The following is a 56,059-nucleotide window of genomic DNA, read 5'->3' as shown; positions in this document are numbered from 1 at the left end:
CTACGCGCGTACGGTTCGCTTCTGCGACGAGTGGGACCAGACGTCGTTCGATCCCGACTACGACACCTATCCGCTCGAGCACTTCCGCCCCCTGCTCGAGCGCGTTCTGGCGCGCCCGCCGTTCGAAGGCAACGGCCTGCCCAGCGTATCGACCGGTTGAACGCGAAAGTTCATCGATCGACGCGCCCATCACGACAATCGAAGCGCCCATCACAACAATGAGGAGTCACAATGACACTGCGTACCACGCTTCTGGCCGCCACGCTGCTGCCGCTATCGCTAATGACCGTATCGATGGCGGCTTTCGCCCAGAGCCCGCAACAGGATGAGGCCGACAGCGTCAATTTCGTCGTCCCGCCATGGCCCGGCGTCACCGTCAAGACCGAGGTGTTCAGCCAGCTGATCGCCCCGCTCGGCTACGACAGCGAGACGCAGGAGGTCAGCAGCACCGTCGGCTACCAGACCCTGCAGACCGGCGACAGCGACGTCTTCCTGGCCGGCTGGATACCCGCCCAGCAGGAGAGCCACGACCAAGCGATGGCCAGCGGCAAGATCATGGATCTCGGCAACAACGTCACCGGGGCGCAGATGGGCTTCGCGGTGCCGGGCTACGTCTACGACGCCGGCATCCACAGCGCCGAGGATCTGGACGCGCATCGCGACCGATTCGGCGGGCGCTTCTACTCGATCGAATCCGGCTCGACCGTGAGTACCTTCATTCATGACGCCCAGGACAACGACACCTACGGCCTGGGGGATTGGCAGATTCTCGACTCTTCGACGCCGGGCATGCTGTCGGAAGTGAAGGCAGCCTTCAACGACGAGCGCTGGATCGTCTGGTACGGGTGGACCCCGCACTGGATGGCCCCGGCCTACGACATGCGCATCCTCGACGATCCGCAGTCGGTCTACGGACCGGACAACGGCAGGAGCGACGTGCGCACCATCGTCAACAAGGCGTTCGCCGAGGCCAACCCGAACTTGCTCGCCCTGCTCGAGCAGTTCACGCTGACGGCGGACGAACAGAGCGAATTCATCGACGGCTACGGCCGCCAGGAGCTTCCGGCCGAGCAGGTCGCCCGCACCTGGTTGCAGGACCATCCCGAGCGGGTCGCCACGTTCCTCGACGGCATCACCACCCGCGCCGGCAAGCCGGCGCTGGAAGCGGTGAAGGCCAGCCTCGACTGATCCTCTCCTGACAACGCACGAATCCCGCCAGGTGGCGGGATTCGTGGCTTGGTATCGGAATGACGGCGCCGGGATGGCGAACGTCTCTCAGCTATCTGGCGCGAGTTCGGTCGTGGATGCCGGAACGGCTTCGACAACGGCGCGCATCGAGCCGTCGCGCCGCGCGGTGGCGTGCCAGGCCAGCGCTCGCTCCAGGCAGTGCGGCGTATGTCCGCCACGGGTGCAGGCAGTCTCGAAGTAGTCCGCCAGCGCCGGACGGTAATAGGGATCGGCGCAATTCTCGATGATGCAGCGGGCACGCTCGCGGGGCGCCAGGCCACGCAGATCGGCCAGGCCGTGTTCGGTGACCACGATATCGACATCGTGCTCGGTGTGGTCGACGTGGCTGACGAAGGGCACCACGCTGGACAGGTCGCCATCCCTGGCCGTCGCCGTGGTGATGAAGATCGACAACTGGCCGTTACGGGCGAAGTCCCCCGAGCCGCCGATACCGTTCATCATGTGGGTGCCGTTGACGTGGGTCGAATTGACGTTGCCGTAGATGTCGATTTCCAGCGCGGTGTTGATGGCGATCACCCCCAGCCGACGCACGATGCCGGGATGGTTCGAGAGCTCCTGCGGCCGTAGCACCACACGATCCTTGTAGCGTTCGAGATGGTTCCACACGCGCTGGCCGCAGCTCGACGACAGCGTGATGGAGCTGCCGGAGGCGAACGTCATCTTGCCGCTGTCGAGCAGATCGAAAGTGCTGTCCTGCAGCACTTCGGAGTACATCGTCAGACCTTCGAAAGGGCCTTCCATCAGGCCATGCATGACAGCATTGGCCATGCTGCCGATACCGGCCTGCAGCGGCAGCAGCGAGGGCGTCAGCCGTTCCTCGCGCACCTCGTTCTCGAAGAACCCGATCAGATGCCGGGCGATGCGTCGCGTGGCGTCGTTGGGCTGGTTGACGGTCGAGGGGCTGTCGTGGCCCTGGGTCAGCACGATGGCGGCAATCTTGTCCGGATCGATGGGGATATGGGGCGTTCCGATGCGCGAATCCGGCGCTGTCACCGGGATCGGTTGACGGTTGGGCCGCATGCCGGGAATGTAAATGTCGTGCAGCCCGATCATCGCCTCCGGCGTGGCCAGGTTGAGTTCGACGATCACCTTGTCGGCGAGAATCGCGAAACTGGCGGAGTTGCCGACTGAAGCCGTGGGCACGATGCCACCGTCGGCGGTGATCGCGGCGGCTTCTATAACCGCAACGTCCAGCTTGCCGAGCTGCTTGTTGCGCAACAGTTCCACGGTTTCCGACAGATGCTGGTCGGTGAACATCACCTCGCCTGCGTTGATCGCGGCACGCAGGCTGCGATCGACCTGGAACGGCATGCGCCGTGCCAGCACGTGGGCATCGCTCAAGATGCCATCGATATCGTTGCCGAGCGAGGCGCCGGTCATCAGGGTGATCTTGAGCGGATCGCGCTCGGCGCGCCGTGCCAGTGCCAGCGGCACCGCCTTGGCTTCCCCGGCGCGGGTGAAGCCGCTCATGCCGACGACCATGCCGTCATCGATCAGAGTGGCCGCTTCGTCGGCACTCATCATTCGGTCGCGCCAGTTGGGTAACTGGCAGCGCTGGTCTGCAAGCTCGGTCATACGGTCCTCGTTCTTGTCATGCGCGGTTCTTATGCACGATTCTCATGCACGGCATCAGCGCCTTCGACGTTCGTCTCGTTTCATCCTCCGCCGTTCGCGCAAGATCACCTATAAAACTTTAGTCGCATACCGCTACCGCCACCGCATGGCGCTGGACGCTCTGTTCGCCAAGCCGACGAACCGTTAGGCTGCCAAGATATCCTTGCCCGCAACACGGAACCGCCATGCCCTATTCCGCACTGACACAGCGCATCGCCGGCGAAGGCGCCAGCGCCTGGAACATCCACTTCCGCGCCAAGGCGCGCCAGGCTCGCGGCGAGGATGTCATCATCCTGTCGGTGGGCGACCCCGATTTCGACACGCCACCTTCCATCGTCGAGGCGGCCGTCACCAGCCTGCGCAGTGGCGCCACCCATTACGCGGACGTACAGGGGAAGCACGCCCTGCGCGAGCGCATCGCCGCCTTTCACCGCAGCCACGGTGGCCATGCCGAGACCGACGCGGAACACGTCGCCGTACTTGCGGGGGCGCAGTGCGGTCTCTACGCCACGGCCCAGTGCCTGCTCGATCCGAGCGACGAGGTAATCATCCCCGAGCCGGCCTACGTCACCTACGAGGCCGTGGTCCAGGCCACCGGCGCCGTGCCGGTCTGGGTGCCGCTGTCCGCCGACGACGGTTTCCAGCCGCGGGTGGCGGCCATCGAGGCGTCGATCACGCCGCGCACGAAGGCGATCCTGCTCAACAGCCCGCACAATCCCACCGGCCAGTGCCTGACGCCGGCGATGTGGGAGTCGATCGCCACGCTCTGTCGCGAACACGATCTGTGGCTGATCGTCGATGCGGTCTATGCCGATCTGATCTTCGACGGCGAACACGCAAGCCCCGACAGCCTGCCGGGCATGCGCGAGCGCACCGTGGTCATCAGCAGCCTGTCCAAGTCCCATGCCATGACCGGCTGGCGGCTCGGCTGGGTCGTCGGCCCCCGCGAGCTGATGTCGCACCTGGTCAACCTCGCCCTGTGCATGCTCTACGGATGCCAGCCGTTCATCCAGGACGCCGCCATCGCCGCGCTGGACGAACCGCCGGCAGCGCTGGCCGCGATGCGTGATACCTACCGGGAACGCCGCGATGCCGTGGTCGAGACGCTGCGCGACAGTGAGATCGTCGCCACGCTGTCGCCCGCCGCGGGCATGTTCATGATGATCGATATCCGCGCCACCGGGCTCGGCACGCACGCCTTCGCCGACCGGCTGCTCGAAGAGCACGGCGTTTCGGTACTCGCGGGCGAGGCCTTCGGCGCCTCCGCCGCGGGCTTCGTGCGCCTGAGCCTGACCGTGGACGCCGAGCGCCTGCGCGAGGCCTGCCGGCGAATCGAGCGCTGCGCCCAGGAGTGCCAGGGAGAATCCCGACTGGCGGCCAGACCGCTCAACGGCATGACAAGCTGAGCCCGAATCCGCACAATATCGCGATCGCGGCATCGTCAAAGATCAACGGCAGGAAAAACGCTCATGGCACTCAAGGACTTGTTCAAAGTCTATGTCGACGGACAGGAAGGCACCACCGGCCTGCGGCTGTTCGACTATCTCCAGGCTCGCGACGACATCGAGCTGCTGCGCATCGACAGCGACAAGCGCAAGGATCCGGCCGAACGGGCACGGCTGCTGAACGCCGCCGATGTCGCCTTCTTGTGCCTGCCGGACGCGGCCTCCCGCGAGGCGGCGGCGATGGTCGAGAATCCGGAGACCTGCCTGATCGATGCCAGCACGGCGTTCCGCACCGATCCCGACTGGGTCTACGGGCTGCCCGAACTGAGCGACGGCCAGCGGGAGCGGATTCGCGCCAGCAAGCGCATCGCCAATGTCGGCTGCCACGCCAGCGCGTTCATCCTGCTGGTGCGCCCGCTGGTGGATGCCGGGCTGCTGCCGGCGGACTACCCGCTCTCCGCCTTCTCGCTTACCGGCTACAGCGGCGGCGGCAAGAAGATGATCGCGGACTACGAAGCCGCTATCGAGGAAAGATCCAGCAGCGAGGGCCGCCTCGACGCGCCGCGCCCCTACGCCATGGCGCTCGGCCACAAGCACCTGCCGGAAATGCAGCAGCACGGCCGTCTGGCCCGGCCGCCGGTCTTCTCGCCGATCGTCGGCCCCTTTCTGAAAGGCTTGATGGTCAACGTACCGCTGCAGCTTTCCCATCTGCCGGCCGGGGTGCGGGCGGAAGATCTGCTCGACGCCTATCGCGCCCATTACGCCGACGAGCCGTTCGTCCAGGTCAGGCCTTTCGAGGAGATCGACAACCTGGACAACGGCTTCTTCGACGTCCGGGGCGCCAACGAGACCAACCGCGTCGACCTGTTCGTGTTCGGCAACGAGGAGCGGGTCTGCCTGGTATCCCGGCTCGACAACCTCGGCAAGGGTGCTGCCGGCTCCGCGGTGCAGAACATGAACGTTCACCTGGGCGTGGACGAGACGACGGGTTTGAGCGTCTGAGGTCCGAGGTCTGAAACGAAAATCGCCGGGCCGAATTCGAACATCATCCGGCCCTCCGGTTCGGCGTCGCGTCTCGCCGAAGGTGATGGCACCGCTTTATCGGTGCCGATACTTCTCCAGATAGGCGTGGATCGAGGCGATATCCTCCTCGCCATATCCGGCGCTGACTGCATCGGACCAGAGATTGCGGATCTGCGTCAGCGATGGCAGTGCCTTGCCATCGCCCGCTTCCAACGCCAACCCGGCATCCTTCAGCCCCCACTGCATCGCCATCTGCGGGTCGAAGTCGCCGCTGGCGATCATGTCCAGCTTGAGCTTCATGTAGGGCGTGGCCAGCGGCCCGCCATCGAGCACCTGCCACAGATCGTCGGTGGTGAAGCCGAGCGTGTCGGCGAGATGCGCGGTCTCGGCGATTCCCTGCATCATCGAGACCAGCCAGGCGTTGACGACGATCTTCATCCGCGCCCCCTGGCCGGCCTGGCCCAGCCAGTGGGTCTGCTTGCCCAGCACGTCGAAGATCGGCTCGACCACGGCAGCGGCACGCTCGCGATCGCCGCTGGCCAGGATGGCGATCTTGCCCTGCTCCGCTGGTGCCTTGGTACCGGAAACCGGCGCGTCGATGAAGACGATGTCGTCACGCGCATCGTCTGCCTCGGCGATCAGGCGGTCGGTCTCGGCCACGCCGAGGGTGCCCATCTGGATCAACGTCGCGCCTTCGGGCATCGCGGCCAGCGCGCCGCTGTCCCCCAGTAGCACGTCACGCGTCACCGCGAGGTCCGGCAGCATCAGTATCACCGCCTGGGCTTGCGCGACGGCGTCGGCGGGCGAATCGGCCAGGCGCGCGCCCGCCTCGACCAGATCCCCCGCCTTGTCGGCAGAACGGTTCCAGACGGTGACCTCGAAATCGGCTTTCAGAAGGTTGGTCGCGAAGGCGTGCCCCATGGCGCCCAGGCCAAGCACGGCGACGGAACGAGAATCGGACATCGGGTTGATCCTTGAGAGAAGTGTAGGCTCCTAACTATAGACGAAAGTCGTACACTTCAAAGACCGGGATCGACCCAAGACTCATATCGACAAGACTCATATCGACCAAGCCCCATATCTCCCCAGGATCAGCGCCGAGGCCATCGTACCGAGTCCGATTTGCCGTTCTCTCTAGGAAATCACCGCTCTTGCCATGACGACAGCAGTGTTCCGCCGACCGGATCGTCGTCGGGCAACGCCACGGCGGCGACTCGGCGGCAGGCGGCCTCGATCTCGTCGGGCTTGCCGCGCTCCACTTCCCACGACTGCCCCGGCGGATAGGCGCCTACCATGGAGAAATCCTCGCTGGCCTCGAGACAGGCATGCCCGACGCCCGCCGGCAGCACCAGCACGTCGCCGGCGGCGATATCGTGCTCGCTGCCGTTGGGGCCGCCGAGACGGATATGCGCGCGGCCGCGAAAGACGCCCAGCGCCTCGTGCGCCGTGGAGTGGAAATGATCGAAATCGTAGAGGCCGTACCGCCATTGCGGCGGCCACCGGTGACGGTCGAACAGCGCTTCGAATCGCGCCGCCGGGTTCTCCTCGGAGGCATCGATGACCTGGCGATAAAGCAGCACCGGCAACGGCGAGTTGGGAAAGCCGCTGGCCGCATCCGGTTCCAGTACCAGCATCTCGGGTTGGGGCGTCGTCATGGTTTCCTCCTCGATTCTCGGTTCTAAGTTCTAGGTTCCAAATTCCAGGCTCGACACCCTGGAAACCTAGGTGATAGCCGCGGAATCGCCAGCCTCCTTTGCCGACATCGGCATGCGCGGGATCGCGCAGAGGCTCAGCGCGGCAAACAGCAGCATCGGCCATAGCGCCAGGTTCGCGTCGGCGAACCGTTCCGCCAGCCAGCCGCCGATCATCGGCATGACGAAAGCCATGGAGTAGCCGACGAAGGACATGCCGGCGGTCAGCGACGCGACCGCGTCGCCTCGCTCCAGGCACGGCGGCAGCGCCATGATCAGCGTGAGTTCGAGGGTGATGCCGAAGCCGGAGATCACCAGCGCGACCAGCGCCGGCCATCCATCCAACGCCAGGAAGGCGGCCAGGCCCAGCACGCCGAGCGTGGCGAACAGCCCCAACGGCCAGCGGCGGGAAACCCAGCGTCGCCCCCGCCACAGCATGGAGAGCGATGCCGCCAGCGGGCTCGCGTTGTAGAGCAGCAACGCCAGCGCCAGCAGATCCGCCTCTCCACGGGCATCGAGAATGCTGCTCATGTAGGCGTTGGTCGCCATGAAAAGCCCCACCGAGGCCGCCAGCGGCACGCCCATCAGCCAGACGCGGGCGGTGCGCAACGAGATCGAGCGGCGCGGTACATCTTCGGGGTTCGCGGTCTCGTCGGGTCGCTGCGGACGCCGTCGCAGGCGCCACACCAGCAGCACGACGATCATCAGTGCCGGTAGCGACCACAGCAGCATCGCCGCCTGCCAGCTCCCCCCGGCCAGCGCCAACACGACGGGCCGCGTGCCCCCCGCGCCGATCAACTCGCCGACCGTCATGCCGTTGAGATAGACCGAGCTGCCCAGCGCCAGATGCCTCGGCGTCCAGTCGCGCAGCAGCGCCGGTATCGTCACCTGCATGACCGCCAGCCCGAGCCCCATGACCACCGAGGCGCCGAACAGCAAGGGTGCGGAGAACGTGAACCCGCGCGCGCCGGAGCCGATCGCCACGACGGCCAGCGCCAACGCCAGGGCGCGCAACATGCCGATACGCCGGGCGAATCGCACCGCCAGCATCATGCTCAACGCCAGCACCACATACGGCACCGTCGTCAGGGCGCCGATGGCGGCACTGCCCAGCGACAGCGACTCGGCGATCTCGCCGGCCAGCGGTGGCGCGATCAGGATCGGCAGCCGCATGTAGAGGCCGACCAGCCACAGCAGCGCCAGTGCGCCCCAAGGCAGGTCCGCAGCGAGGATCGTCGAGAGAATGGAAGATTGCACGCGTGAACGCAGGGCCAATGACGCCACCTGATGAACGAGCGCCACGGCTAGCCTGGCGCGGGAAAATGCGCGCGATGAACCAGCGCGATGGACAAGCGCCAGAAAATAACAGAACCGTGCTCTCCGTTCAGTCTTTCAGGTCGCTTCCCGTGCCATGGACCGGCGATGGCCAGGCCAAGCGTCTCTCATGAGCGACGCCCGGCACAAAGATCGCGCAAACGCGCCCGTTGAAAAGCCCATATTGCAACGACCCGACGTGGTTAATTTACGACAAAACAATCAAGCCATCCGAGATTTCGGCCAACGAACGCCAATGAAGAAAAAACAATACGAAACCTCGACCTTTAAATGCCGTTATTGGCATTCGTCATCGCTGATAATTCATCGACTGGCGTTCGCCATATTAACGTTCTAATAATGAACGCATGCTTTATAAGCTGGCTTCCTTAATGCATCATCTCGCTCCAGCATGCGTGCTGACACGATTAACCTCGAGTCCGCAGCCACCTCTCTGGACGCTCCACCAACAGGATTTCGATCATGCCCGAAACGCAACGGCCGAATTATCGCAGCGCGCTGGTCGTCGTCACGACGATCTTTTTCATGTGGGGTTTCATCACCTGTCTCAACGACATTCTGATTCCTCACCTGAAAGCGGTCTTCTCGCTCAACTACACCCAGACCATGCTGATCCAGTTCACCTTCTTCGGTGCCTATTTCATCATGTCGTTACCGATGGGCAAGGTACTGGCCAAGGTCGGCTACAAGAATGCCATCAGTCTCGGGCTTCTCATTGCGGCCGTGGGGGCGGTAATGTTCTACCCGGCCGCCCGGGCGCCCTCCTACCCGCTGTTTCTCACCGCGCTGTTCGTGCTGGCCAGCGGCGTCACCATGCTGCAGGTCGCGGCCAACCCTTATGTCAGCCTGCTGGGGCCGGAGGGCTCCGCTTCCAGCCGGCTCAACCTGGCGCAGGCGTTCAATTCGCTGGGCACGACGCTGGCCCCCTATTTCGGCGGCATGCTGATTCTGGGAGCAGCGGTACTGGGCGCCAGCGAGCTGGCCGACATGTCCGCCGCCGATCGGATGGCCTACAAGGTCGAGCAGGCCCAGAGCGTGCAGTTGCCCTACCTGCTGCTGGCTGCCGTGCTTGCGATCCTCGCGGTGGTGGTCTATCTGTGGAAGCTGCCCAACTTCAAGGAGCAGGCCAGCGACGACAGCCCGACCGAGAACGTCACCGCTGCCCAGGCCTTGCGCCACCCGCACGTGCTGTTCGGCGTGATCGGCATCTTTGCCTATGTCGGCGCCGAGGTCTCCATCGGCAGTTTCATGATCAACTATCTGTCGCTGCCGGAGATCGGCAACATGAGTGAAAGCAGCGCTGCCAGCTATGTCGCCTACTACTGGGGCGGCGCCATGATCGGCCGTTTCATCGGCTCGGCGTTGATGCAGAGATTCCGCCCCAGCCTGCTGCTGGGCCTGTTTGCGATCGTCGCGGCGCTGCTGGTGCTGACCACCATGCTGACCTCCGGCCACATCGCGATGTGGAGCATCGTCGCCATCGGGTTGTTCAACTCGATCATGTTCCCGACCATCTTCACGCTGGGGATCGCCAAGCTCGGCCCGCTGACCAGCAAGGCCTCCAGCCTGCTGATCATGGCCATCGTCGGCGGCGCCATTCTCCCTGTCGCCCAGGGCGCGATCGCCGACACGGTCGGCATCCATCACGCCTTCGTGCTGCCGCTGATCTGCTACCTGTTCATCGCCTTCTATGGCTTCCGCGGTTCCCGGGTCATCAACCCGCACCCGTCGGCCCAGGCTGAAGCCAAGATCGCTTCGTAATGCTTCGACCGGAAACGCCCCTCCATGGAGGGGCGTTTGTGGTTTACTGCTTGGCTATCTTTCCCTGACGGCAGTGACCACGATCTCGATCAGGGTGCCCGCGCCGAGATCGCCGGCGCCAATCGTCGCGCGAGCCGGTAACGCATCGCCGAACCAGTCTGTCCACACCGCATTCATCTCCTGCTTCAATGCGAGGTCGGATACGAAGACATTGGCCGACACGACCTGCGAGCGGTCGATACCGACCTCGTCCAGATAAGTGCCGAGCTTTTCCAGCACCTGACGTGTCTGCCCTGCCATATCCAGTGACATGTCGTCGGCGGCAATACCACCGAAGAACAGGATTCCGTTGGCCTCCACGATGCGATGCATGATGGGTGTCTTGAGGTGACGCGTGATCATGAACAGCTCTCCTGTGAGAAAGCGCCAACGCTATCAGTCGCTTTCTATCACGGATAATGCCAATCGCCGCGCACGCTATAGCGCGTTGTTATGACCACGACGGAAGATTGAGCGTTTCCAGCTTGCGCAGGAAAGCAGCACGGAATGCCTGGGCCAGTTGCGACAACGGCTGATCGCGCGGCGTCAACAGGGAGAAATCCTCTCCCAGCTCGACTGCCAGCGGCTTGAGTGTCACCCCGTCCTGCCCCCATGAAGCTGCACTGATCGGATCGAGAATGGCTATCCCCAGGCCGTGGGAGACCAAGCGAGTCGCCTGCAGCGCCAATGACACCTCGATACGACGGCGAGGCCTGGCGCCCGCGCTTTCCAGGCGGCGATCGAGTTCTATCCGTAGCGGGTCGTGGCGTTCGAAGCAGATCAATGCCTGATCGTCCAGGTCGCTGATGGCAATGGCGTCTCGCCGGGCCAGCGGGTGATCCAGGGACATGGCGCAAAGGCTTGGCAGCCGGTAGCGAGTCTGATCCACGCGATCCTCGTTTTCCGCCACGATGGCAAACCCCAGATCGCAGCGTTGCGTCATGACTTCGTCGATCACCTGCTCGGAGCGGAAGGTGGTCAACTCGACATCGGCGTCCGGATGCTCGGGGACGAAATCGGCCAGGACGTCCGGCACGAAGGTCATGCCCAGCAGGGGCATGGTGCTGATTCTCAATCCGCCGACTTCCCGTTCACGAATGCGAGTCGCGGTATCACGCAGATGATCGATGCCGCGCCACACACTCACGACTTCGCGATGGAATAGCCGAGCTTCCGGTGTCGGAGTCAGCCGGCCACGTACTCGCTCGAACAACGCAAAACCAACGTCATGTTCGAGCTGCTTGAGCAAGCGCGTCACCCCGGGCTGAGCGGTACGCATTCGTTGAGCGGCGGCGGTAACGGTGCCGCACTCCATCATCCATTTGAAGGCAAGGATCTGCCGATCGCGCAGTTGAGGTGTACGCATAACAATAGGCTATAGGGCGACCATTGATTGGTATTGGATAGTATACCGACTCTATCGCTATCGTCAGCCAAATGCCTCGGTTGGACGACAGTATGCGTCAGGACTTCTTTATCGTCGGTGGTGGCGTGGTCGGGATGGCGATCGCCTATGGCCTCGCCCGTGCCGGTCAGGGCGTGACGGTCCTGGACGCCAACGATACGGCCTTTCGGGCATCGCGCGGCAATGCCGGATTGACATGGGTCCAGGGCAAGGGCGTAGGCATGCCGAGCTATGCGGAGATGAGCCTGGATTCGGTCCAGGCCTGGCCATCCTTCGCTCTCGAACTGCAGCAGCGTACCGGCCTCGAGCTCGAGTATGAGCGTCGCGGTGGCGTCGATTTATGTCTGGACGAAGAGGAAGCTCACGCCAGACGAACGGAATATCGCGAGCTTCAGGCACAGTCCGAACGTCTGCGTCGGGATTTTCATTGGGAATATCTGGATCGGGAGCAATTGCTCCCGTTTCTGCCCGGCCTGGGCAAACGCGTCGCTGGTGGTACCTGGTCGCCCCATGACGGGCATTGCAATCCGCTGTACCTGCTCCGAGCGCTTCATGCTGCCTGCCGGCGTCTTGGCGTCGACATTCGTCAAGCGACCCCGGTCGAAAATCTGGCGCGAACCGAATCGGGCTTTCGGGCGACATTACGCGAGGGTCATGTCGAGGCCGAACGCTGCATCGTCGCTGCCGGGCTCGGCGCCAAAAGGCTTGCACCGCAGCTCGGGCTTTCGGGTGATGTCTTTCCGTTACGAGGGCAGATGCTGATCACCGAGCGCATGCCTCGGGTCGAGCAGTTGCCCACGCCCCAGATTCGCCAGACAGCGACCGGCGGCTACCTGATAGGTGACACCCATGAACGAGTCGGTCACGACAAGGGCGTTACGCTTCCGATGTTGCAAACGCTGGCCGACAAGGCAGTCCGTATCTTCCCGTTTCTGCGCTCGACCCGCCTGGTTCGTGCCTGGGCCGCTCTCAGAGTCATGACGCCGGATGGCTATCCGCTCTACGAACGCTCGATGACTCATCCCGGCGCCTATAACGTCAATTGCCACAGCGGCATCACCCTGGCTGCCTTTCATGCCGATGGCCTTGCCCAGGCAATCCTGAACGACCGGATTCACACACATTTTTCGCAATTTTCGGGAGCACGCTTCCATGTTCCGTCGACTCCCTGAAACGGCGAGCGATTCGGCCGAAGTCACCCTGTGGGTGGATGGTGAACCACGGCAGGTGGGCGCCACGCTGAGCGTTGCTGCGGCACTCCTGCAACAGCACGGTTGGGCCGAATACCGCCTTCACCATGACGGTACGCCCCGTGCGCCGTTGTGCATGATGGGAGTTTGTCACGACTGCCTGATCACGATCGACGGCGAGCCCAATCGTCAAGGCTGTCTCGTCATCGTCAAAGACGGCATGCGTATCGAAACGCAAATGCCCGCGGCCCAGCCAACGCCCGGAGCGTCGACAGGATGAGCGAGAATTCCACATCGTCCCAGGTCGCCGAAGTTGCCATCATCGGTGCAGGCCCCTCAGGCCTCGCTGCCGCCACGCGCCTGGCCAAGGCGGGTCTGAAGCCGGTGGTATTCGATCTCAATGCCGCCCCCGGCGGACAAGTCTATCGGCAAGTCGAATCTCCGCAGGCCGATCTTAGAGTGACAGGCATCGACTACCGCCTCGGCCAACGAGTGGTGGAAGCCTTTCGCCGCGCCCGGGTCGATTATCGACCCGATAGCCGGGTGTGGTGGGTACAGCGCGTCGATGCCGGCTTCGAGCTGGGCGTGTTGCATGAAGGCCGTTCCGCTGTCTGGCGGGCCCGGCGTCTAATTCTCTGCCATGGTGCGATGGAGCGTCCGTTTCCTTTTCCCGGCTGGCAACTACCAGGCGTGATGACCGCCGGTGCCGCCCAGATCCTGCTCAAACAAGGCGGCCTGCTCCCCGAGGACGCGCCGATACTCGTAGGCAGTGGGCCGCTGATCTATCTGCTCGGCTGGCAATATCTTCAGGCTGGACGTCCCCCGACCTGCATACTCGATCTCACGCCGCGCCACCAGTGGCGCCTGCCGCTTCGCCAACCGGTGAAGGCCTGGCATGCACGCGGCTACCTGTTCAAGGGCCTGAAAATGATGCTGGCCCTGAAGCGGGCCGGCGTTGCCATCGAGCGTGATATCGACGCCCTCGAGGCGATCGGCGACAAGGTCCTGGAGCAGATTCGCTATCGCCAGCGTGGCCATTGGAAGCAGCGCCCGGCGAGTCTGTTGCTGAGCCATGTCGGCGTCGTGCCAGAAACCCACCTCACGCGCTCGCTCGGCCTGACGCATCGTTGGCACGCCGAACAACAGAGCTTCTTGCCGGTACGCGACGACACCCTGAGCGCTGACGAGAATCTATGGGTCGTGGGCGATGGTGCTGCGATAGGCGGCGCGGTGAATGCCATGCGGGAGGGAACGTTGAGCGCGCTGGAGGTCATTGCGTCCCATCACGGGCTCACGAAGGAGGAACGGGACGAACGTGATGGCTTACGCCGCGAGCGCGCCCGGGATCTCTGCGCGCGCCAGTTGCTGGACGCCATGTTTCTCCCGCCGCTGAACATCGATGCCATGCCCGAAGAAACCATCATCTGCCGTTGCGAAGCGCTGACCCGCGGCGATCTCGATCAAGCGATCTCGGATGGTGCCGAAGGCCCCAATCAGCTCAAGGCCTTCACCCGCTGCGGCATGGGGCCGTGCCAGGGACGTCAGTGCAGCCTCAACGCCACGCTGCTGCTTTCCCGACGCCTGGCGCAAACACCAGATCAGATCGGGCAGTGGCAGATACGCCCCCCGGTCCAGACGATCACGCTGGGCGAACTGGCCACATCGAGCATGGTCGAGAACCGCGCAACCTAGTCATAACGATGCTGAGCAAAATCCACGCACAACAACAGCAAGAGGAAATGGCAATGCAACGCAAGACTTTCATTGGCGCCGTGGCGCCGACGCTGCTACTGACGCTAATGCTGGGCAACAGCGCCCAGGCCGAGAACGACACTCTCAGAATCGGGGTCGACGTGCCCTACATGCCGTTCCAGTTCAAGAAGCCCGACGGCACCATTGCCGGCTTCGAGGTCGATCTGGTCAATGCGGCCTGCGAACGCATGCAGCGGCACTGCGAGTGGGTCGAACAACCCTGGAACGGCATCATCCCCGCCCTGCAGGCGCGCAAGTTCGACCTCATCGCCTCGTCGATGAACATTACCGAAGATCGCGCCAAGACGGTGCTGTTTTCCGATCCCTACTTCCAGGTGCCGTCGGCTTGGGTCGCCCGGGCCGGCAGCGACTGGCAGCCCGATGACGGCGACCTCGCGGGGGCGATGATCGGCGTCCAACAGGGCACGATCCAGGATGAGTACGTGACTCAGTATTACCCCAATGCCGAGATAAATCGGTATAGCGATTCTGCCGCCATGGTCAATGACATGCTGGCCCAACGCCTGGATCTCGCCTTCACCGCGTTTCCGCTCGCTCAGGAAACTCTACTCGGGGACTCGCATTTCGAACGCATCGGCGAATTGGTCACTGGTCCGGAATCGATCTATGGCCCGGGTATCGGCGCGGCTTTCCGCAAGCGAGATCGCGAACTCGTCGACGAGTTCAACCGAGCGATGCACGAGGTGAAGCAGGACGGCACCTACGACCGTCTGCATCAACAGTACTTCGGCGACTGAGTTCGATTCGCTTTAACGACGGACGGCGCCGCTCTGGCGCCGTCTTCGATCTCTCATCCGGTTTCGTCACGAGATATCGTCGATGAAGTGGTTCTATATAGCCTCGTCATAGCTTCGTCGCGCCATCACTCACCTTGTGGATAATCGGCCGCTTCGCCGACGGCGCGCCACTCGCGAATTTCCGCCAGCGTCTCCTCGAGATTCTCGATCACCTTGTCGACACCCCAAGCGCCCAGCACCAGATGGCGTGGCGGCTGCGGATGGGCGACCAGGTCGATCATCGCCTGGGCGGCGCGAACGGGATCGCCGGGCTGCTTGCCGCTGTTGCCACTGGTCCCTTCCATGCGCGCCTTGACCGTATCCACGTAGTCATCGATCCGGCTGGGCGTCTGCTGCAAGGAGCGCCCGGCCCAGTCGGTGCGGAACGGCCCCGGCTCGACACAGGTCACGCGAACGCCCAGCGGCCCGACCTCGGCCCTGAGCGAGTCTGACCAGCCCTCAACCGCGTGCTTGGTGGCCGCGTAGTAACCGGATCCGGGAAAGCCGATGAAACCCGCCACCGAACTGATGTTGATGACATGGCCGGCGCGGCGTTCGCGCATGCCGGGCAGCACCGCCCGCGTCATCGCGAACAGACCGAAGACATTGGCATCGAACTGGGCGCGAATCGCATCTTCCACGCCCTCCTCGCAGGAGGCCTGATAGCCGTAGCCTGCGTTGTTCACCAGCACATCGACACGGCCGAACCTGGCGTTGGCAGCGGCAACCGCCTCTTCGATCTGGGCGGCGTCGGTGACGTCCAGCGCCAGGGCGAGCGCACGATCTTCAGCACCCTCGACCAGATCCGCCACGCGTTCGCGGGAACGGGCGGTTGCGACGACCTTGCCGCCCTGCTCGATGATCAACCGGGCCAGCTCGCGACCAAAGCCGGTGGAGCACCCCGTGATAAACCAGACGGGAGAATCGGGCATGGACATGAAACACCTCCTTTCGAAAGCACGACGCCGGAAAATAAAACGTCACTGACACGGCGGCGTCGTCGATGAACGTGAACTCCCAGCGTAGACGATACCGCAGCGATTGGCGCCTGCGCCCGCAGATTGAAGCCCCTGCACGTTCTTCGACCTTGGTCGCAAGCACCTTGAAAGTCAGACAACTGAATCGGGATAATCTCTTAGCGAGCAAAAAATAGACGCGTTATCGATTCGCCTGCTTTCTTAGTCGCCGGACCTCCACGCCCTGTCAGGGGCTTCCGGCTCGATTTCCCGCCCAGGTTCGATGCTCACTGCCTCGTCTACCCGCGCGGCCTGGGACGGTATCGCGTCAACGAAACGAACAAGGACAACCATTGCCTTTCACCCGCCGGACAGCCTCCGACATCGATAGCCGGGATGACGACGCATGACGCAGGTCGAGCAGTTCTTCGAGCGCTACGGCCCGCGCTACCGGCTGTGGGTCACGCTGACGGTAATGCTGGGGCTGGTAGCGCTGGGCATGTCGATCACCATCGTCAACGTGGCCATCCCTTATATCAAGGGCGCCTTCGGCATGAGCGACTCTCAGGTCCAGTGGCTTTCCACCGGCTTCCTGGCGTCGACCACCGTATCGCTGCTGGTCGCTCCCTGGCTGGTGGCCGCCGTCGGTCAGCGCGCCACGTTCGTCGGCCTGCTGCTGGCGTTCATCGCGGCATCCATTCTGGGCGGCCTGGGTCAGGGCATGGCCGCGCTGGTCGCCGCCAGGATCGTTCAGGGCGGCATGACCGGCCTGATCCGCCCTGTCGCCATGTACGGCATGTGCCTGGGCTTGCCGCTCACGCTGGCGACGGTCATCGGTGGCTGGCTGGTGGAGCATTTCACCTGGCGCTATGTCTTCTTCGTGACGCTGCCGATCTGCGCCGCCGCTATCGTCATGGGGCTATTCTTCCTGCCGACCCGCGAGCACAAGGGGCCGCGCCCACCGTTCGACTGGGCCGGCGTGGTGCTGTTGTTCGTGGCCGTCTTTTCCATGCTCGCGGCGCTCTCCAACGGGCAGCGCTGGGGCTGGTACGATCCGCGGGTGCCCGAGTTGATCCTGGTATCGGTGCTCTGCGGGGCGTCGTTCATCGCCTGGCAGAAGCGGACCGCGCATCCGCTGCTCAATCTCGATATCTTCCGCAACCGGCTGTTCGTCGTCGGCACACTGGCGATGTGTCTGTTCGGTGGCACCTTCTACGGCATCATGTATCTGCTGCCGCAATTCGTGCAGGCGGTACTGCATTACAGTCCGATTTCTGCCGGCAAGATCTTTCTGCCGTCCACCGCCGTTCTCGGCATTCTGGTGCCGCTGGTCGGCTGGCTCAGCGACCGCTACCCGCCCCACTGGATCACGCTGCCCGGGTTGGGCTGTGCGCTGCTGTCGGTTTGGCTAATGGCACAGATGGACTGGAACACCTCGTTTTTCTATCTCGCCATGGCGATGGGTATCCTCTCCGTGGGCATGGCCGCCTTTCCGCCGCCGACACTGTCGAACGCCATCGCCGGGCTGCCGGTGCATCTCACCGGCCACGGCTCGGGCGCGATCAACTTCGCCCTGCAGTTGGGCGGTGCTCTGGGTACGGCAGGTCTGGTCATTCTTCTGGACCGCCAGACCGCCTTTCACGGCCAATACCTGAACGCCGGCGTCAATGCCGACAACGCCATCGCTCGGCAGCAGCTGGGCCAGTTATCCGAACTGGTCGGCCGCCTGGGAGTGCCGGACACGCACCAGCAAGCCATGGCCGGCTACCTGATGGGTCGCATCGAGTCGATCTGGGCCTCGATCCTCGCCTATCAGGATGGCTTCTGGATTCTGATCGGTAGCCTGCTGCTGGTGGTCGTTCCCTCACTGCTGCTTAGCCGCTGGCGGGGCCTGCCTCGCACCTGATTCCGTTCACTCGATCATCGAAGGACCCGTTTGCGCCATGACCGCTGACTCAGCTCGACCTGCCAAGCGCCGCCTGCCACGTAGCGGCAAACTGTTGATACTCGCCATCGTCGTGGTGCTGTGTCTGATCTGGATCGGCCTGGCCATCGCCCATCGTCTGTCGCACGTCAGCGCCCAGGATGCGCGCGTGATGGCCGATCAGGTGACTGTCAGCAGCCGGCTGGGCGGCTGGGTAACGACATTCGAGCTGACCGAGGGCGATACGCTGCATCGCGGTGATGCCGTGGCGACCCTCTACGACAAGCCGGATCAGCGCAAGCTCGAGGCGTTGACAGCCAACGTTGCCACGCAACAGGCGCGGCTGGATTACGAGAAAGCGCGGCTGTCGATGGCCGAGAAGCAACTCAAAGGCGGTATGAACCTGACGCACCGCCAGCTCGAGGCCAGCAAGGCTGCCGAGAAAGCCGCTCAGGCGCGGCTGACCGAGGCGAAACGAGACTTCCAGCGTTCCGACAAGCTGTATCGGAAGCACTCCGTTTCCGAACAGCGCCGTGACCAGGATTACTACGCTTACCAGGCAGCGCTCGCCGAACACGCCCAGGCCCAGCAGGAGGTTCAGGTCAGCCAGGCGCTAGCCGACAATGCCCAGGTCGGCTTCATCAATGGCTCGCAGATGCCGCTGCCCAATCCGGACGTACTGCGCCAGCAGGTGCAGATCGCCCGCCAGGAACTGGCCGAAGCCCAGGCGAAACTGGAGCAGGAGCAACTTCGCATCGCCGATCTGCAGATCGACAGCCCGGTCGACGGCGTGATCAACAAGACGCTGATCGATCAGGGCGAGTACGTCAGTGCCGGCCAGCCGATCCTGATGATGCACGACCCCTCGAAGCTGTGGGTGGAGGCCAACATCAAGGAAACCGACATCGGCGCGCTACGCATCGGCCAGCCCGTCGCCATCACCGTCGATGCCTTTCCCGACCAGGCCTTCACCGGTCATGTCGCCGTCATCGGTCGCGCCGCCACCAGCCAGTTCGCCCTGCTGCCGGATCCGAACCCTTCCGGCAACTTCACCAAGATTACCCAGCGAATCCCGGTGCGTATCCGTTTCGACGATGGCCCCACCGAACTTATCGGCCCCGGCATGATGGTGGAGGTGGATATCGACATCAGCGGTGCCAACAAACGCCAACCGGATTCACAACCGGGCATCGATTCCGGCAGCTGACCAAACCGGAGAGATCGGAGCGGTGAAAACTGTCACCCGCGCAGCGCCCGACAATGGCGCTGCGCCGACTCCTCGATGACGTGCTTGGCATCGATCAGTATCTCGCGACCCCAGAAAGCGGAATAGGCACTGTCGAAGTCGAGCGGCTCGAGGCGCCTGGCGATGCTCTCGACCGCTCCCGCATCGAGCGGAATGTTGTTGGGATAGGACCACATGAACGACGCCATCCGATCCGGCGTCACCAGCAGCGTATCGCCGGTCAGCAGAATCCGGTGCTCGGGCCAGTGGAGCACGCTGGCGCCGGGAAAATGACCGCCCAGACGATAGACATCGATGCCGGGCAAGATCTCGCGTGACTCTCCTTCCCAGAACTCGATCCCAGGATCCGCCACGGTGACCCAGTCACGATCCGCGGCGTGGACATGAATCGGGCAGCCGAACGTCTGCGCCCAATCCGCCATGGTGGAAAAGAAATGCGGATGCGACAGCACGATGGCATCGAGCCCGCCGAGACCTTCGATGATCTCGATGGTCGCCTCGTCGAGCAGCGTCAGGCAGTCCCACAGCACGTTGCCCGCGGGCGTTCGTACCAGGAAGGCGCGTTGGCCGATGGCGAAATGTGGCGTGGTGCCTATCGCCATCAAGCCCGGCGCCATATGGCGGAAAGTATTAGCGTGGCTGGCCGCCAGCTCGCTCGGCGTCGTCCAGCGCTGGCCTTCGACGGGCACGAACTGGCGCTCGTCCTCGCAGATTTCACAGTGTTCCGGCGGTGTCTCGCTCGGCGGATATTGCACACCGCAGGTGGCGCAGATAAAACCATGGTTACGCATTTCGCATTTCCCCGTAGAACCGACTCAGGTCATCTCTTGTCGCTACTCTTCTTACCGCTACTCTTCTTGTCGCTGCTTTTCTTGTCGATACTCTTGATCAATGTCGCTTGCTATCAACCCCGTTGTTACCAACTCAAGTGTAATCCACTTAGCTTGAGGTCGAGCGCTTGCCACGCCCGATCATGGCTTTTATCGACGAATCGCCAGCCATCCCGCCATCAGGACAATCGCCATGCCCACCAGCGTTGGCCCATCGGGAATCTCATCGAACAACCAGATTCCCCACCCTATGGCGAATAGCAGATAGGCGTAATCGAACGCCCCCACCAGCGACGAAGGCGCAAGCTGATAGGCTCGGGCAACCGCGGTATTGACGCTCACCATGAGTAACGCGTAGAGCAGGATCAGCAGACACGGCACCGTATCGAGTCGCTGCCAGCCACGGGTGAGAAACCCGGATAACGCCTCAGACACGAGGACAGTCACGGTGACACTGCCGACCACACCCGCCAGCAGGAAAGCGACATTGAGCCCGAGGGCCAACAGCCACGGAGACACGTCGCGGCAGCGCGTTCGCGTCACAACCATCGCCCCGGCATAGCAGAGCGCCGCCAGTAACGGAAGCAACATGGCTGGCGAGAACAGCGCCCCACCGGGACGCAGCACGGTCAACACGCCAGCGAAACCGAGCCACAGTGCGGCCCAGCGTCGCCCCGTCAACGGCTCGCCCGTCAGCGCGGCCAGCATCGCGATAAACAGCGGCGTGGTGTAGATTCCAACGGCGGCAATGCTCAGTGGAATCCAGGGCAGCGCGGCATAAAACGCAATCCACATTGCCAGCAGCAGCAGGCTCCGCAACGCGATCCAGCCCCAGCTATCGAGGCACCGAGGAAGATTGCCGCTCTGACATCGCCAGCCCATCAGCAGTATCGGCAACGAGATCGAGGGCGCAATTACCAACAGTTGCCAAAGTGAGAGGCTGTCGCTGAGATACTTGACCAACGCGTCTGCCAGGGCGAGGAGGAAAACCGCGCCGACGATCAGCAGAATGCCGCGGCGAGGGTTATCTTCGAACGTGGAAGGTGCTTTCATGGCGGTTCCTGTCGGTGGCAACCGCCAGAGCGTGCCCCACCGACCGCCGCCGTCACCAGCGATGGTGGCGTCACTATCCATGAGCCAGGGTTATGTTTCCGCTGAACCGTTCGCTGCCGCCCCTCGCCACCCTGCTCCCGTTCGAAGCCGCCGCCCGATGGGAAAGCTTCACTCGCGCTGCCGAAGAGCTCGGCCTGACTCAGGCGGCCATCAGCCGCCAAGTGCGATCGCTGGAAAAGGATCTTGGCGCGACCCTGTTCGAGCGCAGAAACCGCGGCGTCTTCCTGACGCCGGCCGGACGCGAACTGGCCAACGTCATCACCGATGGATTGTCCCGGATCGCACAGCAGGCCGACGATCTCCGCGGCGGCGAGCGCGCGCCCCGAGTGATTCTATTCTGTCAACTCTGCGAAGCGTTCTACTGGCTGATGCCCCGGTTGGCGACGTTCAATCAGCGCCACCCCGACATCGATCTGAAGCTGGTGACATCGACCCGACCGATGACCGAGCAACGCGACCCGTTCGATATCGCCCTGCAGACGCATGGCAGACCTAGTGGCAACCACACGCTGGCATTTATCGCCGCGGATACGATCTATCCCGTCTGCAGTCCCGATCATTCGGCCGCGCGGAACGCGCCAATCTCGCTGGAATCGTTGGCGGGCGAGGAGCTGCTTCATCATCGCGCAGAACCGCCCGACTGGATGGAGTGGAGCGGCTGGTTCACGGCCATGGGCCAGGAGGTCTCGCCACCGCTGCCGGGGAAAGTGTTCGACAGCTATCCGCTGATGCTGCAGGCGACACTGGCCGGGCACGGTATCGCACTGGGATGGCGGCGCACGACCGAGCGTTTGATCGACGCTGGAGAGCTGATAAGACCCGTCGAGGAAGCTCTCATTCAACCCGAGGCGATCGCCGTCTATACCCACCGAGAGGCGATGGATCGCTACGCGTGTCGGGTGCTGCTCGACTGGCTGGCAGAAACACTGAACGATACACCCAGCTAGCGACGACTCCACCCGCCCGTCATGGCGACCTCTGATTAACGAGCACTAGACGACCGGTCTATTCAAGGCTAGAGTGGACGCATGAACAGCTCACTAGCCACCCGCGACGTCAAGACGCAGATCCTGGATATCGCTCAGTCCACCATGGGGAGCCGAGGGTTTTCCGCGGTCGGGCTGAATGAAATTCTCAAGGCGGCCCAGGTACCCAAAGGCTCTTTCTACCACTACTTCGAGTCGAAAGAGGCGTTTGGTGTCGCACTGCTGGAACGTTACTTCAGCCGCTATCTGGCCGAACTTGATGAGTTGCTCGCCACTCGCGACGAGAGTTCCTCCGTCTCAAGGCTGATGCGTTACTGGCAACGCTGGGTGGACACCCAGACCGGGCACGACCTGCAAAGCCGTTGTCTGGTGGTCAAGCTGGGTGCCGAGGTCAGCGATCTTTCCGATTCGATGCGCCAGGTACTGGAAAACGGCACGGATCGAATCATCGAACGCCTGACCCGCGAGCTGACCCGCGCCCGGCAGAATGGAGAAATCACCGCCGATGACGATGACGGAGAGCTGGCCGCCTCGCTGTATCAGATGTGGCTAGGGGCCAGCATGTTGGCTAAGGTGACCCAGGACGATAGACCGTTGCAGTCGGCATTGAGCACGACACGACGCTTGCTCGGCCGTCACTGAATCGAGAGTGAATCCAGGGCCGATGATTTGGCCCTTTTATTTACCTTGGGACTAGACGGCTGGTCTAATCGAATCAGATTCATTGAAGTGAAAGGAGTACATCATGACGCAGAATCATACGATCAACCGACAGTGGGTACTGGCCTCGCGCCCCCACGGCGAGCCGCGTCAGGATAACTTCCGCCTGGAAGAGACCGAGATTCCCGCCGCCACGGAAGGCACGGTCTTGCTGCGCACGGTCTATCTCTCGCTCGACCCCTACATGCGGGGCCGCATGAGCGACGCACCCTCTTATGCCCCGCCCGCGAAGATCGATCAGGTCATGGTGGGCGGCACCGTCAGCCGCGTCGTCGAATCTCGACATGCCGATTTCCAGCCAGGCGATTGGGTGCTGGGCTACAGCGGCTGGCAGGACTACGCCCTGTCGGACGGCACGGCCCTGACCAACCTGGGACAGCAGCCCGAGAATCCTTCCTACGCTCTTGGCGTCATGGGCATGCCGGGCTTTACCGCCTACATGGGGCTGACGGATATCGGCAAACCCAAGGCGGGTGAGACCCTGGTGGTCGCTGCCGCTACCGGCCCTGTCGGTGCGACGGTTGGACAGATCGGCAAGATCAAGGGCATGCGGGTCGTCGGTATTGCCGGCGGTGACGAAAAGTGCCGCTATGTGGTCGAGACACTGGGCTTCGATGCCTGTATCGACCACCGAGCCGACGACTTCGAAGCCCAGCTCGAGGCCGCCTGCGATGCCGGCATCGACGTCTACTACGAAAACGTGGGTGGCAAGGTCTTCGATGCGGTCCTGCCGCTGCTGAATACCAGCGCTCGGATACCGGTCTGCGGGGTGGTCGCTCAGTACAACGCGACGGATCTACCGGAGGGGCCGGACCGCCTGCCACTGCTGCTGGATACCATTCTCAAAAAGCGTCTCACCGTGCGCGGCTTCATCATCTTCGATGACTACGGTCACCGCTTCGACGAGTTCTTCAACGAGATGTCGGGCTGGATCGAGGAAGGTCGCATTCACTATCGCGAAGAGATCAAGGAAGGCCTGGAAAATGCCCCCAAGGCGTTCAGCGGTCTGCTGAAGGGTGAGAACTTCGGCAAACTCGTCATCCAGGTCGGCGAGCGCTGATCCCATGTCGCTCGATCTCGTCCCCCTCGATCTCGTCCTCCTCGACTTCGAAGCACCGGATCCCGCGGTCATCGATTGCGTAACCACCACAAAGGCATTCATCCCATGAAAGTATTAATGGTACTGACATCACACGATCAACTTGGCGACACCGGTGAGAAAACCGGCTTCTGGCTCGAAGAGCTGGCAGCGCCTTATGTCGTCTTCCAGGACGCCGGCGCCGATATCACGCTGGCCTCGCCCAAGGGGGGTCAGCCCCCGCTGGACCCTAAAAGCGACGACCCGACGGCGGATACCGAAGAGGTCAAACGTTTCCGCGCTGACGCGGAGGCCATCAAGGCACTTGCCAGCACCCACGTGCTGGCAGATATCGATAGCGACGATTTCGACGCAGTCTTCTACCCTGGCGGCCACGGCCCGCTGTGGGACCTGGCCGAAGACAAGGCATCCATTGCGCTGATCGAACGTACCCTGCGGACCGGCCGTCCCGCGGCGCTCGTTTGCCATGCGCCTGGCGTACTGCGTCACGTGAAGGACGCTGACGGCGCGCCGATCGTGAAGGGTAAAAAGGTCACCGGCTTTTCCAACAGCGAGGAAGAGGCTGTCGGCTTGACAGACGTGGTGCCGTTTCTGGTCGAGGACGTGCTCAAGTCACAGGGTGGCGACTACAGCAAAGGCGCTGACTGGTCCTCTTACGTTCTGACCGACGACCTGCTGATTACCGGCCAGAACCCGGGCTCCTCCGCCGAAACCGCGAAGGCCCTGCTGAAACGACTCAACGAAAAGGGGTAGTTCAATGAGCACTTACGTGATCTTCATCAAGGACGCCACCCTCGATAGCGAGGAGATGGCGATCTACGCCGACAAGGCCAGCAAGGCAAGGGGGGAGGTCCCTCCCAAGCCCCTGGCATTCTATGGCGATATCACCACCCTAGAGGGCCCAGAAGCCGAGGGTGCCGTGGTGCTGGAGTTTCCCGACCGCCAGGCCGCGCTGGCGTGGTATGAAAGCCCGGCCTATCAGGAGGCCAAGCAGCATCGGCTCAAAGGCGCCGACTATCGTGTCATGATGGTGGAAGGGGTTTAACGGCTAGCGGTTGCCGGTAGAAATTCCAGTGCAAAGGGGGCGGCAAGTGATAATGCCGCCCCCTTTATTGTGCAGCCTCTCCGGTATGGACCGACAACCTCCGGCCGTCATCGATGCCACCGCCAGCTCGGCAGAAAAAACCGCCGGATCGTCTACCTCCAGAAGTTGCTCTTCACCAGATCGACCACATCGCTCATGCGGCCGTTGAGCACGGCCTTGCCCGAATAGAGCGCGGTGGACGTTACCTGCCCCGGTTCGATCTTGGGCGGCATCACCAGCTCCATGCGGTTGACCTTGACGTCGAGAATCGCCGGGCCGGGATGGGCCAGCCACTCGGCGATGGCGTGCTTGAGCTCGTGTTCCTGCTCGACCCGCCGCCCCCACAGGCCGATCGACTGCGCCAGCAGCCCGAAATCGGGGTTGTCGAGGTCGGTGTAGCTGTCCAGCAGACCGTCGACTTTCTGCTCCAGCTCGACGAAACCCAGCGAGCTATTGTTGAAGACGACGATCTTGAGCGGAATCTTCTCCTGCTTCAGGGTCAGCAGGTCGCCCATCAGCATGGTCATGCCACCGTCGCCGCACATCGCGATGACCTGACGCTCGGGGAATGCCTTCTGAATGCCGATCGCCTGCGGATAGGCGTTGGCCATGGTGCCGTGAACGAGGCTCGACAGCGTGCGGCGCTTTCCGTTGGCGCGGATGTGACGCAGCATCCAGACCATCGGGCTGCCGCCATCGGCGGTAAAGAAGGCGTCGTCGTGGGCGGCTTCGTCCAGCGCCAGCGTCAGTTCCTGGGGATGGATCAGGCCGTCGTCGTCGGACTCGTGAGCGTCGCGCGCCAGCGCCTTGTGGTAGCTCTTGCGGCAGCGCTCCAGCCAGGACGTGTCGCTCTGCTCGTCGACGATCTGGGCCAGCGCGGCACAGGTATCGCGCACGCTGCCGAGCAGTCCGATGTCGACCGGGTGACGTTTGCCGATCTGCTGCGGATCGATATCGACCTGAATGATCGTCGCCTTCTCGGGATAGAATTGCGTCCAGGCGAAGTTGCAGCCGAGCAGCAGCAAAGTATCGCATTCCGCCACGGCGTGGTAACCCCCGGCCAGGCCGAAAACCCCGGTCATGCCGACCTCGAAGGGATTGTCCGGTTCGATGAAATCCTTGGCCCGTGAAGTCCACGCTACCGGCGCGTTGAGCTTGGCCGCCAGCACCATCACCTCGTTACGCGCGTGCTCGCAGCCGGAGCCGGCGAAAATCGAGATCTTGCCGCCGGCGTTGAGCGCCTTGATCGCCGGCACCAGCTCCTCGGCGCTCGGCCGGGTGATCGGGTTGAATCGATGGGCGCGATACGGCAGATCCTGGCTCGGCTTCTGGGTGAACAGATCGCCGTGCACGATCAGCACCGCCACGCCGTTCTTCGACAACGCCGCCTGTGCTGCCAACGCTGTCATCCTACGCGCCTGGTCGGGGTTGATGATCGTCTCGCAGAAGACGCTGTACTGATCGTAGATCGGCTTGGGGTCGACATCCTGCGGGAAGCCGATGCCGGTATCGGCGGTGCCGACCTGAGAAGCGATCAACACCACCGGCGAACCGCTGCGATGGGCTTCGAACAGCCCGTTGACGAAGTGCAGCGTGCCCGGACCGCAGGTGCCGGCGCACAGCGCCAGCTCCCGGGTCATGTAGGCTTCGCCACCGGCGGCGAAACCGCCGACCTCCTCGTGGCGGACATGCACCCATTCGAGATCGCTGCGCCGGATCGCGTCGGTAAAATGATTGATGGTGTCGCCAACCACGCCATAGCAGCGCTTGGCGCCCGCCTCGGCAAGCGTTTCGACAATGATTTCAGCGACATTCTGATGGCTCATGATGCGACTCCTTTCGCGGACGACTAACTCGCGCGGACGGCGAACTCGTCGAAACGAGGAAGCTTCGGCCGTCGCGGGCCCGATGAACTGGGCGATGAAAGACGAATTGCCAGGCGCCATGCTGCGTGCATGACGCCTCATCCAAGCGTAGTCGGCAATCAGCGCCTCGCTCGAACTCAGGCCATTTCGGAAGGATCGGGCACCCGCGGGAACCGCGGCGGATGCGCTTTCATGTAGGCGTGACAGGCCCGCAGCACTCGGACGTCATCGTGCTTGCCGCCGGCGAGCTGGAACCCGACCGGCAGGCCGGATTCGGTGAATCCGCAGGGAACGGACGCTGCCGGCTGCTGGCTCAGATTGAATGGATAGGAGAACGGCGCCCACTCTTCCCAGTCGCGCATGCCGCTGCCGGGCGGGACTTCGTGACCCGCCTCGAACGGCTCGATCGGTACGGTCGGCGTCATCAACAGATGATAATCCTGATTGAAGCGCTCCAGGCCCTCGGTGAAATTGGCTCGGCGACCCAGCGCCTGGAACAGGTCGAGCGCGCTCCACTGCTGCGCGGTACGCGCATTGGCAACGAGGCCCGGATCGAGCTGTTCGCGCTGCCGGTCGCTGCATTTCGACCAGAAATCCAGCGACGCGGTAAACCAGAGCTTCTGGAAGATATCGATCGGCGACTCGAACCCCGGGTGAATCTCCTCGATCTCGGCGCCAAGCTGCTCGAGATTGCGAGCCGCTTCGCGCACGCGAGCGGCGACCTGGTCATCGACCTCGGCATAGCCCAAGGTCGGCGAGTAGGCGATGCGCAGCCCGCGCAGATCCTTGCCGAGATCGGCCCCCCAATCCTTCGGCTGGCCCCGCGTGGCGTAAGGGTCACGATAGTCGTAGCGCCCGATCACGTTGAGCATGCGCACCGCGTCGTCGACGCTGCGAGTCAACGGGCCGATATGAGAGAGCGAAGGTTCTGTCGCCGGCGGCCATTGCGGGGTCCAGCCGTAGGTGGGCTTGAAGCCGAAGACGCCGGTGAACGCGGCGGGAATGCGGATCGAGCCGCCGGAGTCGCCCCCCTGATGCAGCACGCCCATGTTGAGCGCGGCAGCGGCAGCGGCCCCGCCGGAGGAGCCGCCCGGCGTCAGGCGCGTATCCCAGGGATTGTAGCTCGCACCGAACACCCGGTTGTCGGTCACCGCTTTCCAGCCGAACTCCGGCGTGTTGGTCTTGCCGAGAATCACCGCCCCGGCTTCGCGGAGCATGCGGGCCGGCGGGCAGTCTTCCTCGCAGAGCGATTCCGATGTGGTCAGCGAGCCGCCACGCGCCGGCATGCCGGCCACCTCGGCCAGATCCTTCATCGAGACGGGAATGCCGTCGATGGCGCTCAGCGGCTTGCCCTGCCCCCAGCGCCTGGCAGAAGCCTTGGCCGCCTTCTCGGCCCCCTCGCGGTCGACATGAACGTAGGCGTTCACGGCGTCGTTGAAGCGGTCGATACGGTCGAGCGCCGCCCGCGTCGCCTCCAGCGGCGAAGCCTCGCCGGTTCGATAGAGCTGCTCGAGTTTTCCAGCGTCCAGATTGCCAAGGTCGGTGTCGCTCACGATTCCTCCACGTCCTGTGGTACGAGTTTCATGTCGCCAAGGTTAGTCGGCGTCCTGAAAGACGCGCAACGTCGCTACCGGAAGGATGACGACTTTCAGCACGTCAGAAATCGTGCTCGGCCTCGGATGGAGAGGGCGATGCGGCGTTCATGCGCTGCAGATGCAGGCGCCGAAGCAGGCGAATGACCGGACGAATCAACATCTCGATACTGCCGATCACGAACAGCCAGGTACCGGCATAAGTCAGGGAGTCGTAGAAGAAGAAAATGCTGCCGATCACGAACCAGATACCGATCAGAATATCGTTGACGATGCTCACGACTTCATAGCGCTGGCGAATGACCAGCTCATCCCGGCCGAAGTGAAGAGTCAGTGGTTCATTGGTGCTGTTTGAATGGGCGTCACGCTGTCGTGTCCTCTCGTTCATGTCACTTTCGCTCCCTTCGAGATTGATCACGACATTCTGGTCCAGCCCACCGTGCTCCGCAAAGGCAGCGCCCGGCTCGAAGCGGATTCACTGGCTCCCGTGCGGATTGTCTTCCATGATGAAGTCGAACGAGACGACCTGCTCCGGCAACCGACATGAAGAGGTGAAAGTCCGTGTCCCATTCGATGCAAGCGCAGTACGAGCAGACGCCAGCGGCCGACAACACCACGATGTTCGTCTTCGGTGCCGGCGGCGATCTGGTGAAACGGCTGCTGATTCCTTCGCTCTACAATCTGGACCGGGATCAGCTGATCGATCCCAACATGCGGATCGTCGGCGTCGATCTCGCCGAGCATGACGACGCGGGATTTCGCGCCCATCTCAAGCAGTTCATCGTCGACAAGGCTGCCGATCACCACTCGGAAGGCCGCGGCAGCGCACTGGACGAATCACGCTGGCGCGAATTCGAGCAGCGGCTCCATTATCTGCAGGGCGACTTCACCGACGAGTCGATTTACCGCCGGATCGAAGACACGATTGCGGCATCCGACAGCGGCAATGCGATCTTCTATTGCGCGACCGCATCCCGCTTCTTTGGCGAGATCGCCAGGCAACTGGGCCAGGCCGGATTACTGACGGAGCAAGACGGAAACTATCGCCGGGTCATCGTCGAAAAGCCGTTCGGCCATGATCTCGAGTCAGCCCGGGCATTGAATGCCGAATTGCTCAAGGTCATGCGGGAAGACCAGATCTACCGGATCGACCATTTCCTCGGCAAGGAGACGGTTCAGAACATCCTCGTCGCCCGTTTCGCCAACGTGCTGTTCGAGCCGTTCTGGAACAACCACTACATCGACCACATCCAGATCACCGCCGCGGAAACGGTCGGCGTCGAGGAGCGGGCCGCCTTCTACGACAAGGCCGGGGCCATGCGCGACATGGTGCCCAATCACCTGTTCCAGCTGCTCGCCATGGTCGCCATCGAACCCCCGGCCGCGTTCGGCGCGGATGCCCTGCGCAGCGAGAAATCGAAGGTGCTGGGTGCCATTCGCCCCTGGACGACGGAGGAAGCCGCCCACAACTCGGCGCGCGGACGCTACGAGGCGGGCACGCTCGGCGACCGCCAGGTGCCCGGCTACCTCGAGGAGAAAGACGTCGACGCCGACAGCCAGACGGAAACGTTCGTCGCCATGAAAGTGATGGTCGACAACTGGCGCTGGATCGGCGTGCCGTTCTATCTGCGTACCGGCAAGCGCATGAGCGCGCGGGACACCGAGATCGCGATCTGCTTCAAGCCGGCGCCCTACGCGCAGTTCCGCAACACCGACGTGGAGCGGATGGCTTCCAACTGGCTGATCATCCAGATCCAGCCCAACGAAGGCATGTGGTTCGACTTCCAGGCCAAGCGGCCCGGTCCCGAGCTCGAGATGGACACCGTCAAGATGGGCTTTGGCTACAAGGACTTCTTCGACCTGCCGGCGGTCACCGGCTACGAGACGTTGATCTACGACTGCCTGACCGGCGACCAGATGCTGTTCCAGCGCGCCGACACCATCGAGAACGGCTGGCGCGCCGTGCAGCCGTTCCTGGAAGCCTGGTCCCGAGAATCGGGGAGCGGAGAACCGGGCATCGAAGGTTATGCCGCCGGCACCGACGGCCCCAGCGGCGCCCATGAATTGATCCAGCGCGACGGCCGCCTGTGGCACAAGGTCGGCGAGCCCACCGGCCCTGGCGTGGCACCGGTGCCGAAGCGTGGCGAGAAGTCGCCTTCATGAGACTCCGCGCTCGGCGAAACCGCCGAGCGCTTCACACGTCTTTCGAGCGCCTCAGGAAACCAGTCGGCCCAGCGCGAATCCGGCGATGGCGGTGTCCTGCACGCCGGTACCGGTGAGATCGCAGATGGTGATCTGCGAATCTGTCGTGCGCAGGCTCTTGCCGGACGCGATCACCTTGCCCAGTTCGTTGACGGTGAACGGCGGCTGGTGGCCGGCGTAGGCCTTGAGTTCACCGTTGTTCTCGCTCTGGGCGCGGGTATCGGCGACGAAATGATCGGCCCGCTCCATGACGGAGGTATCCAGCTCACGCTTCTCCGGGCTGTCGGAGCCCATAGCGGTGACGTGAACGCCCTCACGCAGATGCTCTCCGGAGAGTAACGGCTCGCGCGACGGCGTGGTGGTGACGATGATGTCCGCCTCGCGGCAGGCGTCGGCGATCTCGGTATGCACCGCCACGGTCAGCCCGTACGCTTCCTGCATCCGCGCCGCATAGGCTTCAGCCTTCTTCACGTCCCGCGCCCAGACATCGAGCGTGTCGAAGTCTCGTACCAGCTTGAGCGCGGCAACCTGGAGTTCCGCCTGCAATCCGGCACCCAGCACGGTGACGCGCTTGCTGTCGGCGCGGGAAAGATGCTTGGCGGCGATGGCGCCGGCCAGCGCGGTGCGAATATCGGTGAGATAGCCTTCGTCGAACAGCACCGCCTCGACCAGTCCGGTCTTCGCCGAGAACACGATCATCAACCCATTGAGGCTCGGCAGACCCAGTTTCGGGTTGTCGAAGAAGCCGGGGCTGACCTTGATCGCGAAGCGCTCATTGCCCTTGATGTGCGCGGTCTTGACGTCGACCTCGCCGTTGGCCTCCTCGATCGCCATCGACAGGATCGGCGGCTGGACGACATTGCCCTCGCCCAGCGCGCGAAAGCCGGCTTCGACCGCCTCGAGCGCGTCGCGATCAAGGCTGACGACATCCTGAATCTGTTCGCGGTTATAGAGTTCCATATTCAATCCTTTTAACCCGTTCAATAGCTATGGTTAAGACTGAGCGAGTCTGAAAAGTCGGCGAGCGAAGGCCAGACAAGGCAAAAATTAGCGCGAAGACGGAATTTACGGGTTGTAAATGAGTACTTTAAGCTAATTTTTTACGCCGTATGGCCGAGCGCAGGCAGTTTTCAGTCGCTCAGCGCGCCGGATAGTCGATCAGCGTCTTCGCCCGCATCAACGTATCCGCGTCCACGCCATTGCCCGAGACGATCAGCGCCACCTTTTCGCCACGGATATCGATGGCGTGCTCTTCGATGGCGGCGAGCCCGACCACCGCGGCGCCTTCCACCAGCATCTTCTCCTGCTCGAAGAAATGAAGCATGGCGCGGGCGATGGCCGCTTCCGAGACCTGGTGGTGATCGTCCATCACCTCGCGGACCAGCTCGAAGGTGCAGCGGTTGTCGAGACCGATCCCGCCGCCCAGCGAATCCGCCAGCGATGCCTCTTCCTCGACCTCGACGGGCTTGCCGGCGGCCAGGCTTTCGATCATTGCCGCACCCTCGAGCATGCTCACGCCGGTGACTCGTACCTTCGGATTGACGCCCTTCACCGCGCGGCCGATGCCACCCAGCAGGCCGCCGCCGGAAAGCCCGATCAGCACCCGGTCGAGTTCGGGAAGGTCTTCCATCAGTTCGAGCCCGATGGTGCCCTGGCCGGCCGCGATCAGCGGATCGTCGAAGGGTTCGATCAGCGCCATGCCTTCTTCGCTCACCAGCCGCCGTGCCTCGACGAAGGCATCGTCCTGAGAGCGGCCAATCACGCGGGCTTCGGCGCCCAGCGCCTCGATGGCCGCCACCTTGTTGGCCGGCACCAGCTCGGAGACGCAGATGATCGCGCGGGCACCGAGGCGCTTTGCGGCCCACGCCACCGCGCGGCCGTGATTGCCGGTGGATGCCGTGGTCACGCCACGCTCGAGCTGCTCGGGCGACAGCGACGCGATCTTGTTGAGCGCGCCCCTGAGCTTGAACGCCCCGCTCGGCTGCAGCGTCTCGAGCTTGAGATAGACCTCGGTATCGAATCTCGCCGACAGGCTCTGGGAGAGAATCAGCGGCGTGCGCATTGCCTGGCCGGCGATGCGGCTTCGGGCCAGGTAGATGTCATGAAGCGTGACGGGGTCGGACATCGTTGGGGAATCCCGGTTGGTAAGGCAAGTGCGGCAGAGTGGATCTCTCCACCCTGCCGCAGGCTTGTTGTGTCATCAAGACGATATGGCTATGGCAAGACAATGTGACGACGGTTGCGACTTAGCCCTTGAGATCACCACTACGCGTCAGCTCATCGGTCACCTTGTCGATGGCACGCTTGGCGCGGGCGATCACTTCGTCGACCTGGCCGCGGTCGATCACCAGCGGCGGCGCGAAGCCGAGGATGTCGCCGTTGGGCATGGCGCGAGCGATCAGGTTCTCCTCGAGCGCTGCGGCGGCAACGCGCGCGCCGACCTTGAGCGACGGCTCGAACGGCGTGTACTCGCCTTTGGTGGGCGCGAATTCCAGCGCGGCCATCAACCCCTCGCCGCGGACGTCGCCGACCAGCGGATGCTCGCCGAAGGTCTTCTTGAGCTGGGCGTTGAAGTAGGCGCCGGTTTCGGCGGCGTTGCCCACCAGGTTCTCGCGCTCGATGATGTCCAGGTTGGCCATGGCGGCGGCGGCACCCAGCGGGTGGCCGGAGTAGGTCCAGCCGTGGCCGATGGGGCCATATTCGCCGGTGCCGTCTTCCAGCGCTTTCCACACCCGTTCACCGACGATGACGCCGGAAAGCGGCTGGTAGGCGCTGGTCAGCCCCTTGGCGATGGTCACCAGATCCGGCTGGATGCCGTAGTGCTGGAAGCCGAATTCGCTGCCCAGGCGGCCGAAGCCACTGACCACTTCATCGCAGATCAGCAGGATATCGTGGCGCTTGAGCACGGCCTGGATCTCGTCCCAGTAGCCTTCCGGCGGCGGGATGATGCCGCCGGTTCCCAGAACCGGCTCGCCGATGAAGGCGCCGATGGTGTCCGGCCCTTCGCGCTGGATCATCGCTTCGAGCTGTTCGGCGCAGTAGGCGGAGAATTCGCGCTCGCTCATGTCGCCACGCTCACGCCGATAGTAGTAAGGCGCCTTGGTATGCAGCACGCCGTCGATCGGCAGATCGAAATGCTGGTGGAACGCCGGCAGGCCGGTGAGCGAACCGGCAGCGATGCTGGAGCCGTGATAGCCACGCTGGCGCGCGATGATCTTTTTCTTCTTCGGCTGGCCGATGACGTTGTGGTAGTAGCGCACCAGCTTGATCTGGGTCTCGTTGGCGTCGCTGCCGGAGAGGCCGTAGTAGACCTTGTTCAGACCGTTGCCGGCGAGCTTGGCAATGCGCTCGGAGAGCGCGATCAGCGGCTCGTTGGAGTGGCCGACATAGGTGTGGTAGTACGCCAGCTCCTTGGCCTGGGCATAGATCGCCTCAGCGATCTCGGTGCGCCCGTAGCCGATATTGACGCAGTAGAGCCCGGCGAAGGCGTCGATCATCTCGCGGCCATCGCGATCGACGATGGAGATTCCCTTGCCACCGGTGATGACGCGCCCCGGCGCATCGCCTTGGGCGTAATCGCGCAGATGGGTGGACGCATGGAAAACGTGGCGGCGATCGTTTTCGATCAGGGCACGAGTATCGGTCATAACCTTTCCTTAACCAGAATGAAACGCCGCCATCTGTCCGGACGGCGTTTCAGGGGCGGGCGCAGCGATCGGAGCGATCCTTGTGTAATACCCGCTTGTAGAATGTTATCTCTGGACCGGCCAGTGGCGTCCAGCCGGTCATTGTCCACGTCAGCGACGCGCGGGCGCGACACCGTCAGGGCACCGCGCCGCCGTTCACGAGACAGCGCGTAAGCGCTAGGCGAGCGGACGAAGCGCAAGGCGCACGACACGCAGGAGCCGGAGCCTATGGGTTATAGGTGAGGACTCCGAGTATCGGGCAACGCGGCGATTCGCTCGCGCAGTCAGCGATTCCGCGCTGGCTCAAGAAGAGCTGGCCGACGGCATATTGCCCAGACAGTAATACTTCGTATCGAGATACTCATCGAGCCCCGCGGCGCCGCCCTCGCGACCGAGGCCGGACTGCTTGACGCCGCCGAACGGGATCGGCGCGCCGGTCATCTTGACGCTGTTGACGCTGACCATGCCGTACTCGAGCCCGCGCATCAGCTTCCAGATTCGACGCACGTCGTGGGTGTAGACGTAGGCGGCGAGCCCGTACTCGGTATCGTTGGCGAGTTGAATGACTTCGTCGTCGTCATCGAACGCACAGACACCCGCGACCGGCGAGAAGGTCTCCTCGCGGAACACGCGCATCTCCGGCGTGATATCGGCCAGCAGCGTCGGCATGAAGAAGTTCTCGCCGGGCGCCTGGCCTTCTCCGCCCAGCTGGCGCGCGCCCTTGCTGATGCCGTCTTCGACGAATCCCTTGGCCATATCGACCGCGCGCTTGTGAATCAGCGGGCCGATGTCGCTCTCTTCGAGACCGTTGCCGACCTTCAGTGCCTCCATGTGCGCCACGAACCGCTCGACGAAGGCATCGTAGATGCCACGCTGAACGAAGATACGGTTGGCGGCGAGGCAATCCTGGCCGGCGGTCTGGAACTTGGCGGCGACCGCTTCCTTCGCCGCGGCGTCCGGGTCCATGTCGTCACAGACGATAAACGGTGCGTTGCCGCCCAGTTCCAGCGACATACGCTTGACGCTGGAAGAACTCTGCCGCATCAGCAGCTTGCCGACGCGGGTCGAGCCGGTGAACGAGATGTTGCGGATGCGGTTGTCGTTGCACAGCACTTCGGACACGGTCGCCGGATCGCCGGTAACGACGTTGAACACGCCCGCCGGAATGCCCGCCCGCTCGGCCAGCTCGGCCAGTGCCAGCGCGGAATATGGCGTCTCGTTGGCCGGCTTGACGACCACCGTGCAGCCCGCCGCCAGCGCGGCACCGGCCTTGCGGGTGATCATCGCCAGCGGAAAGTTCCAGGGCGTGAACATCGCCGAGACGCCCACCGGCTCCTTGATCGTGCCCAATGCGGCGTTGGGGATATGGCTCGGGATGGTCACGCCATAGGCGCGCTTGGCCTCCTCGGCGAACCACTGGATGAAGCTGGCGCCGTAGTCGACCTCGCCACGGGAATCGTCGAGCGGCTTGCCCTGCTCGTAGGTCATCAGCAGCGCCAAGTCTTCCTTGTGTTCGTGCAGCAGGCGGTACCAGGCGTTGAGCTTCTCGGCCCGCTCGTGGACATTGATCGCCCGCCACTCGGCGAAGGCGTTCTCGGCCGCCGTCACCGTGTCGGTGATCTGTGCCGCTTCGAGCAGGGCGCAATGGCCCAGGGTTTCTCCGGTGGCGGGATCGACGACCGCTTCCTCGCGGCCCTCGCTACCATGGGTCCATTTACCATCGACATAGGCATACTGGCGGAAAAGCCGGGGATCGTTGAGTTTCATATCGCCTCCTGCTTGGCTCTGGACAAAAAAGGCTGTCGGCGGTGGGGCAGAACAAGTGGCCTATCCTGCGAGTACGATCATGGTACCGACTCGGCGAGAGGGAATTTTCTTGTCTCGACCGCTTTGCGCCACGCTTTCTTTCGAAAGCCCGGCCAGGAGTTGCGGTTTTTTTGGCGGGGGAGTTTCGGTTTTTTTTGGCGGGATATAGGCAAGAACCAATGAGCCCGGCCAAGGCCGGGCTCATTGTCATCCGATTTCAGACAAGCGATTCATTTGACCCCGATAATACCGGCGGCCCTTCGCGCTTGACCGTCTTGGTGACGATGTAGGTGAAGTAGCGCTCGATACCCAGATCGGAGACGAGCCAGGCATCGATCAGGCGCTGATAGGCGTCGATACTGTCGGCGGCGATCTTGACCAGATAGTCGACCCCGCCGCCCACCGCGACGCATTCGGCCACGGCGTCGGTATCCGCCACCATGCGCTCGAAGCGGGCGAAGCTTTCGGCGTTGTGCTGCTTGAGCTCGATCTGCACCCACACTGGCGTGCGCTTGACGATGGCGTCGGGATTGATGCGGGCGCTGTAGCCCTCGATAATCCCGGCTTTCTCCAGCCGCTTGACCCGCTCCCAGCACGGGCTGACGGAAAGGCTGATCGCCTCCGCCAGCCGCGACTTGGTGATGCGGCCGTCGCGACTGAGAATCTCGAGGATTTTGAAATCGTAGCGATCAAGCTTCATACCAGACACCATCCAAACTGATTACGCTCGGCCATACATCGTTGAGCGCTGTTTCAAAATGCTCATTTACCCCTCGTAAACTCCGCTCTTTCAACAGCGCTCGCCTCGTCTGACCTTCGCTCATTGGCGTTTGGTCTGGGTCTGGTTCTGAGCACGCTCCAGTGATTCGACCACTTCGGCCACCACGGCAATGGTATCGCCCATCCCGACCTTGGCCGGGAACCGCCGGGCGATGAGGATGCCGTCGCGCTGGGCGCGGTATTCGACCGGCGCGGCGCCGGTGCGCGTCATGTCGTAGACCCGGGCGATCACTTCGCCCTTCTCGACCGTATCACCCAGGGACACCGTCAGTTCCAGCAGGCCGGAATGCTCGCTCTGCACGTAGCAGCTGGCATCCGGCATATCGACGTAGATCATCGGCTCCGCCGGCTTCTCGATCTCACCCGCGATCAAACCCGTTTTTAGCAAACCATAGTGAACCAGAAAGTTGCGCACCCCGCGCTCGGTCACGGCCAGGCTGGCCGGCGTCGAGGTGCCGCCGCCACCCAGCTCGGTGGTGACGAAGGTCTTGCCCTGAGACTCCACCGCCGTGTCATAGAGTTTGGTGGCGTCGAGTTCGAACATCATCATCGCGTAGGGCGCACCGAAGGCGACCGCACCGGCCAGGCTCGCGTTCTCCTGGGCGAGATCGTCGAGCCGGTGGGCGGCGGCAAACGGCACGATATCCAGCGTGCGGCCGCCGGAGTGCAGGTCCAGCGCCACGTCGCACATCGGCACCAGAACCCGATTGAAGTAGTCGGCGATCTGTGAGGTGACGCCGCCGTTGGGATCGCCGGGGAAGCTGCGATTGAGGTTGCCGCCATCCAGCGGCGAGGTCCGCTTGCCCGCTTCCGCCGCCGGCGTGTTCATCATCGGCACGATGATCACGCGACCGCGCACGTCCTTCGCCTCGAGCGTGCTGGCGAGCTTGAGCAGCGAGGTGATGCCTTCGTACTCGTCGCCGTGGTTGCCGCCGGTCAGCAGCGCCGTCGGGCCTTCGCCGTTGGCGACCACGGTGATCGGGATCATCACCGCGCCCCAGGCCGACTCGTCGACCGAGATCGGCAGCTTGAGAAAACCGTGCTGAACGCCCTGGGCATCGAAGTCGACGGTGGCGCTGATCGGGCTGGGACGCAGGGTTGCGGACATGCGAACTCTCCTCAATGAAGCGGATGACGCGCCCTGGCGGATCGCTGCAGGCGCGTCATTGAAAGGTAGCAAAATAGCCGGGCGAGCCGGATTCGTGGCGGGCTCCAGGCCCGCTGTTTGGCCTTGTTCCACGATCGACTTTCACGAACGATCGACTTTCACGGACGCCCGGCACGTTCTTGTTTGACGAACAGCTGACGCGTCTTACTTGACGAACAGCTGGCGCGGAAAATTGCACAGCGGCTCGGCACCGTTCTCGGTGATCAGGATGCTTTCGGTGATCTCGAGCCCCCAGTCGTCCATCCACATGCCAGGCATGAAGTGGAAGGTCATGCCGGGTTCGAGGATCGTCTCGTCGGAGGGACGCAGACTCATGGTGCGCTCGCCCCAATCCGGCGGATAGCTGATCCCGATCGGATAACCGCAGCGCGCGCCGCCCCGGTCGAAGCCGTACTTGTCCATCGCCGCGCCCAGCGCCAGCGCGATATCGGCGCATCGGTTGCCGGGCTTGGCCACCGCCAGGCCGTTGTCGATCCCTTCGAGCAGGGCCGATTCACCGCGTATGAAGTCCTGCGGAGGTTTGCCGAGGAAGACGGTTCGCGACAGCGGCGCGTGGTAGCGCTTGTAGCAGCCGGCGATCTCGAAGAACGTCCCTTCGCCCTTGCGAAACGGGGTGTCGTCCCAGGTCAGGTGCGGCGCGGCGGCGTCGCTGCCGGTCGGCAGCAGCGGCACGATCGCCGGATAATCGCCGCCGTGGACCTTGCCGTGCTCGTCGGTCCAGCCCTCGGTGCCGACCCGGTAGATCTCGGAAACCAGCTTGCTCTTGGCAAGGCCGGGCTCGATCATCTCGATGATGCGCGTATGCATGCACTCGACGATTCGCGCCGCCGTGCGCATGTAGGCGATCTCCTGCGGCGACTTGATCGCACGGCACCAGTTGACCAGCGCCGTGGCGTCGACCAGCTGGGCATGCGGCAACTCCTTGAGCAGGCTGGTATAGGCCTTGCCCGAGAAGTAGTAGTTGTCCATCTCCAGCCCGACATTGCCGGTATGCCAGCCATACTCCGGCAGCACGGACTGGGCCAGATATTCCATCGGATGCATGTCCGGGTTCTGGACGTAGTAATCCGGGTAGTAGCGCACGCGTTCGGCGTCCATCCAGCAGGTGCGCCAGGCGCCGTTGGCATCCTGACGTCGCCCGTACCAGACCGGCTCGCCTTCCAGGCCCACCAGCACACACTGATGCACATAGAACGACCAACCGTCGTAACCCGTCAGCCATCCCATGTTGGAGGGATCGCTGACGACGAGAACATCGATTCCGCGGCTCGCCATGGAAACGCGCACTTTGTGCAAACGACTGGCGTACTCTTCACGCGAGAAAGGTAAAGAAACCTGAAACATGGAGCCACTCGACTAACGGGACCAAATTGTAGGGACATCGGCGGTCGAGGGGATCGTGCCGGGTGTCCTGCCGCTTGCCGACCGGGTGTGAAATTGTCATGATTTAACTATCAACATTCATGACAATTATCGGTCAATGCATCGAGGACGATAGTAGCATCGTCGCTCAGCGTGCCGTCAAAGGCTTTATTGCATCATGACAATCGATCTGACGCCCTTCCTCGGCGGCCACGGCCCCAAATATCTTTCCATCGCCCGCGCCCTCGCCGAAGCGGTCCGCCACGGCGTGCTCTCTCCCGGTATGCGCCTGCCCACGCACCGCGAGCTCGCCGAGACGCTGGGCGTCAGCGTGCAGACGGTTTCCCGCGCTTACGAACAGGCCGAGAAGAGCGGCCTCGTCCAGGCCCGGGTCGGCAGCGGCACCTGGATTCGCGACGCCGAAGGTGATTCCGAAAACGAGTACCTGCGCGCCCCGGCGGCCGTCACCGATGCCGCGCCCATCGACCTGTCGATTGCCCATCCGGTCTGCCCGCCTTCCCACCATCGGCGCTTTCGCGATGCGCTGGCGGAACTCGCCGAAACCGCCCACGCCGACGTGATCGGCGCCTGCCGACCGATCGCCGGCCTGCAGCATCAGCGCGAGCGCGCCAACACCTGGCTCAAGGAGCGACTCGGCGTGCCCGGCGAGACCGACGACCGGCTGCTCTGCAACGGCGCGGCCCATGGCCTGATGCTGGCGATCGCCACGGTCGTCCAGCATGGCGATGTCGTGCTGACGGAGACACTGACCGACCACGGCCTGATCGCGCTGGCGCGCACGCTGGGCTTCCAGCTTCACGGCGTGGCGATCGACGAGCAGGGCGTCATCCCCGAAGCGCTGGAGGCGGCCATCGTGAAATTCCGCCCGCGCGCCGCCTGCCTGACGCCGACCCAGCTCAATCCCACTGGCGCGACCATGGAAAACGCCCGTCGCGACGCCGTGGCCGAGATCCTGCAGCGTCACGACGTCTGGCTGATCGAGGACGACGTTCATGCACTGCTGGAACCGCCGGGCCTCAAGTCCCTGACCGCCCGCCTGCCCCAGCAGGGCTTTCACGTCACCAGTCTGACCAAGTCGACCGTGCCCGGGCTGCGCGCCGGCTATCTCACCGTGCCGCGCGGCCAGATGCATCACACCCTGCCGCGCCTGCGCGCCACCAGCTGGATGGCGACCCCGCTGATTTTCGAACTGGCGGATTACTGGCTGGCCAGCGGCATGGTCGACACGCTCGCCCACGAGCAGCGCCAGTTGCTGGCGGAACGGCAGGCGCTGGCCGCACGCAAGCTGGCGGGCCATGCCATCGAATCGCGCCCCAGCAGCCTGCATGTCTGGCTGACGCTGCCGGAGCCGTGGCGCGCCGAGGAACTGCAGCAGCAGGCGCGCCAGGAAGGCGTCGCCATCACCACAGCCCAGCCGTTTCTGGTCGAGCAGTCCGCCATGCCGCGGCGCGTGCGCATCAGCCTGGGAGCCGAACCGGATCTGTCGCGCCTGGCCAGCGGTCTGGACGTGCTTAGCCAACTGCTGGGCGAAGCGCCGCCGCCGATGCTGGAAATCGCGTACTGAGCTGCGAGCGGCGATTTCTTTCGCCGCCCATAACCTGCGATGATGACCGGCTCCAACAAGACAACGGCGACGGAGCCCAGATGCGAGTCCTGATCTATCACAACGACGCCGAGCAATGGCGCGACATCCTGCTCGAACGCCTGCCGGACGCCGAATTCCACGTCGCGGCGGACAGCGGCAACCCACAGGTGGATTACCTGGTCGCCTGGAAGCCGCCGGCCTCGGTCTTCGACGAGCAGACGGTGCTCAAGGGCGTCGTCAACCTGGGCGCCGGAGTGGACGCCTTGCTGCAGAACCCATCGCTGCCCCGCGAGATCCCCATCGTCAAGCTGCGCGACGCCGGCATGGGCGAACTGATCGGTGACTACACCCGCTACGGCGTGCTGCATTTCCAGCGCGACTTCGACCGCTATCGCCGACAACAGGCGACGAGCGAATGGCGGGAAGTGCCGGTGATCGACAAGCCCGACTGGCCCATCGGCGTGCTGGGCCTCGGCGCGATCGGCACCCGTGTCGCGAAGATGCTCGCCGCCGACGGCTATCCCGTTCACGGCTGGAGCCGCTCGCCCAAACGGATCGACGGGATCAGTTGCCATCACGGCGACGACGGGCTCGATACCCTGCTGCACCAGGTCAAGACGCTGGTTACCCTGCTGCCGGACACGCCCGCGACGCGCCACATCATCAACCGCGACAACCTGGCCAAGCTCCCCGTCGGCGCCAGCCTGATCAACCCCGGTCGCGGCACCCTGATCGACGAGCCCGCCCTGCTCGAAGCACTGGGTTATGGAGAGCGCGATGGAGTGTCCGAAGGTCGCCTGCGCGGCGCGCTGCTGGACGCCTTCCCCAACGAACCGCTGGCAGCGGACAGCCCGCTATGGCGCCACCCCCGCATCCTGATCACCCCGCACATGGCCGGGCCGACGCCGATCGGCGCCGCCGCCGACCAGGTCGCCGACGCGCTGGACGCGATGTCGAAAGGCAAGGCGGTCGAAACCATCGATCCCGAAGCGGGGTATTGAGCGAGACGGGAGCCGGCATCGCCATTTTCGGCCGGGCCACCTGATTTCACCCAAAGACGATGATAGCCTCTGTTTCAGAACGTAAAGTCGGATTTACAACCGGCTGGGCTACTCGTCTGCGAGGGATGCGGTGAACAAGAAGACGCTTACCGAACGCGATATCGGTACCAGGTTCATCACGCCGGCTCTTGAGCCAGCTCCTCCTGAAAATGAACGATATCGCATCGTCAAAAAAGTCGACGGGCTAATGGCCCTCTGCGACCAGCTCAAGGCCCGCTTGGGTGAAGCCGGTGAGCCCCGCACCCGGCTAGCCGAGGCGGTGGTAGCCAACGCCACGAGTCAGTAACCGCCATACAAATTGGCCCTCACGAAAGCGAGGGCCAATCGGGAATGGCAATGAACTAGCTATAAACGGCTGGCGACTGGTTAGGCTTTCAGCCGCTGGGTGGTTTTCGGTATAGCCGACTGATCTCGGGTGACGCTCGTCAATACATAGACGAGGGGGCGGTCATCGGTGCCGTTGATACGAAAAATCATGCCTTCCAGACCCGCACCCTGACCTATCATTCGGTGCAGCAGTTCAAGCTGCCCGCGCGGCACATAACCCAGCTTGTGTCCCTGGGCCTCAATACGGATAGCCAGGCGGTCATAAGTATTGTCAGGCTCGGGAACGAATCGAACTGGCTCGCCTGTCTGAAGCTGAGAAACCGCTATCTGTGTCTCGTGCCGAAAACCGGCCACTTCCAGCAGCATCTCAAAGGCTGCGGGTGCGTTGTCGAAGGGGTGTACCAGCTCGAACCCATCGTTGGGCAATTTTGCGCCTGTGTACCCCAGCAGACCGAAGTCACTGATGTCAGCATCCGGCGGAATGCCGCGCAGTTCGAGATAACGACCGAAGTCTCGCCGACTACGCGGCGGTAAACGCCGCATGAAAGCGTCAAGAACATGATGCCGATGTTCTGCCCGGTTCAGAGGGAATGCTGGATAACCCTGGAATCCCATTTCAATGGCCTCGGCCATATCCTGTTCATCCATGCCGTACTGAAGCCAGACGTCATCGCCATGCTTGACCAACTGGCCCACGCAGTAGCGAGAGCGGTTCTTGCTCTCACGCGCCTGCCAACACAGCAGCAAGCGTTGCGGTTCTACCAGATGTTCGATTAGACGATTCATGTCAGTTCTCCAGAGCCTGAAGCAGGCGCTCTCTCCTCGTTGAGGTCAGTAAAGTAACGAATTCGGCACGTTGCTCGGTCAAAGGATGAGGCATGTCGAAAAGCATCAATTCATGAAGCATCGCTTTCAATGACTCATGACTCCATCCGCGCAGACGTTCTATCAGGACCGGCTTCACAGCCGGATAGCGGCGACAGTAGCGCTCCACGCCTTCGATCAGCGGTAGTCGCGACGGTTCACTTCTGGACCAACGCATCTGGTGCCGCCCCCGGTTCAGATAGGCATCGAGCTCATTGGGGTCGCGCATCATGCGCCCCATCTTCTGCGGCTGCAACTCATGACCAAGGCTGGTGCCATTATCGAAGTATGGTGTGAAACGCCCGGTCGAGCCATTGTCACGCCATATCAATCCCCAATTTTCCTGATGACGGTCCGTATTGCCAATCAGTGCATCGAAGCATAAACACAACCCCCAATATATCTCCCAATCATGAGTGAGCGTGCCAGTGCGTGCCAATGCCCGGCTGAGGGAGAGGATGGTGGATAGATTGTGCTCACGCCCCTTTTCGCGGTCATAACCAGGAATCAAGCGTTGCATATAGTCACCGCCTGGGACGTGGCGCTCCTCTCCGCTATCCGGATAGCCCATGAACCACTCGTTGATCGTGCCAGGCTCGTCTCTCGATGAGTCGATTGCTACGAATACTGGCGGCAGCGTCAGTCCCATGAACCGCCCGATACGAAAAGCGATGACCTCGGCCCAGTACTGGTCAGGATGCCGTGGCTGCCCAGGATTCTTGACGCTTTTGATCGCTTCTTTGAACAGATAGCGATGCCCTGGCAGACAGAAGGTATGAGGGGCAGGATCCGGAGAAATTAGCAACGACTTATCCCGGGCGCCTACTGGGTAAACTTCGTAGTCCCCGTACATCGGCCAGTCCGCGATATCGATAATCTGATCTGGCCCTTGATCAACCCCGTCACGATCTATCAGGCACTTGCTCTCCGTCATTGCATGCTCCATTCCGCCTCTTGCATACAGTAACGCGAATTAACATTACGATGGCATCCACATGAGTCCATTCGCCAATTGAGAAAGCCAATCTGCATCCCGGAACGTCTCACCTCGATCGGCGTCTGATACGGACAGATCACCGATTCGCTTTCAAGGATGTTCATGTCATACCGATTTCTAACGATCAAGACCCTTGCCACGCTGCTGCTGACGGCTGCCAGCTCGCTGGCACTTGCCGCACCGACGCCGTTCACCGCCCATTACCGGCTCGATATCAGCGGCTGGCCGGATGCGACGATCACCCATACGCTGTCGCGCCAGGACGATGTCTCCTCCCCCGGCGAGGTATGGGAGAGCGACATGCGCGCCAGCATCAAGGTCGCCAGCGGCGAGGAACGGGGCCAGTTCCGGCTGGATGGCGGTCGGGTGCAGGCGCTGGACTACACCAGCGCGTATTCGCTGGTCGGCATCGGTGACGACTACCATCTGGACAAGGATCAGTTGCAGGCGTTGCCGGATCGCCAGACTGCTCTGTTCGAGCTGTCGCGCAAGGCGCCTGACGCTCGCTGCGCCAACCCGCAGGTGTCGCCCTGCGAACTCGACTACCAGAACCATAAGGGCAAGACGGAGCGGCTTTTCTATCGCGTGACCGACCGCAGCGATATCGAGACGCCGGCCGGCACGTTTCCCGGCGTTACCGTGGATACCTGGGATCCGGACAAGCGCGACCGCCATATCTACTTCACTTTCCACCGAGAGATACCGGGTCTGCTATTGGAGATGCGCTACGTCAAGAAGGATGAAGCGCGCAGCCACCTGACGTTGACCGATCTGACACTGGATCGGCTGAGCGACGCCGCGGACAACGCCGCAAGAAGCACTGCCGAGCAATAACCGTTCAGCTCTTCTTCCCTCTTTATCCCACATCCTCTAGAGTCTTTAGCCAATCACGGACGCCGATTTATCGGCGTCCGTTTTTTCGTGGCGCGTCATCGCCGATGCGCTACAGGTTCGCTCGGGGGAAATCATGCTGCTGGGTCTGTTGTGGATATTGCTGCCGTTGATCGTGGGCTATCTCATTCCCGTGCGGCGGACAGGAATTCGTCAGGCCATCGATCGCGGCGTCAGTGCCTCGGTCTACGTGATCCTGCTACTGATGGGCATCAGCCTCGGCGGGCTCGAGGATCTGCTTGGCCAGCTGTCGCGCATCGGGACGACCGCGCTGACGCTGTTTCTGGTGATCTCGCCGATCAACCTGCTGGCGCTGGCCTGGCTCTCCCGCCGGCGGCTGGCCCGTCGAAAATCGCAGGCGTACGGTGAAGGCAGCGCGGCCCCCGCCAGCAAGCTGCAGGCGATGCTGGGCTCGTTGCAGCTGGCGGGCGTGGTGCTTCTCGGCGTCTGTCTGGGCGCGGGCGCCCAGCTCCTGGGCTGGCATCTGGCCTCGCTGGCGGAAACGCTGGCGACCTGGGCGCTCTATGCCCTGCTCTTCCTGATCGGCTGCCAGCTGCGCAATTCCGGGCTGGGGCTGCGCCAGATCCTGCTCAACCGGCTGGGGCTGGCCATCGCGATGACGGTGTTCCTGAGTTCGATGCTGGCGGGGCTGATCGCGGCACCGCTGCTGCAATTGCCATGGAATCAGGGCATGGCGATGGCGGCCGGGTTCGGCTGGTATTCGCTGTCGGGGATTCTGATCGGCGACCAGCTCGGGCCGGTGCTCGGCGGCGCGGCCTTCTTCAACGATCTGGCCCGCGAGCTGCTCGCCTTTCTGCTGGTGCCGCTGTTCATTCGGCGCGCCGTGCCGCTGGCGATCGGCTACGCCGGCGCCACTTCCATGGACGTCAGCCTGCCGGTGATCCAGCAGTATGGCGGCATTACCTGCGTGCCGCTGGCGATCGTCAGCGGCTTTCTGCTGTCGCTGCTGTCGCCGCCGCTGATTCTGTTGCTGCTGTCGTTCTGACCCGCGTCGACGCTGTTCTCTACGACCATGGGCTTAGGGTGCTCGCCAGCCCCGGCATGATAATCTCCCCCGAAAGTTACCGGTAACACCGGACAGAATAATCGATTTGCGGGGATCTCCATGCCACGTCGTTCTTCAGGACGCGTGACGCTGCAGCATATTGCCGAACGCGTCGGCGTTACCAAGATCACGGTATCGCGCGCCCTGCGCGAGCCGCATCTCGTCTCCGCGGCGCTGCGACTGCGCATCGAATCCGCCATCGACGAACTCGGCTATATCCCCAACCACTCCGCCGGGGCTTTGGCCAGCGGGCGGTCGCACAGTGTCGCGCTGTTGATCCCCTCGCTCTCCAACGCCGTGTTCTCGGAAATCCAGCGCGGGATCGAGGAAGGGTTGGGCCAGGCCGGCTATCAGGTATTGATTGGCCATACCGGCTACTCGATCCTCGAGGAAGAGCGGCTGATCGACACCTACCTGAGCTATGGCGTCGAGGCGCTGATTCTTCCCGGCACCCGCCACACCGACCACGCCCGTCGCCTGCTGGCCCGCGCGCGCGTGCCGGTGGTCGAGACGCTGGAGCTGACCGAGACGCCGCTGGATATCAATGTCGGGCTCGATCAGCACGAAGCCGGCAAGGCGATGACGCAGGCCTTTCTCGATCGGGGCCACCGAAAGATCGGCTTTCTGGGCGCACGCATGGATTATCGGGCGCAATTGCGCATGGCAGGGTGGGAGGCGGCCATGCGCCAGGCGGGGCTGTCGGCCGAGCGCTGCCTGACGACGCCGCATCCGTCTTCCTATCGGCTGGGCGGAGAGATGCTGGCCTCCATGCTGGAGCGCTGGCCGGATCTGGAGGGCATCTTCTGCGGCAACGACGACCTGGCCGCGGGGGCGCTGTTCGAATGCCAGCGCCGCCGCCTCAACGTGCCGGATCAGTTGGCCCTGGCCGGCTTCAACGGGCTGGACATCACCGAGGCGACCGCGCCGCCACTGGCGACGGTCGTCACGCCCCGGCGCGGCATCGGGGATACCATCGCCAAGCGCCTGCTGGCACGCCTTCAGGGTGCGCCGCTGCAACCCACCAGCGAGAACCTGGGGTTCCGGATCCGGCGTGGCGGCAGTCTATGACCGACGCCACGCCTCCAGACTTCAGCTCTCGGCGGCGAGAAAGCGCTTCTCGAGCCTCAACACCGCTTCGTTGACCACCTGATCGAGGGTGCCGGCGATATCGACGGTGACGGCTTCGTCATCGCCCGGCGCCTCGAGTGTCGCCAGCTGGCTGTCGAGCATCGCCTCGCCCTTGAAGAAGTGATCCTGACGCGACTGAATGCGCTGCAGCAGCAGCTCGCGGCTGCCGGCGAGGTGAACGAACGTCAACGCCTCGTCGCCCTTGCGCAGGGTATCGCGGTAGCGCTTCTTGAGCGCCGAGCAGCCGATGACCAGCGTTTCGCCCTGCGCCCTGGCTTCGGCCAGAAACGACGCCAGCCGTTCGAGCCAGCCGGCCCGATCATCGTCGTCGAGGGGCTCGCCGCGAGACATCTTGGCGACGCTCTCCGGCGAGTGGTAATCGTCTCCGTCCAGGAACCGCCCACCCAGCGCGGTCGCCAGCCGCTGCCCGACTTCGGTCTTGCCGCAGCTCGATACGCCCATCACGACGATGCGCTGACCCATCTTTGCGTCCATGACGTTGCCTTCCGATTGTTGCATGTATGATTCGTTTCGTTTTGCTGACTCGCCTATCGGCCTAAACCGATTCGGCCACGGTTGTCTCTACACCTTTAGGCGCATTGTTGAGATCCAACTGTTACCGGTAACATTCATTTTCGCCAACTCCACCGCGAAGCACAACGCCACCAAGGGCGTATATCCCGTCTTGGCACCGTGTGCTCTCACCAAGGAATTCGTTTGACATGGATAGCCCAACATCCCTGATCCTTGCCGCGCTGGGCAGCATCATCGTGCTGCTCTATCTGGTCATGAAGCTGCGCCTGCACGCCTTCGTCGCCCTGCTCGTCGTCAGTGGCCTGGTCGGGCTGGCCACCGGCATGAATGTCGAGGAACTGCTGGATACCGTCGAGAAAGGCATGGGCGGCACGCTGGGGTTCGTCGCGACCGTCGTCGGGCTTGGCGCCATGTTCGGCAAGATGCTGGAGGTCTCCGGCGGTGTCGACCGGCTGGCCAATACGCTACTGGACAAGTTCGGCGAAAACCGTTCGCAGTGGGCGATGGGCGTCACCGGTTTTCTGGTAGCAATTCCCGTGTTTCTGGATGTCGCCTTCATCATCCTGGTGCCGCTGATCTACGCCCTGACGCGTCGCACCGGTCGCTCGCTGCTCTACTACGGCATTCCGCTGCTGGCGGGTCTCGCCGTGACCCACTCGTTCATTCCGCCGACGCCGGGCCCCATTGCCGTCGCCAAGCTGATCGGTGCCGATCTCGGCTACGTGATCCTATTCGGCGCCATCGCTGGCCTGCCGGCCATGATCATCGCCGGGCCGCTATTCGGGCGCTGGATCGGCAAGCGCATCGATGCGCAGATCCCCGATTACATGGAGCTGCCGAAGAACGATGTCGATACCACCGGTCTGCCCAGCTTCAAGCTGATCCTGTCGATCATTCTGCTGCCGCTGGCGCTGATCGTGCTCAACACCGTTTCCGGCGTGATCCTGCCGGAAGACAGCCCGATCCTGGCCGCCCTGACCTTCCTCGGCCACCCGTTCGTGGCGCTGACGCTGGCCACGCTGCTTGCCTTCACGCTGCTGGGCACGCGCCGCGGCATGAAGCGGGAGCAGGTCATGGAAGTCGCCACCAAGGCGCTGGAGCCGGCCGGCATCATCATTCTGGTCACCGGGGCCGGCGGCGTCTTCAAGCAGGTGCTGATCGATTCCGGCGTGGGCGAAGTGATGGGCAACATCATGGCCGAAAGCGCCCTGCCCCCAATCCTGCTGGCGTTCCTGATCTCCACCGCGGTGCGCGTGATTCAGGGTTCGGCCACGGTCGCGATGATTACCGCTGCCGGCCTGATGGCACCGGTCATCACCACGCTCAACCTCGACGGCCCGGTGCTCGGTCTGCTGGTGATCTCGATCGCCTCCGGCGCCACGGTACTGAGCCACGTCAACGACTCCGGGTTCTGGCTGGTCAACCGCTACTTCGGCCTCACCGAAGCGCAGACCCTGAGAAGCTGGACGGTGATGGAGACCATCATCGGGCTGGTCGGGCTGGTCATGTCGCTGATCATCGGGCTGTTCGTCTGACCCGACACGCGCCATGCGATACAAGACGCCCGCTGTGGAGAGTTTTCCGCAGCGGGCGTTTTTCATGGATCAGGCGTCTTTCATGAATCAGGCGTCTTTCATGAATCAGGCGTCTTTCATGAATCAGGCGTCTTTCATGAATCAGGCGTCTTTCATGAATCAGGCGTTTTCCATGGACCGGACCGACATCGGGCCAACGACCTTATGACGTTCCCAGCGCTTCCCGCACTGTTTCCTTCCGCCGTCTGGATAGCTCTTCGCCCAGCGCCGGCCCGCGAAAGCCTTCGTCGAGCAGCGCCTTCGGCACGATCTGCGAGGCAAGCCGCCAGGCCAGCACCAGATCGTCCGCCAGGCTGCCGTCGTCGTGGGCGATCAGGGCCAGCAAGGGCGCGACCCGTTCGGGGCGTCGCCAGGCATCGATGGCGTCGAGCCAGGCCATGATCGTGCCGGCATGGTCCGTTTCGACACCGGGCCGCTGCCCACCGATCTGCTGGCGCAACCGGTAGGACAGCGCTGCCAGCCGCATGGCATCACGGAACGCATTGGGTGCCTTGACGGCGTCGTTGAGCCGGGACTGCTCGTCGTCCTTGAGGTGCTCGCCGAGCCGCGCCCAGCGCCAGAGCGTCAGCGGGTAGGCAGCCGATGCGTCGGGGACGTGCTCGAGTCGCGCCAGCACCTGTTCCAACGTCGGGGTCGACAGGGGCGGCATCAGCTCCGCCAGGGCGCCGCAGGATTCCAGCGTCTGGAAATAGGCAGCGGGATCGGCTTCCCCCAGCGCCTTGTGCGTCTCGGTCCAGACGCGCTCGGCAACCAGGTACGACATCTCGCCGCTGTCGGTGAGCTGGCGCATCAGGGTCATCGTCTGCGGGGCGATGGTGAAACCCAGCTTGCGATAGCGGGCCAGAAACCGGGCCGCTCGCAATACCCGCAGCGGGTCCTCGACGAAGGCGGCCGAAACATGCCGGAGCTGCCTGGCCTCGAGATCGGCAGCGCCGCCGTAGGGGTCGACCAGTTCACCGGCAGGCGTCTCGGCCATCGCATTGATGGTGAAATCACGCCGCGCCAGATCGGCCTCCAGCGTCACGTCGGGGCTGGCGTGGACCTCGAACCCGGTATAGCCGCGCCCCTGCTTGCGCTCGGTGCGGGCCAGCGCGTACTCCTCGTGGGTGTCGGGATGGAGAAAGACCGGAAAGTCCCGGCCGACCGATTTGAACCCGCGCTGACGCATCGCTTCCGGCGTCGCGCCGACCACGACCCAGTCCCGGTCGCCGATCGGCCAGCCCAGGCGGGCATCGCGGACGGCGCCGCCCACGAGATAGACCTCCAGCCCGTCGAGCCTGGGATCGGTTTGAGGGTCGAGACGCGAATCGGGTTGCGTACTCATCGTCTGGCTCCGTAGTCAGTGCGGGGCGAAAACCTAAGGAAGCGCTGAATAAATAGGCGAACGAGATGAGGCGCAAGGCGCACGGCACACAGAAGACGAGACATAACATGGGGTTAGGCGAGTCTTCGAGTACCGCGCAACGTAGCGATTCGCTCGTGCAGGCATTTATGCAGTGGTTCCCTAACGTTCGACGCTCTCGGGCCGACGATGCGCCCAATCCACGAAGCCGCCATCCAGGCTGTAAACCTCGTCGAAGCCTTGCCCCGCCAGCCAGCCCGCGGCCTGCTGGCTGGAGTGGCCGTGATAGCAGACCACCACCAGCGGCGTTTCGCTGGGCGTGTTGTCCACCAGTTCCGCCACCGTGGTGTTGTCGAGATGGCGGCTGCCGGGAATGTGCCCCTGCGCGAAGCTCAACGGATCGCGGATGTCGACCAGCTGCAACGGGCGCCCCTCGCTCAGCCACTGCGCCAGCGTCGCCGGGTCGAGATGTTCGAAAGACTGGGTCATGGGTCGCTCCTGAAAGAATGGTGACTAGCGTACAGCTCAACGGCTTGAAGCGGCGGCGGGCACGGCGATCCGTTCGCCACTGTCGAGATCGAGTGCGGTCAATGATCCTCCCCATACGCAACCGGTGTCCAACGCCTGCGCGTTGATTCGCGCTCCCGGCGTGCGACCTTCCAGCGCCGCCCAGTGGCCGAACAGCAGCGTGAGCCTGCCACCGCCGGCAAGTTCATCGTGACGCGGATAGGTGAACCAGGGCGCGAAACCGGCCGGGGCGCTGTCCAGCCCCTCCTTGGCAGCGAAGTCCAGCGTGCCGTCGTCGGCGATGAAGCGCATGCGGGTAAAGACGTTGACGATGGCTCGAATCCGATCCTCGCCGGTCAGCTCGGGCGTGAACCGGGCCGGACGGTTGCCGTACATCACGCTCAGGAACGCATCCACCTCGTCGCCGCGCAGGACCGCTTCCGCTTCGGCAGCGAGTTCGGCAGCCTCGGCGAGCGACCACTGCGGCAACAGGCCGGCGTGGGTCATCACATAGCCATTTTTGACAGGGCTACGCTCGCGATCGGCGACCAGCAGCGGCTGGCCGCGCAGCCATTCGAGCATCTCCGAGCGGTCCGGGGCTTCGAGAATGTCCGTCAGGGTGTCGTTGCGCTTGAGCTTGCCGTGGCCACGTGCCACCGCCAGCAGGTGAAGATCGTGATTGCCCAGTACCACGCTGGCGGCGCCATCCAGGGCGACGCTCCTGCGCAGGCAGCCGAGCGAGTCCGGGCCGCGATTGACCAGGTCGCCCGCCAGCCACAGATGATCCCGCGAGGGCGAGAAGTCGAGACGTTCGAGCAGGGCTTCGAATTCGGCGTAACAGCCCTGTAGATCGCCGATTGCGTAGGTCGCCATGCGCTTCCTCGTGTCGGTGGTGCGATCTCGTATTGATGGTGCGATCGGGAGCGGCGATTCGATGCCGATCGAGACGCGGCCGCGAGGGTCGATTCGCCCGCGTCGATCAGTGGATCTGGTTGGGACCGGCCAGCCGAAACGGCGCGATGGCGACGTCGAAGGAGGCCTGGGTGGACAGATCGATGCAGGTATAGCTGCCCTGCATGACGCCGACGGGGCATTCGATGACCGCGCGACTGGTGTAGCGGTAACTGTGCCCGGCGGTGATCGTCGGCTGCTTGCCGACCACGCCGTTGCCACGCACTTCCTGCACCTTGCCGTGGCCCTGGGTGATCTTCCAGTAGCGCGACAGCAACTGCACGCTGCGGTCGGAATGGTTGTGAACGGTCACCGTGTAGCTGAACACGAAACGCTTGTCGTTGGGCGACGATTCGTCCTCGCGAAACGCTGGCTCGACGTCGACCGTGATGTCTGGTGTCGTCTCGCTCATGAGGTCTTCTCCGTCACTGGGTGGCTCGTCGCGCTGCCTGTCAGGTGATTGCTGATGGCGACCAGCTCCTCGACGCGCAGCGTCTGGGGGCGGCGGCCGGGGTCGATGCCCAGCGACTCCAGCGCCTCGGCGTCGATCACCCCCTTGAGATTGTTGCGCAGCGTCTTGCGCCGCTGGCCGAATGCCACCCGCACCACGTCGGCGAAATGGGCCTCGTCGTGAGCGGGCGACGGCAGCTCGGCATAGGGCGTCAATCGCACGATCGCCGAGTCCACCTTGGGCTGGGGCACGAAGGCGCCGGGCGGCACGATGAACAGCGATTCGACCGCGCAGTGATACTGGGTCATCACCGACAGTCGCCCCCAGTCCGGCCCGCCGGGTTCGGCGGCGAGGCGCTCGACGACCTCCTTCTGCAGCATGAAGTGCATGTCCTGGATGGCGCCGCGCGCGGCCAGCAGATGGAAGATCAGCGGCGTGGAGATGTTGTAGGGCAGGTTGCCCACCACCCGCAACGGCCTGCCATCCTGCTGCGACAACGCGTGGAAATCGAACTTGAGCGCGTCGCCTTCGTGAATCCTGAAATCGGGGTAGTCGTAGAACTGCACCCGCAATCCGGGGATCAGGTCGCGATCGAGCTCGATCACTTCCAGCGCGCCGGCCGCTTCGAGGATCGGGCCGGTCAACGCGCCCTGGCCGGGGCCGATTTCGATCAGGCGATCGCCGCTACGCGGGGCGATGGCACGCACGATGCGGGAGATCACTCCACTATCGCGGAGAAAGTTCTGACCGAAACGCTTCCGGGCACGCGGCATCGGAGAACGGTCGGAGGAGCGTGTAGACATGAAAAACGAATTCCTTCAGTGAACGCGGGCCGTCATCTGGCGGGCCACCTGCAGTGCCACCCGGAGGCTACCCACATCGGCCAGGCCAGTGCCGGCAAGATCGAGTGCGGTGCCGTGATCGACGGAGGTCCGTACCATGCCCAGCCCCAGCGTGATATTGGCGGCCTGCCCGAACCCGGCATACTTGAGCACCGGCAGGCCCTGGTCGTGATACATCGCCAGCACCGCATCGGCGTGATCGAGATGGCGCGGCGTGAACAGCGTATCCGCCGGTAACGGCCCGATCAGGTCGAGCCCTTCTTCGCGCAGTCGGTTCAGCGCGGGCGTGATGACCTCGATCTCCTCGCGGCCCAGATGGCCATCCTCGCCGGCGTGGGGGTTGAGCCCGCAGACCAGGATGCGCGGCGACGCGATGTCGAAGCGCTGCTCCAGCTCGGCCGCCAGGATCCGGCCGACACGCATCAGGCCGGGGCCGGTGATCGCGCTGGAGACCCGGGAGAGCGGCAGATGCGTGGTGGCCAGGGCGACCCGCAGCGGCCTGGCGGTGCGTTCGGTGGCCAGCATCATCACCACCTCCTCGGCACCGCAGGCGTCACGCAGATACTCGGTATGTCCGGTGAAGCCGACATGCCCGCCTTCGATGATCGCGCCCTTGTGCAGCGGCGCCGTCACCATCGCATCGGCGATGCCCTGCTGACAGGCCTCGATGGCGACATCCAGCGTCTTCAGCACGTAACCGGCGTTGGCGGGATCGAGCCGTCCTGGCGTCGAGGGCGCTGCCAGCGACACCGGCCAGACCGGCAGCCGGCCATTGATTGGCGCCGGCAATGCATCGCCGGGAGCTAGCACGTCGAGCTCGACCGACCAGCCCAGCCGCCTTGCCCGTTCGGCCAGCAGGTCCGGGTCGCCGACGGCGACTACCGTTGCATCCAGCTGCTGCCAGTCCCGCGCCGCCGCCAGGGCGAGCTCGGGACCGATACCGGCCGGTTCGCCGGTGGTCAATGCCAGTACCGGCAATGTCATCAGTTCCGGTCGAGACGGTTGTCGATGTAGGCGCTGGCACGGATTTCCTGCGTCCACGCCTCGAGCTCGTCACTCACCTTGCGCTGGAAGATCGCCTGGCTGGCCTGCTCCCGGCTCATCTGGCCACTGTCACCGCCACGGGTCTCGATCAGCTTGACCAGGTGGAAGCCGCTGGGGCTGCGGATCGGCTCGCTGACTTCTCCCGGAGAGAGATCGGGAATGACGTCGGAGAAGATGGTGGGAATCTGCGCCGACTGGCGCCAGCCGAGATCGCCCCCCTGCAACGCCTGGGCGTCGTCGGACTCGGCCACGGCGAGTTGCTGGAAGTCGGCGCCATCCCGCAGCTGCCGATAGAGCTTCTGCGCCTCCGCCTGCGCCTGGGTGACCTGATCCGGCGTCGGCGACTGGGGCACGGCGACCAGGATCTGAGCGAGATGGTAGGCAACGTTGCTGTTTTCGCTGCGCTGGCTCAGGAAACGATCGACCTCCCGATCCGACACCGTGACCCTGCTGGCGACCCGGCTCTGCTGTACCTGGCGAATCAGCAGCTCGCGCCGAACCTGCTCGCGCACTTCGGCCAGGCTCTGGCCCTGCTGTTCCAGCGTATTGGCGAACTCGTCCAGACTCATGCCGTTGTTTTCGGCAATGCCACGCATGGTGCTGTTGAGCTGGGTTTCATCGATGCTCAGATTGGCATCTTCGGCCATCTGCAGCTCGATCTGCTCGACAATCATGCGATCCAGCACCTGACGCTCCAGCGCCTGTCCCGGCGGCATCGGGATATTGTTGGCCTGCAGCTGGTCGCGCGCCTGGACGACACGCCTTTCGAGCTGACTGTGCATGATGGCATCGTCGTTGACCACGGCAACGATACGATCCAGCGGCACCACCTCCGCCATCGCGGACAACGGCGACAGCAGCATTACCAGCGCCAGGGGGATCCATACTCTAGGACGCATGCCTACCTCTCTTGCTTTGATGGAGCGGCGAGCCGCTCGGGCTCGCCGTAAACATTGATTGACTGCGATCTCTCGCCGGCCCGGTTTCGTCAGAACTGCGTCGCTTCGTAACCCGGCACGGCCTGCGCGAAGTAGCTGTCGGCTTCCTGACCGACGCCGCCCAGCCCCTTGAACACGAAACGCAGGAACAGGCCTCGGTCGGTGTAATCGTCTTCGATGGTGTTGGCAGTGTGAT

At 63.5% G+C, this 56,059-nt stretch carries 54 protein-coding genes (2 of these 54 only partly in view); 24 read left to right on the top strand and 30 right to left on the bottom strand.

Going from position 1 to position 56,059, the window contains the following annotated elements:
* Both R3F72_RS04310 and R3F72_RS04305 read left to right on the top strand, forming a co-directional pair.
* Window positions 1–160, top strand: the final stretch of a protein-coding gene (locus R3F72_RS04310) for an HD domain-containing protein (RefSeq protein ID WP_303855809.1). 419 nt of this gene lie to the left of the window's left edge; the window shows 160 of its 579 coding nt (coding positions 420–579); its start codon lies beyond the left edge, outside the window; it ends in the stop codon at window positions 158–160.
* A gap of 71 nt (window positions 161–231) precedes the next feature.
* Window positions 232–1,188, top strand: a complete 957-nt coding sequence (locus tag R3F72_RS04305; protein ID WP_332778986.1) for an ABC transporter substrate-binding protein — start codon at window positions 232–234, stop codon at window positions 1,186–1,188.
* 87 nt (window positions 1,189–1,275) lie between these two features.
* Here the strand turns inward: R3F72_RS04305 and R3F72_RS04300 are convergent, their stop codons facing one another.
* Window positions 1,276–2,823 carry a succinate CoA transferase gene (locus R3F72_RS04300; protein ID WP_087718185.1) on the bottom strand — a complete coding sequence of 516 codons (1,548 nt, stop codon included), beginning with the start codon at window positions 2,821–2,823 and terminating at the stop codon, window positions 1,276–1,278.
* Between the two features lie 224 nt (window positions 2,824–3,047).
* Between R3F72_RS04300 and R3F72_RS04295 the strand changes: the two genes are divergently transcribed.
* On the top strand, window positions 3,048–4,268 hold the full coding sequence (locus R3F72_RS04295; RefSeq protein WP_332778985.1) for a pyridoxal phosphate-dependent aminotransferase: 1,221 nt from the start codon (window positions 3,048–3,050) through the stop codon (window positions 4,266–4,268).
* Window positions 4,269–4,331: 63 nt separating this feature from the next.
* Window positions 4,332–5,309: an N-acetyl-gamma-glutamyl-phosphate reductase gene (gene argC, locus R3F72_RS04290; protein WP_322527956.1), complete on the top strand. Its 978-nt coding sequence runs from the start codon at window positions 4,332–4,334 to the stop codon at window positions 5,307–5,309.
* A gap of 96 nt (window positions 5,310–5,405) precedes the next feature.
* Here argC and R3F72_RS04285 read toward each other — a convergent pair whose 3' ends face one another.
* The 3 genes from R3F72_RS04285 to R3F72_RS04275 form a co-directional block, all read right to left on the bottom strand.
* A complete protein-coding gene (locus tag R3F72_RS04285) occupies window positions 5,406–6,293 on the bottom strand; it encodes an NAD(P)-dependent oxidoreductase (protein ID WP_087718188.1) in 888 nt (295 codons plus the stop codon).
* Between the two features lie 179 nt (window positions 6,294–6,472).
* Entirely contained in the window at window positions 6,473–6,985 is a 513-nt protein-coding gene (locus R3F72_RS04280; RefSeq protein ID WP_087718189.1) for a cupin domain-containing protein, read from the bottom strand.
* Between the two features lie 66 nt (window positions 6,986–7,051).
* A complete protein-coding gene (locus tag R3F72_RS04275) occupies window positions 7,052–8,296 on the bottom strand; it encodes an MFS transporter (protein ID WP_332778984.1) in 1,245 nt (414 codons plus the stop codon).
* 522 nt (window positions 8,297–8,818) lie between these two features.
* Between R3F72_RS04275 and fucP the strand changes: the two genes are divergently transcribed.
* Window positions 8,819–10,117: an L-fucose:H+ symporter permease gene (gene fucP, locus R3F72_RS04270; protein ID WP_303855523.1), complete on the top strand. Its 1,299-nt coding sequence runs from the start codon at window positions 8,819–8,821 to the stop codon at window positions 10,115–10,117.
* A gap of 54 nt (window positions 10,118–10,171) precedes the next feature.
* Here fucP and R3F72_RS04265 read toward each other — a convergent pair whose 3' ends face one another.
* Window positions 10,172–10,519 carry a RidA family protein gene (locus tag R3F72_RS04265; protein WP_276232057.1) on the bottom strand — a complete coding sequence of 116 codons (348 nt, stop codon included), beginning with the start codon at window positions 10,517–10,519 and terminating at the stop codon, window positions 10,172–10,174.
* 88 nt (window positions 10,520–10,607) lie between these two features.
* Window positions 10,608–11,522 carry a LysR family transcriptional regulator gene (locus R3F72_RS04260; protein ID WP_303855521.1) on the bottom strand — a complete coding sequence of 305 codons (915 nt, stop codon included), beginning with the start codon at window positions 11,520–11,522 and terminating at the stop codon, window positions 10,608–10,610.
* Between the two features lie 92 nt (window positions 11,523–11,614).
* On the opposite strand from R3F72_RS04260, the gene R3F72_RS04255 reads away from it, so the two are divergent.
* Genes R3F72_RS04255 through R3F72_RS04240 form a run of 4 tightly spaced genes read left to right on the top strand, consistent with a single transcriptional unit; the run spans window position 11,615 to window position 15,261 of the window.
* Window positions 11,615–12,733, top strand: a complete 1,119-nt coding sequence (locus tag R3F72_RS04255) for an NAD(P)/FAD-dependent oxidoreductase (protein ID WP_303855520.1) — start codon at window positions 11,615–11,617, stop codon at window positions 12,731–12,733.
* Window positions 12,714–13,031: a (2Fe-2S)-binding protein gene (locus R3F72_RS04250; RefSeq protein WP_087718195.1), complete on the top strand. Its 318-nt coding sequence runs from the start codon at window positions 12,714–12,716 to the stop codon at window positions 13,029–13,031. The genes R3F72_RS04255 and R3F72_RS04250 overlap by 20 nt, the downstream gene beginning before the upstream one ends.
* Window positions 13,028–14,443 carry an NAD(P)/FAD-dependent oxidoreductase gene (locus tag R3F72_RS04245; RefSeq protein WP_303855516.1) on the top strand — a complete coding sequence of 472 codons (1,416 nt, stop codon included), beginning with the start codon at window positions 13,028–13,030 and terminating at the stop codon, window positions 14,441–14,443. The genes R3F72_RS04250 and R3F72_RS04245 overlap by 4 nt, the downstream gene beginning before the upstream one ends.
* A gap of 53 nt (window positions 14,444–14,496) precedes the next feature.
* Window positions 14,497–15,261 carry a transporter substrate-binding domain-containing protein gene (locus R3F72_RS04240; protein ID WP_303855513.1) on the top strand — a complete coding sequence of 255 codons (765 nt, stop codon included), beginning with the start codon at window positions 14,497–14,499 and terminating at the stop codon, window positions 15,259–15,261.
* A 125-nt stretch (window positions 15,262–15,386) separates the two neighbouring features.
* Here the strand turns inward: R3F72_RS04240 and R3F72_RS04235 are convergent, their stop codons facing one another.
* Window positions 15,387–16,238, bottom strand: coding sequence for an oxidoreductase (locus R3F72_RS04235; RefSeq protein ID WP_332778983.1), 852 nt, complete (start codon window positions 16,236–16,238; stop codon window positions 15,387–15,389).
* Window positions 16,239–16,662: 424 nt separating this feature from the next.
* Between R3F72_RS04235 and R3F72_RS04230 the strand changes: the two genes are divergently transcribed.
* Window positions 16,663–18,162, top strand: coding sequence for a DHA2 family efflux MFS transporter permease subunit (locus R3F72_RS04230; protein WP_332778982.1), 1,500 nt, complete (start codon window positions 16,663–16,665; stop codon window positions 18,160–18,162).
* Window positions 18,163–18,199: 37 nt separating this feature from the next.
* Window positions 18,200–19,387 (top strand): HlyD family secretion protein, encoded by a 1,188-nt coding sequence (locus R3F72_RS04225; RefSeq protein ID WP_332778981.1) that lies wholly within the window; start codon window positions 18,200–18,202, stop codon window positions 19,385–19,387.
* 32 nt (window positions 19,388–19,419) lie between these two features.
* Here the strand turns inward: R3F72_RS04225 and R3F72_RS04220 are convergent, their stop codons facing one another.
* The gene (locus tag R3F72_RS04220) at window positions 19,420–20,217 is read right to left on the bottom strand and encodes an MBL fold metallo-hydrolase (protein WP_087718199.1); all 798 of its coding nucleotides are present in this window, start codon (window positions 20,215–20,217) and stop codon (window positions 19,420–19,422) included.
* A gap of 189 nt (window positions 20,218–20,406) precedes the next feature.
* Window positions 20,407–21,309: a DMT family transporter gene (locus tag R3F72_RS04215; RefSeq protein WP_179208833.1), complete on the bottom strand. Its 903-nt coding sequence runs from the start codon at window positions 21,307–21,309 to the stop codon at window positions 20,407–20,409.
* Between the two features lie 92 nt (window positions 21,310–21,401).
* On the opposite strand from R3F72_RS04215, the gene R3F72_RS04210 reads away from it, so the two are divergent.
* From R3F72_RS04210 to R3F72_RS04190, 5 genes are all read left to right on the top strand, one after another.
* Window positions 21,402–22,316: a LysR substrate-binding domain-containing protein gene (locus tag R3F72_RS04210; protein WP_303856061.1), complete on the top strand. Its 915-nt coding sequence runs from the start codon at window positions 21,402–21,404 to the stop codon at window positions 22,314–22,316.
* 81 nt (window positions 22,317–22,397) lie between these two features.
* On the top strand, window positions 22,398–22,997 hold the full coding sequence (locus R3F72_RS04205) for a TetR/AcrR family transcriptional regulator (protein ID WP_087718202.1): 600 nt from the start codon (window positions 22,398–22,400) through the stop codon (window positions 22,995–22,997).
* 103 nt (window positions 22,998–23,100) lie between these two features.
* The gene (locus tag R3F72_RS04200; protein ID WP_087718203.1) at window positions 23,101–24,135 is read left to right on the top strand and encodes an NADP-dependent oxidoreductase; all 1,035 of its coding nucleotides are present in this window, start codon (window positions 23,101–23,103) and stop codon (window positions 24,133–24,135) included.
* 105 nt (window positions 24,136–24,240) lie between these two features.
* The gene (locus R3F72_RS04195; protein ID WP_087718204.1) at window positions 24,241–24,927 is read left to right on the top strand and encodes a type 1 glutamine amidotransferase domain-containing protein; all 687 of its coding nucleotides are present in this window, start codon (window positions 24,241–24,243) and stop codon (window positions 24,925–24,927) included.
* Window positions 24,928–24,931: 4 nt separating this feature from the next.
* Window positions 24,932–25,219 (top strand): DUF1330 domain-containing protein, encoded by a 288-nt coding sequence (locus tag R3F72_RS04190; RefSeq protein WP_075562974.1) that lies wholly within the window; start codon window positions 24,932–24,934, stop codon window positions 25,217–25,219.
* A 152-nt stretch (window positions 25,220–25,371) separates the two neighbouring features.
* On the opposite strand, the gene R3F72_RS04185 is transcribed toward R3F72_RS04190, so the two are convergent.
* The 3 genes from R3F72_RS04185 to R3F72_RS04175 form a co-directional block, all read right to left on the bottom strand.
* Window positions 25,372–27,084 (bottom strand): thiamine pyrophosphate-dependent enzyme, encoded by a 1,713-nt coding sequence (locus R3F72_RS04185; protein WP_087718205.1) that lies wholly within the window; start codon window positions 27,082–27,084, stop codon window positions 25,372–25,374.
* 176 nt (window positions 27,085–27,260) lie between these two features.
* Complete coding sequence (locus tag R3F72_RS04180; RefSeq protein ID WP_332778980.1) at window positions 27,261–28,676, bottom strand: amidase; 1,416 nt, start codon at window positions 28,674–28,676, stop codon at window positions 27,261–27,263.
* A 103-nt stretch (window positions 28,677–28,779) separates the two neighbouring features.
* Window positions 28,780–29,103 (bottom strand): YrhK family protein, encoded by a 324-nt coding sequence (locus R3F72_RS04175; protein WP_322527962.1) that lies wholly within the window; start codon window positions 29,101–29,103, stop codon window positions 28,780–28,782.
* A gap of 173 nt (window positions 29,104–29,276) precedes the next feature.
* Here R3F72_RS04175 and zwf point away from each other — a divergent pair, with 173 nt between their 5' ends.
* Window positions 29,277–30,878, top strand: a complete 1,602-nt coding sequence (gene zwf, locus R3F72_RS04170) for a glucose-6-phosphate dehydrogenase (protein WP_332778979.1) — start codon at window positions 29,277–29,279, stop codon at window positions 30,876–30,878.
* A gap of 51 nt (window positions 30,879–30,929) precedes the next feature.
* Here zwf and R3F72_RS04165 read toward each other — a convergent pair whose 3' ends face one another.
* The 7 genes from R3F72_RS04165 to doeA form a co-directional block, all read right to left on the bottom strand.
* Window positions 30,930–31,877 (bottom strand): cyclodeaminase, encoded by a 948-nt coding sequence (locus tag R3F72_RS04165; protein WP_332778978.1) that lies wholly within the window; start codon window positions 31,875–31,877, stop codon window positions 30,930–30,932.
* 178 nt (window positions 31,878–32,055) lie between these two features.
* Window positions 32,056–33,042, bottom strand: coding sequence for a hydroxyectoine utilization dehydratase EutB (eutB, locus tag R3F72_RS04160; protein ID WP_332778977.1), 987 nt, complete (start codon window positions 33,040–33,042; stop codon window positions 32,056–32,058).
* A gap of 121 nt (window positions 33,043–33,163) precedes the next feature.
* Window positions 33,164–34,564 (bottom strand): aminotransferase, encoded by a 1,401-nt coding sequence (locus tag R3F72_RS04155; RefSeq protein WP_303854566.1) that lies wholly within the window; start codon window positions 34,562–34,564, stop codon window positions 33,164–33,166.
* Between the two features lie 342 nt (window positions 34,565–34,906).
* Complete coding sequence (locus tag R3F72_RS04150) at window positions 34,907–36,370, bottom strand: NAD-dependent succinate-semialdehyde dehydrogenase (protein ID WP_332778976.1); 1,464 nt, start codon at window positions 36,368–36,370, stop codon at window positions 34,907–34,909.
* A gap of 256 nt (window positions 36,371–36,626) precedes the next feature.
* The gene (locus tag R3F72_RS04145; protein ID WP_332778975.1) at window positions 36,627–37,109 is read right to left on the bottom strand and encodes an Lrp/AsnC family transcriptional regulator; all 483 of its coding nucleotides are present in this window, start codon (window positions 37,107–37,109) and stop codon (window positions 36,627–36,629) included.
* 120 nt (window positions 37,110–37,229) lie between these two features.
* Window positions 37,230–38,297 (bottom strand): N(2)-acetyl-L-2,4-diaminobutanoate deacetylase DoeB, encoded by a 1,068-nt coding sequence (gene doeB, locus R3F72_RS04140; protein WP_332778974.1) that lies wholly within the window; start codon window positions 38,295–38,297, stop codon window positions 37,230–37,232.
* A 204-nt stretch (window positions 38,298–38,501) separates the two neighbouring features.
* A complete protein-coding gene (doeA, locus tag R3F72_RS04135; RefSeq protein ID WP_332778973.1) occupies window positions 38,502–39,701 on the bottom strand; it encodes an ectoine hydrolase DoeA in 1,200 nt (399 codons plus the stop codon).
* Window positions 39,702–39,897: 196 nt separating this feature from the next.
* Here doeA and ehuR point away from each other — a divergent pair, with 196 nt between their 5' ends.
* From ehuR to R3F72_RS04120, 3 genes are all read left to right on the top strand, one after another.
* Window positions 39,898–41,304 (top strand): MocR-like ectoine utilization transcription factor EhuR, encoded by a 1,407-nt coding sequence (ehuR, locus tag R3F72_RS04130; RefSeq protein WP_332778972.1) that lies wholly within the window; start codon window positions 39,898–39,900, stop codon window positions 41,302–41,304.
* Window positions 41,305–41,384: 80 nt separating this feature from the next.
* The gene (locus tag R3F72_RS04125; RefSeq protein ID WP_303854561.1) at window positions 41,385–42,326 is read left to right on the top strand and encodes a 2-hydroxyacid dehydrogenase; all 942 of its coding nucleotides are present in this window, start codon (window positions 41,385–41,387) and stop codon (window positions 42,324–42,326) included.
* Window positions 42,327–42,456: 130 nt separating this feature from the next.
* Window positions 42,457–42,672 carry a hypothetical protein gene (locus R3F72_RS04120; RefSeq protein ID WP_087718220.1) on the top strand — a complete coding sequence of 72 codons (216 nt, stop codon included), beginning with the start codon at window positions 42,457–42,459 and terminating at the stop codon, window positions 42,670–42,672.
* 80 nt (window positions 42,673–42,752) lie between these two features.
* On the opposite strand, the gene R3F72_RS04115 is transcribed toward R3F72_RS04120, so the two are convergent.
* Together R3F72_RS04115 and R3F72_RS04110 are read right to left on the bottom strand one after the other, a co-directional pair.
* Window positions 42,753–43,499 carry an HIRAN domain-containing protein gene (locus tag R3F72_RS04115; RefSeq protein ID WP_087718225.1) on the bottom strand — a complete coding sequence of 249 codons (747 nt, stop codon included), beginning with the start codon at window positions 43,497–43,499 and terminating at the stop codon, window positions 42,753–42,755.
* Window position 43,500: 1 nt separating this feature from the next.
* On the bottom strand, window positions 43,501–44,511 hold the full coding sequence (locus tag R3F72_RS04110; RefSeq protein ID WP_256961087.1) for a hypothetical protein: 1,011 nt from the start codon (window positions 44,509–44,511) through the stop codon (window positions 43,501–43,503).
* A gap of 165 nt (window positions 44,512–44,676) precedes the next feature.
* Here R3F72_RS04110 and R3F72_RS04105 point away from each other — a divergent pair, with 165 nt between their 5' ends.
* The 3 genes from R3F72_RS04105 to R3F72_RS04095 all read left to right on the top strand — a co-directional run bounded on the left by R3F72_RS04105 (window position 44,677) and on the right by R3F72_RS04095 (window position 47,599).
* Window positions 44,677–45,408 carry a hypothetical protein gene (locus R3F72_RS04105; RefSeq protein ID WP_087718227.1) on the top strand — a complete coding sequence of 244 codons (732 nt, stop codon included), beginning with the start codon at window positions 44,677–44,679 and terminating at the stop codon, window positions 45,406–45,408.
* 133 nt (window positions 45,409–45,541) lie between these two features.
* Complete coding sequence (locus R3F72_RS04100) at window positions 45,542–46,471, top strand: lysine exporter LysO family protein (RefSeq protein WP_332778971.1); 930 nt, start codon at window positions 45,542–45,544, stop codon at window positions 46,469–46,471.
* A 120-nt stretch (window positions 46,472–46,591) separates the two neighbouring features.
* Window positions 46,592–47,599, top strand: a complete 1,008-nt coding sequence (locus tag R3F72_RS04095) for a LacI family DNA-binding transcriptional regulator (protein ID WP_332778970.1) — start codon at window positions 46,592–46,594, stop codon at window positions 47,597–47,599.
* 21 nt (window positions 47,600–47,620) lie between these two features.
* Here the strand turns inward: R3F72_RS04095 and R3F72_RS04090 are convergent, their stop codons facing one another.
* The gene (locus R3F72_RS04090) at window positions 47,621–48,178 is read right to left on the bottom strand and encodes a gluconokinase (protein WP_256961088.1); all 558 of its coding nucleotides are present in this window, start codon (window positions 48,176–48,178) and stop codon (window positions 47,621–47,623) included.
* A 203-nt stretch (window positions 48,179–48,381) separates the two neighbouring features.
* Between R3F72_RS04090 and R3F72_RS04085 the strand changes: the two genes are divergently transcribed.
* The gene (locus tag R3F72_RS04085; protein ID WP_332778969.1) at window positions 48,382–49,728 is read left to right on the top strand and encodes a GntT/GntP/DsdX family permease; all 1,347 of its coding nucleotides are present in this window, start codon (window positions 48,382–48,384) and stop codon (window positions 49,726–49,728) included.
* A gap of 202 nt (window positions 49,729–49,930) precedes the next feature.
* On the opposite strand, the gene R3F72_RS04080 is transcribed toward R3F72_RS04085, so the two are convergent.
* From R3F72_RS04080 to R3F72_RS04045, 8 genes are all read right to left on the bottom strand, one after another.
* A complete protein-coding gene (locus R3F72_RS04080) occupies window positions 49,931–51,112 on the bottom strand; it encodes a polynucleotide adenylyltransferase (protein WP_332778968.1) in 1,182 nt (393 codons plus the stop codon).
* A gap of 180 nt (window positions 51,113–51,292) precedes the next feature.
* Window positions 51,293–51,619, bottom strand: coding sequence for a thiosulfate sulfurtransferase GlpE (gene glpE / locus R3F72_RS04075; RefSeq protein WP_087718234.1), 327 nt, complete (start codon window positions 51,617–51,619; stop codon window positions 51,293–51,295).
* Window positions 51,620–51,655: 36 nt separating this feature from the next.
* Window positions 51,656–52,510: a symmetrical bis(5'-nucleosyl)-tetraphosphatase gene (locus tag R3F72_RS04070; protein WP_332778967.1), complete on the bottom strand. Its 855-nt coding sequence runs from the start codon at window positions 52,508–52,510 to the stop codon at window positions 51,656–51,658.
* A 106-nt stretch (window positions 52,511–52,616) separates the two neighbouring features.
* A complete protein-coding gene (gene apaG, locus R3F72_RS04065; RefSeq protein WP_303854556.1) occupies window positions 52,617–53,000 on the bottom strand; it encodes a Co2+/Mg2+ efflux protein ApaG in 384 nt (127 codons plus the stop codon).
* Window positions 52,997–53,842, bottom strand: a complete 846-nt coding sequence (rsmA, locus tag R3F72_RS04060; protein WP_087718237.1) for a 16S rRNA (adenine(1518)-N(6)/adenine(1519)-N(6))-dimethyltransferase RsmA — start codon at window positions 53,840–53,842, stop codon at window positions 52,997–52,999. The genes apaG and rsmA overlap by 4 nt, the downstream gene beginning before the upstream one ends.
* 15 nt (window positions 53,843–53,857) lie before the next feature.
* Window positions 53,858–54,865, bottom strand: a complete 1,008-nt coding sequence (gene pdxA, locus R3F72_RS04055) for a 4-hydroxythreonine-4-phosphate dehydrogenase PdxA (RefSeq protein ID WP_087718238.1) — start codon at window positions 54,863–54,865, stop codon at window positions 53,858–53,860.
* Window positions 54,865–55,824 carry a peptidylprolyl isomerase gene (locus R3F72_RS04050; RefSeq protein ID WP_087718239.1) on the bottom strand — a complete coding sequence of 320 codons (960 nt, stop codon included), beginning with the start codon at window positions 55,822–55,824 and terminating at the stop codon, window positions 54,865–54,867. The genes pdxA and R3F72_RS04050 overlap by 1 nt, the downstream gene beginning before the upstream one ends.
* 89 nt (window positions 55,825–55,913) lie before the next feature.
* Window positions 55,914–56,059 carry the final stretch of an LPS-assembly protein LptD gene (locus tag R3F72_RS04045; protein ID WP_087718240.1) on the bottom strand. It continues 2,320 nt past the right edge of the window, so the window shows 146 of its 2,466 coding nt (coding positions 2,321–2,466); its start codon lies off the right edge, out of view; its stop codon occupies window positions 55,914–55,916.

This window comes from Salinicola sp. 4072 (assembly GCF_036663415.1).
Classification (GTDB): Bacteria; Pseudomonadota; Gammaproteobacteria; order Pseudomonadales; family Halomonadaceae; genus Salinicola; species Salinicola salarius_A.
Note: the sequence above shows the minus strand (reverse complement) of the source record. Positions and strands in the feature narration are given on the sequence as shown.

Excerpts from the sequence above, each read along its gene's own strand:
- R3F72_RS04240 (WP_303855513.1), top strand. The coding sequence starts at position 14,497 with ATGCAACGCAAGACTTTCATTGGCGCCGTGGCGCCGACGCTGCTACTG.
- R3F72_RS04110 (WP_256961087.1), bottom strand. The coding sequence starts at position 44,511 with ATGACGGAGAGCAAGTGCCTGATAGATCGTGACGGGGTTGATCAAGGG.
- R3F72_RS04085 (WP_332778969.1), top strand. The coding sequence starts at position 48,382 with ATGGATAGCCCAACATCCCTGATCCTTGCCGCGCTGGGCAGCATCATC.
- R3F72_RS04305 (WP_332778986.1), top strand. The coding sequence starts at position 232 with ATGACACTGCGTACCACGCTTCTGGCCGCCACGCTGCTGCCGCTATCG.
- R3F72_RS04295 (WP_332778985.1), top strand. The coding sequence starts at position 3,048 with ATGCCCTATTCCGCACTGACACAGCGCATCGCCGGCGAAGGCGCCAGC.
- rsmA (WP_087718237.1), bottom strand. The coding sequence starts at position 53,842 with ATGTCTACACGCTCCTCCGACCGTTCTCCGATGCCGCGTGCCCGGAAG.
- R3F72_RS04090 (WP_256961088.1), bottom strand. The coding sequence starts at position 48,178 with ATGCAACAATCGGAAGGCAACGTCATGGACGCAAAGATGGGTCAGCGC.
- R3F72_RS04260 (WP_303855521.1), bottom strand. The coding sequence starts at position 11,522 with ATGCGTACACCTCAACTGCGCGATCGGCAGATCCTTGCCTTCAAATGG.
- R3F72_RS04225 (WP_332778981.1), top strand. The coding sequence starts at position 18,200 with ATGACCGCTGACTCAGCTCGACCTGCCAAGCGCCGCCTGCCACGTAGC.
- R3F72_RS04200 (WP_087718203.1), top strand. The coding sequence starts at position 23,101 with ATGACGCAGAATCATACGATCAACCGACAGTGGGTACTGGCCTCGCGC.
- R3F72_RS04100 (WP_332778971.1), top strand. The coding sequence starts at position 45,542 with ATGCTGCTGGGTCTGTTGTGGATATTGCTGCCGTTGATCGTGGGCTAT.
- R3F72_RS04265 (WP_276232057.1), bottom strand. The coding sequence starts at position 10,519 with ATGATCACGCGTCACCTCAAGACACCCATCATGCATCGCATCGTGGAG.
- eutB (WP_332778977.1), bottom strand. The coding sequence starts at position 33,042 with ATGTCCGACCCCGTCACGCTTCATGACATCTACCTGGCCCGAAGCCGC.
- R3F72_RS04050 (WP_087718239.1), bottom strand. The coding sequence starts at position 55,824 with ATGCGTCCTAGAGTATGGATCCCCCTGGCGCTGGTAATGCTGCTGTCG.
- R3F72_RS04280 (WP_087718189.1), bottom strand. The coding sequence starts at position 6,985 with ATGACGACGCCCCAACCCGAGATGCTGGTACTGGAACCGGATGCGGCC.
- R3F72_RS04115 (WP_087718225.1), bottom strand. The coding sequence starts at position 43,499 with ATGAATCGTCTAATCGAACATCTGGTAGAACCGCAACGCTTGCTGCTG.
- R3F72_RS04220 (WP_087718199.1), bottom strand. The coding sequence starts at position 20,217 with ATGCGTAACCATGGTTTTATCTGCGCCACCTGCGGTGTGCAATATCCG.
- R3F72_RS04145 (WP_332778975.1), bottom strand. The coding sequence starts at position 37,109 with ATGAAGCTTGATCGCTACGATTTCAAAATCCTCGAGATTCTCAGTCGC.
- R3F72_RS04230 (WP_332778982.1), top strand. The coding sequence starts at position 16,663 with ATGACGCAGGTCGAGCAGTTCTTCGAGCGCTACGGCCCGCGCTACCGG.
- R3F72_RS04125 (WP_303854561.1), top strand. The coding sequence starts at position 41,385 with ATGCGAGTCCTGATCTATCACAACGACGCCGAGCAATGGCGCGACATC.
- R3F72_RS04185 (WP_087718205.1), bottom strand. The coding sequence starts at position 27,084 with ATGAGCCATCAGAATGTCGCTGAAATCATTGTCGAAACGCTTGCCGAG.
- R3F72_RS04215 (WP_179208833.1), bottom strand. The coding sequence starts at position 21,309 with ATGAAAGCACCTTCCACGTTCGAAGATAACCCTCGCCGCGGCATTCTG.
- R3F72_RS04205 (WP_087718202.1), top strand. The coding sequence starts at position 22,398 with ATGAACAGCTCACTAGCCACCCGCGACGTCAAGACGCAGATCCTGGAT.
- R3F72_RS04255 (WP_303855520.1), top strand. The coding sequence starts at position 11,615 with ATGCGTCAGGACTTCTTTATCGTCGGTGGTGGCGTGGTCGGGATGGCG.
- R3F72_RS04250 (WP_087718195.1), top strand. The coding sequence starts at position 12,714 with ATGTTCCGTCGACTCCCTGAAACGGCGAGCGATTCGGCCGAAGTCACC.
- R3F72_RS04175 (WP_322527962.1), bottom strand. The coding sequence starts at position 29,103 with ATGAACGAGAGGACACGACAGCGTGACGCCCATTCAAACAGCACCAAT.
- glpE (WP_087718234.1), bottom strand. The coding sequence starts at position 51,619 with ATGACCCAGTCTTTCGAACATCTCGACCCGGCGACGCTGGCGCAGTGG.
- R3F72_RS04155 (WP_303854566.1), bottom strand. The coding sequence starts at position 34,564 with ATGACCGATACTCGTGCCCTGATCGAAAACGATCGCCGCCACGTTTTC.
- R3F72_RS04300 (WP_087718185.1), bottom strand. The coding sequence starts at position 2,823 with ATGACCGAGCTTGCAGACCAGCGCTGCCAGTTACCCAACTGGCGCGAC.
- R3F72_RS04150 (WP_332778976.1), bottom strand. The coding sequence starts at position 36,370 with ATGAAACTCAACGATCCCCGGCTTTTCCGCCAGTATGCCTATGTCGAT.
- R3F72_RS04235 (WP_332778983.1), bottom strand. The coding sequence starts at position 16,238 with ATGTCCATGCCCGATTCTCCCGTCTGGTTTATCACGGGGTGCTCCACC.
- doeA (WP_332778973.1), bottom strand. The coding sequence starts at position 39,701 with ATGTTTCAGGTTTCTTTACCTTTCTCGCGTGAAGAGTACGCCAGTCGT.
- apaG (WP_303854556.1), bottom strand. The coding sequence starts at position 53,000 with ATGAGCGAGACGACACCAGACATCACGGTCGACGTCGAGCCAGCGTTT.
- R3F72_RS04105 (WP_087718227.1), top strand. The coding sequence starts at position 44,677 with ATGTCATACCGATTTCTAACGATCAAGACCCTTGCCACGCTGCTGCTG.
- argC (WP_322527956.1), top strand. The coding sequence starts at position 4,332 with ATGGCACTCAAGGACTTGTTCAAAGTCTATGTCGACGGACAGGAAGGC.
- R3F72_RS04245 (WP_303855516.1), top strand. The coding sequence starts at position 13,028 with ATGAGCGAGAATTCCACATCGTCCCAGGTCGCCGAAGTTGCCATCATC.
- R3F72_RS04165 (WP_332778978.1), bottom strand. The coding sequence starts at position 31,877 with ATGGAACTCTATAACCGCGAACAGATTCAGGATGTCGTCAGCCTTGAT.
- R3F72_RS04285 (WP_087718188.1), bottom strand. The coding sequence starts at position 6,293 with ATGTCCGATTCTCGTTCCGTCGCCGTGCTTGGCCTGGGCGCCATGGGG.
- fucP (WP_303855523.1), top strand. The coding sequence starts at position 8,819 with ATGCCCGAAACGCAACGGCCGAATTATCGCAGCGCGCTGGTCGTCGTC.
- R3F72_RS04080 (WP_332778968.1), bottom strand. The coding sequence starts at position 51,112 with ATGAGTACGCAACCCGATTCGCGTCTCGACCCTCAAACCGATCCCAGG.
- R3F72_RS04190 (WP_075562974.1), top strand. The coding sequence starts at position 24,932 with ATGAGCACTTACGTGATCTTCATCAAGGACGCCACCCTCGATAGCGAG.
- pdxA (WP_087718238.1), bottom strand. The coding sequence starts at position 54,865 with ATGACATTGCCGGTACTGGCATTGACCACCGGCGAACCGGCCGGTATC.
- doeB (WP_332778974.1), bottom strand. The coding sequence starts at position 38,297 with ATGTCCGCAACCCTGCGTCCCAGCCCGATCAGCGCCACCGTCGACTTC.
- R3F72_RS04195 (WP_087718204.1), top strand. The coding sequence starts at position 24,241 with ATGAAAGTATTAATGGTACTGACATCACACGATCAACTTGGCGACACC.
- R3F72_RS04210 (WP_303856061.1), top strand. The coding sequence starts at position 21,402 with ATGTTTCCGCTGAACCGTTCGCTGCCGCCCCTCGCCACCCTGCTCCCG.
- ehuR (WP_332778972.1), top strand. The coding sequence starts at position 39,898 with ATGACAATCGATCTGACGCCCTTCCTCGGCGGCCACGGCCCCAAATAT.
- R3F72_RS04095 (WP_332778970.1), top strand. The coding sequence starts at position 46,592 with ATGCCACGTCGTTCTTCAGGACGCGTGACGCTGCAGCATATTGCCGAA.
- R3F72_RS04070 (WP_332778967.1), bottom strand. The coding sequence starts at position 52,510 with ATGGCGACCTACGCAATCGGCGATCTACAGGGCTGTTACGCCGAATTC.